Raw genomic sequence first — 55114 nt, forward strand, 5'->3', positions numbered from 1 at the left:
TGCGGACGGGGATCGCCTCGACGTAGCAGATCGGCAGGCGACGGCGGACCATCGCGAGCTCCTCGTCGGACAGCCAGCCGGAGTCGGGGTCAGGGGTGCGCAACGAGGCCATGCACCGTGTCTACCAGGGACCGGGGCGAAGCACGTGCAAGACCACGGGGTTGGGGATGGTTGATGCGTCAACTATTGTCGGCAGCATGATCGACCAGAGCGCCGTCCAGTGGACCCGTCCGGCCGGCGAACGCGCCGGCACACCCCTGCTCGTCCTGCTGCACGGGGTGGGGTCGAACGAGCGGGACCTCTTCGGGCTCGCACCCGCGCTGCCACCGACGTGGACGATCGCGTCACTGCGGGCACCGATGGCATGGGGGCCCGGGTACAGCTGGTACCCGCTCGGGACGCCGGGCTCACCGTCGCTCGAGCTCGTCGACGCCGCGGTGGACGGCGTCCTCGACTGGATCGACACCGTCGCGGCCGACCACCCGCGGATCGGGCTGCTCGGGTTCTCGCAGGGCGGGTCGATGGCGCTGCAGCTCCTGCGCGCACGGCCGGCGGGCTTCGCGTTCGCCGTGTCGTTGTCCGGGTTCGTGGTTCCCGGTGTCACGGACTCCCGTGACGAGGCCGTCGCGGCGGTGCGCCCGCGGGTCTTCCTCGGGCACGGCGACCTCGATCCGGTCATCCCCGGCGAGGCCACCGCGCGGACGGCCGCCTGGGCAGCGGCGCACACCGACGTGACCGACCGAACCTACGAGGGCCTGCCACACGCGGTGTCGGCGGCGGAACTGGCGGACGTGGCCGCCTTCATCGGTTCCTGACCCGCGCACGGACGGGAGGCCCGGTGCCAGCTGGCACCGGGCCTCCCGTCCCTGTGGTGTTGCGTCGCTAGTCGGCGAGGATCTGCAGGAGGTCCTTGCGGAGCTGGTCGACCTTGGCGGCTGCCGCCTTGGTCTGCTCCTCCGTCGCGCTGGTGCGGTACATGTGCAGCACGCCCATCGTCTTGCGGAGCGACTCGAAGAACTCGCGCTGCGCGTCCGGGACACCGGGCGTGGAGTCCCACGCCGCGGCGATCTCGTCGGCCTTCGCCTCTGCCTCGGCCTTGCCGGCGTCGGTGAGCTCGAAGAGCGTCTTGCGGCCGTCACCCGTCGAGACGACGAGGTCCTCGTCGACGAGCTGCTGGAGCGTCGGGTAGACCGAGCCGGGGCTCGGCTTCCAGGCGCCGCCGGTGCGCTCGGCGATCGTCTTGATGATCGCGTAGCCGTTCTGCGGGCCCTCGGCCAGCAGGCCGAGGATCGCGAGGCGGACATCCCCGCGGCGGCGACGCTCACGGCCGAAGCCGGGGCCGCCGAAGCCCATCCCGGGACCCATGCCCGGGCCGAAGCCCATGCCGGGACCGAACCCGCCACGGCCGAAGCCGCCGCGTCCACCGTGGTCACCGCGGTCGCGGCCGGGGAAGCCGGCGCCGTGGTGCTGCCGCGCGCCGCCGAAGCGGGGGCCGCGCGGTCCGAAGCCGCGCTGCTGGCGGCTGTTGTCGTTGTCGTCGTAGTCATCCATGGTGCGCATGAGTGACTCCTTCCTGTGTTCGTGTTCGAAGTTGTCTCGCGCTTCCGAACTGTTCCGTTCGTATCGCGATGTGTTAACGATAGATCGGTAACTATCGCTCTGTCAAGCACTTGTTCTCGTTGGGTCGGTTGTCGGGGGTCGCGGGCAGGATGGGACGGACCATGACGGACGTGCTCGAGCGCTTCTCCCCCGCGACCGCGGAGTGGTTCCGTGGCGCGTTCTCCGCCCCCACCGCGGCGCAGTCCGGCGCGTGGGACGCGATCTCGACCGGCCGGCACGCGCTCGTGGTGGCGCCGACCGGGTCCGGCAAGACGCTGGCGTCGTTCCTGTGGTCGATCGACCGACTGATCAGCTCGACGGAGCACCCGCCGGCCAAGCAGCGCACGCGGGTGCTCTACGTCTCCCCGCTGAAGGCCCTGGGTGTCGACGTGGAGCGGAACCTCCGCAGTCCGCTCGTCGGCATCACGCAGACGGCTCGTCGGCTCGGGCAGGAACCACCGGACGTCACGGTGGGCGTGCGGAGCGGGGACACCCCGTCGTCCGATCGGCAGAAGCTCCTGCGGCAGCCGCCGGACATCCTCATCACGACGCCCGAGTCGCTGTACCTGATGCTGACGTCGCAGGCGCGCGAGACCCTGGTGAACGTCGACACCGTCATCGTCGACGAGGTCCACGCCGTCGCCTCCACCAAGCGTGGGGCGCACCTCGCGGTGTCCCTCGAACGGCTCGACGACCTGCTCGACAAGCCGGTGCAGCGGATCGGTCTGTCGGCCACGGTGCGCCCGGCCGAAGAGGTCGCGCGGTTCCTCGGCGGACGGTCTCCGGTGGAGATCATCGCGCCGCCGGCGCAGAAGACGTTCGACCTGCGGGTGGTCGTGCCCGTCGACGACATGTCCGAGCTCGGGGCGCCCCCGGTCGGGGCTGACTCGTCGGACGCCCCGACGAACGGGTCGATCTGGCCGCACGTCGAAGAACGCGTGGTCGACCTGATCGAGGAACACCGGTCGACGATCGTGTTCGCGAACTCCCGGCGGCTCGCCGAGCGGTTGACCGCGCGGCTCAACGAGATCCACGAGGAACGGATGCTCGGCGCATCTGCCGACGACGCTGCGCTCGTGGCTGCGGGGGCTCCCCGGCCGCAGTCACCGGCCCGAGCTTCGGCGCACGCGCCGGTCGCCCAGCCGAAGCGTCCGCCCGCCCAGGTGATCGGTCAGTCCGGGCAGACCGACGGCGGCGGATCCGACCCGTCGGTGCCCGTCCTGGCACGCGCGCACCACGGTTCCGTGTCGAAGGACCAGCGCGCCATCATCGAGGACGACCTGAAGTCCGGACGACTCCGGTGCGTGGTCGCCACCAGCTCACTCGAACTCGGCATCGACATGGGCGAGGTCGACCTCGTCGTCCAGGTCGAGGCACCGCCGTCGGTCGCCAGCGGACTGCAGCGCGTCGGTCGAGCCGGGCACCAGGTGGGCGAGATCTCCCGAGGGGTGCTGTTCCCGAAGCACCGGGCGGACCTCGTGCACAGCGCGGTCACGGTCGAGCGCATGGTGTCCGGGCAGATCGAGTCGATCTCCGTCCCCGCGAACCCGCTCGACGTCCTCGCGCAGCACACCGTCGCCGCCGGGTCCGTCGACACCCTCGACGTCGAGCACTGGTTCGAGCTCGTCCGGCGCAGCGCGCCGTTCAGCGGTCTGCCGCGCTCGGCGTTCGAAGCCACGCTCGACCTCATCACCGGCCGGTACCCGAGCGACGAGTTCGCCGAGCTCCGCCCGCGCCTCGTCTGGGACCGGGTGCACGGCACGCTGACCGGTCGGCCAGGTGCCCAGCGACTCGCGGTGACGAGCGGCGGCACCATCCCGGACCGCGGCATGTTCGGCGTGTTCATGGTCGGGGAGCGGGCGTCCCGCGTCGGCGAGCTCGACGAGGAGATGGTCTACGAGTCCCGTGTCGGGGACGTCTTCGCGCTCGGGGCCACGAGCTGGCGCATCGAGGAGATCACCCACGACCGGGTGATCGTCAGCCCGGCGTTCGGGCAGCCGGGGCGGGTCCCGTTCTGGAAGGGCGACGGCATCGGCCGGCCAGCCGAGCTCGGACGGGCGACCGGCGCCTTCATCCGAGAGGTCGAGGGCGCCTCCGACGCCGACGCCCGCGCCCGCGTCGCCGCCGGTGGGCTCGACGAGCGCGCGATCACCAACCTGCTGACGTTCCTCCGCGAACAGCGCGAGACCACCGGCCACGTCCCGAACGACACCACGCTCGTCGTCGAGCGGTTCCGTGACGAACTCGGCGACTGGCGGCTCATCCTGCACTCGCCGTACGGCATGCAGGTGCACGCCCCGTGGGCCCTCGCCGTCGCAGCACGCCTCCGCGAACGCCACGGCATCGACGGCGACGCGATGGCGGCGGACGACGGCATCGTCGTGCGGATCCCCGAGACGGACGCCGAGCCGCCGGGCGCGGACCTGTTCGTCTTCGAGCGGGACGACCTCGAAGCGCTCGTCACCGACGAGGTCGGCGGCTCTGCACTGTTCGCCGCGCGATTCCGCGAGTGTGCCGCTCGTGCGCTGCTGCTCCCGCGCCGCAACCCGGGCCAGCGTTCGCCGCTGTGGCAGCAACGGCAGCGGGCATCGCAGCTGCTCGAGGTCGCACAGAAGTACCCGTCGTTCCCGATCGTGCTCGAGACCGTGCGCGAAGTCCTGCAGGACGTCTACGACGTGCCGTCCCTGCTCGGCATCGCGGACGAGATCGCCCGCCGGAAGATCCGCCTGGTCGAGAGCGAGACCGAGCAGCCGTCGCCCTTCGCCCGCTCGCTGCTGTTCGGGTACGTCGCTGCCTTCATGTACGAGGGCGACACCCCGCTCGCCGAGCGTCGTGCGGCAGCCCTGTCGCTCGACTCGACACTGCTCGGGGAGCTGCTCGGGCGGGCCGAGCTCCGCGAGCTCCTCGACCCGGCCGTCATCGCCTCCACCGAGCAGGACCTGCAGCGGCTCTCCCCCGACCGTCGAGCACGCGATGCCGAGGGGCTGGTCGACGTGCTCCGACTCGTGGGCGCGCTCGACCTCGACGAGGCCGTCGACCGCAGCTGGGTGGCTTCCTCGGACGACCGCGACGCGGCTCGGGCGACCGTCCGGACGACCCTCGAATCGCTCGAACGCGATCGCCGCGTGCTGTCGTTCTCGCACGCGGGGTCCACACGTTGGGCCGTCATCGAGGACGCCGCCCGGCTTCGCGACGCCCTCGGTGTCCCGCTGCCCATCGGCGTCCCCACCGCCTTCATCGAGCCGGTGGCCGATCCCCTCGGTGACCTCGTCGGCCGGTACGCCCGGTCGCACGGCCCCTTCGCCGCACAGGACGCCGCGACGCGCCTCGGGCTCGGCGTCGCCGTCGTCCAGGACACCCTGCGTCGGCTCGTCGCGGACCGGCGCCTGGTGGAGGGCGAGTTCCGCCCGGACCGTCAGGGCGCCGAGTGGTGCGATGCCGAGGTCCTGCGGCGCATCCGCACACGGTCGCTCGCAGCGCTCCGGCACGAGGTCGAACCGGTCTCCCCGGACACCCTCGGCCGGTTCCTGCCCGCGTGGCAGCACGTCCAGGCACCAGGCGTCCGCGGGGGCCTGCGCGGGATCGACGGCGTGCTGCAGGTCGTCGACCAGCTCGCCGGGGTCGCACTGCCCGCCAGCGCCTGGGAGTCCCTGGTGCTGCCCGCTCGGGTCTCCGACTACGCCCCGAGCATGCTCGACGAGCTCACCGCCACGGGAGAGGTCCTGTGGTCCGGTGGCGGCACCCTGCCCGGGAACGACGGCTGGGTCCGCCTCCACCTCGCCGACACGGCACCGACCACCCTCGCCGAGCCGGCTGGCGACGAGACGACCGAACTGCAGCGCGATGTGCTCGGCGCCCTCGCCGGCGGTGGCGCGTACTTCTTCCGGCAGCTCGGGCAGGCCGTCGGCAGCACCGACGACCAGGCGCTCACGACCGTGCTGTGGGACCTCGTGTGGGCCGGGCAGATCACGAACGACACGTTCGCCCCGCTCCGCGCGATGCTCGGCGGCAAGGCACGGTCGAGTACAGCGCCGCGGACCCGGGCGTACCGCGGGCGTCGCCGTCCGACGATGCCGTCGCAGTCCGGGCCGCCCAGTGTCGGCGGCCGGTGGTCGCTCCTGCCCCTGGCCGAGGCGGACGCGACCGTGCGGGCAGCGGCGACCGCGGAGCAGCTGCTCGAACGGTACGGCGTCGTGACCCGCGGCGCCGTGCAGGTCGAGGGCGTCCGCGGCGGGTTCGCCGGCGTGTACCGGGTGCTCTCGCGCTTCGAGGAGTCGGGTCGTGCACGGCGCGGGTACTTCATCGAGGGGCTCGGGGCAGCGCAGTTCGCGACGAGCCCGACGGTCGACCGGCTCCGCACGTTCGCGAGGGACCTCGACGACGACGAACGTGCGAACCCGGACCGCGCACGGACGGCCCTGGTGCTGGCAGCGACCGACCCCGCGAACCCGTACGGGGCGGCGCTGCCGTGGCCGACCGAAGCGGATCCCGACGACGGATCCGTCGCGACGACGGCCGAGCCGAGGTCCCGCGGGCACCGCCCCGGTCGCAAGGCGGGTGCGCTCGTGGTGCTCATCGACGGCGAACTCGCGGTCTACGTCGAGCGCGGCGGCAAGTCCGTGCTGACCTTCACCGAGGACCCGGCCGACCTCGCCGCAGCTGCCACCGCCGTCGCGGGCGCAGTGCGGAGCGGTCTCGGCAAGCTCTCCGTCGAGCGGGTCGACGGCGTCTTCGTGCTCGAAGCCCCGCTCGGCGAGGCACTCCGTGCCGCAGGGTTCACGGCGACACCGCAGGGGGTCCGGCTCCGTGCCTGAGGGTGACACCGTCTTCCGTGCCGCCGGTCGACTGCACGCCGCGCTCGCCGGCAAGGTCCTGACGCGCAGTGACTTCCGGGTACCGGCGTTCGCCACGCTCGACCTCGTCGGGCGCACCGTCGACGAGGTGGTCCCGCGCGGGAAGCACATCCTGCACCGCATCGGTGACCTGACCGTGCACTCGCACCTCAAGATGGAGGGGCGGTGGGACGTCTACGCCCCCGGCGACCGCTGGCGTCGACCGGCGCACCAGGCCCGGGCGATCCTCGACGCGGACGACGTGTCGACGGTCGGCTTCGCGCTCGGTGTCCTCGAGGTCGTCCCACGCGACCAGGAGTCCGAGATCGTCGGGTACCTCGGACCCGACCTGCTCGGACCCGACTGGGACGCCGGACTCGCGGAGGCGAACCTCACCGCCGATCCGGCACGCCCGGTCGGACTCGCGCTGCTCGACCAGCGCGTGCTCGCGGGGCTCGGCAACGTCTACCGGAACGAGCTCTGCTTCCTCCGCGGGGTGCTGCCGACGCGCCCCGTCGGCGAGGTGCACGACACGGCGCGGATGATCGACCTGGCACGCCGGCTCATCGTGATGAACCGTGACCGCAGCGCGCGGGTGACGACCGGCGTCGATCGGCCGGGGTCGCGGTTCTGGGTGTACAACCGCCGCGGCAAGCCCTGTCTGCGGTGCCGGACGCCGATCCGCGCCGAGGAGCTCGGCGATTCCGAGCTCACCCTGCGCGACACGTACTGGTGCCCGCGCTGCCAGACCTGAGCGGGGTGGAGCGGCGCTGCCGAACCTGAGTCGCGGGGGCCGACCGGCAGACGCGAACCCGCCCACCCGACCCGACCCAGAACGACAGGCTCGTTGTCGTACGACGACGATCCTGTCGCTCGTTGCGGACGCAACGGTTGCACGCGCGTCCTTGCGACAGGCTCGCTGTCGTACGACAGCGACGCTGTCGCTCGTTGCGGACGCAACGATCTGAGTGGCGCCCACCGGGCACTGGTCGCGCGCCGCGCCGGACGGGAGGCTCGGTGCCGGACGAGAGCCGAGCCTCCCGTCCGGCAGACGCGAGCCCGCCCGCCCGACCCGACCCAGAACGACAGAGTCGCTGTCGTACGACGACGGTCCTGTCGTTGCTTGCGGACGCAACGGTTGCACGCGCGTCCTTGCGACAGGCTCGCTGTCGTACGACAGCGACGCTGTCGCTCGTTACGGACGCGCGTCAGGCGGACGCGGAGCGGTCGCCGAGCGAGCGGCGACGCAGCGTCGGCTGCAGGACGGCCGGCGGGTTGTACTGCTGGTCGAGGCGCCCGACGTCGGTGCCCGGCGGGACGATCGCGTCGATGCGGTCGAGGACCTCGTCCGAGAGCGCCACGTCGGCACCGGCGAGCAGGTCGTCGAGCTGCTCCATCGATCGCGGTCCGATGAGCGCGCTCGTCACACCAGGGTGTGCGATCGCGAACGCCATCGCGAGGTGGGTCATCGGGATGCCGGTCTCCTCGGACAGCGCGACGACCTGCTCGACGGCGTCGATGCGTCGTTCGTCCTGGTTGTGCCGGAACATCCCGACGCGCGCGAGGTCGCTCTCCTGGCCCTTCCGGAAGCGGCCGGTGAGCATGCCCCCGGCGAGCGGACTCCACACCAGGGTGCCCATGCCGTAGCGCTCGGCGGTGGGGAGGACCTCGCGCTCGATGCCGCGGTTGAGGATCGAGTAGGTCGGCTGCTCGGTCCGGAAGCGCTCGAGGCCGCGACGCTCGGACGTCCACTGCGCCTCGACCTGCATCGACGCGGGGAAGTCGGAGCTGCCGATCGCGCGGACCTTGCCGCTCCGGACCAGGTCGGTCAGGGCGGACAGCGTCTCCTCGATGTCGACCGTGTCGTCCGGGCGGTGCGCCTGGTAGAGGTCGATGTGGTCGGTCTGCAGACGGCGGAGCGAGTCCTCGACGGCGCGCATGATCCACCGGCGGGAGTTACCACGGCGGTTCGGGTCCTCGCCCATCGGACCGTGGAACTTCGTGGCGAGGACGACGTCGTCGCGGCGGCCCTTGAGCGCCTTGCCGACGAGTTCCTCGGAGCCGCCCTGTGAGTAGCGGTCGGCCGTGTCGATGATGTTGATCCCGGCGTCGAGCGCACGGTGGACGATGCGGATGGAGTCCTGCTCGTCGCCGTTGCCGATCCGGCCGTCGGTGCCGAGCATCATCGCGCCGAGTGCGAAGGGGCTGACCTGGATCCCGGTCTTGCCGAGGGTGCGGTACTGCATGGTTCCTCCTGTCGATGGCGTCCGCTACGTCCGTGCCGTATCGTGGGCCGAACTGGAACGCTCTTCCGGAACTATACGGAACGGCGTTCCGTTTACGCAAGCAGCAAGGAGGACTCTGTGCGCGCCGATGCCCGACGCAACCTCGACGCGTTGACCGACGCCGCGAAGACCGTCTTCGCGACGGACGGGGTCGACGCACCCGCGAAGGTGATCGCGGACCGCGCGGGAGTCGGCGTCGGCACGCTCTACCGGCACTTCCCGCAGCGTTCCGACCTGGTCGTCGCCGTGTTCCAGCGCGCGGTCGACGCCTGTGCGGACGCCGCCCCCGTGCTCGCGGCCGAGTACGCACCGGACGAGGCACTCGCCCGGTGGCTCCAGCGGTTCACCGAGTTCGTCGCGACGAAGCGCGGGCTCGCCTCGGCGCTCCACTCCGGGGATCCTGCGTTCGAGGCCCTGCCGGACTACTTCCTCGGGCGACTCGGCGACGCGCTCACCGGGCTGCTCGACGCCGCCGCGGCAGCCGGCACGATCCGCGCCGACGTCGACGCACGTCAGCTCCTGCACGCCGTCGCGAACCTCTGCCACGGCGCACCGACACCGGAACAGAGCCAACTGATGGTCGGACTCCTGGTGGACGGACTGCGCTACCGCGCGACCGTCTGAGGCCTCAGCGCCCCGGGTGCAGGCGTGACGCGGCGGTCGAGCGCACGGCGTCGGTGACCCGGTCCAGCAGGGGCGAGGCCAGGTTCCAGCGCTGCCACCACAGCGCGACGTCCGCCCGACGCCCCGGGGTGAGTTCCACGAGCGACCCCTGCGCGAGGGCGTCGAGACACTGGGCCTCCGGCAACAGCCCCCACCCGAAGCCGAGCGTCACGGCCCGTGCGAAGTCCGCCGAGGTCGGCACGAAGTGTCGCGGTGCCCGGGGCGCGTGGCCGACGACACGGCGCAGGAAGCCCTGCTGCAGGTCGTCGTCGTGGTCGTAGTCGACGAGCGGGACACGATCGAGCCGCTGCAGCATCCGCCGTTCGGTGTCCGCGCCGTCGAGGTACCTCGTGACGAAGTCCGGCGATGCCACGGCGCGGTACCGATCGATCCCGAGCAGGACCGACGAGCACCCCTGGACGGGCTCGGCCTCTGCCGTGACCGCGGCCATCACCGTGCCGGCTCGCAGCAGTTCGGCCGTGCGGTCCTGGTCCTCGCGGTGCAGGTCGAACACGACCTCGGTGTCCGCCCGGACCAGGGCGAGGGCGTCGAGGAACCACGTGCCGAGGGAGTCGGCGTTGACCGCGAGCGGGATCGACGGGATCCCGCCGGCCTCGGTACCGCCGCCGGTACCGAGGGAGCGGGCGGTCTCCTCGTCGAGGAGCCGCACCTGTCTCGCATGGCGGAGCACCACGGCGCCGTCGGCGGTGGGGACGATCGGCGTCGTGCGCTGCACCAGCACCCGGCCGACGAGCTGCTCCATCGCCTTGATCCGCTGCGACACCGCGGAGGGCGTGATCGCCAGCGCCCGGGCGGCAGCGTCGAAGGTCCCGAGGTCGACCGCGGCGAGCAGCGTCTCGAGGTGGTCGCGGTGGAGGCGCAGCATGAGCAGAGCTTACGGTGCATCAGGAACGTGAGCTGTACTACACAACTCCGTGTCCGTACCGTCGACGTGTGACCGCACTCCTCCCCGCTCTCTCCGGCCTCGGTACCGGGCTCGCGCTCATCGTGGCGATCGGCGTGCAGAACACGTATCTGCTCCGGCTCGCCGTGAGTGCTCGACTCCGGGTGGTGGCGGCAGCGGTCGTCGTGTGTGCGGTGTCCGACGCGGTGCTCATCCTCGCGGGGGTGCTCGGCGTGGGCGCGGTGGTCGAGCGGTTCCCGGTGGCGCTCGTCGTGATCCGGTTCGTGGGTGCGGCGTTCCTGCTGACCTACGGCGTGCTGGCCGCGCGTCGGGCGGTGCGGCCGTCCGGGGACGCGATCCGGGTCGGAGCCTCGGACGACGGGGTCCCCGTTGGGTCGGGGTCGGGGCCGGCGTCGGGGTCGGGGTCCGCCGTGATGGCGCCCGCTGATGGACATCGCGCCCCGGCACATGCGGGCGCGACGGTCGTGGCGGGGCGCGATGCACCCGCGGACGGAGCGGACCAAGCCGGACGAGCCGCACCCACCCTGCGTGCCGCGGTCCTGACCATGCTCGTCTTCACGTGGGCGAACCCACACGTCTACCTCGACACGCTCGTGTTCCTCGGGTCCGTCGCGAACCAGCAGGGTGTGGACGACCGCTGGTGGTGGACGATCGGCGCCGTCGCCGCGAGCTGCCTGTGGTTCGGGGCGCTCGGGTTCGGCGGGCGGCTGATGCGCCCGCTCTTCGCGAAGCCGATCACCTGGCGCGTGTTCGACGCGGTGGTCGCCCTCGTGATGCTGGCCTTCGGGGTCGCGCTGCTCGTCGGCGCCTGACGCGACTACTGCAGCCCGCGGCCCACCCGGCTGTGCCGACGGCTGTACCCGAAGTACACGATGAACCCGATCGCGAGCCAGATCACGAAGCGCAGCCAGGTCTCGACCTCGAGGTTCAGCATCAGCCAGAAGCACAGCACCGCGGACAGGATCGGCAGCACGGGCGACCACGGCACCCGGAAGGAGCGGGGCGCATCCGGCCGCGAGCGACGCAGCACGATGATGCCGATCGACACGAGCACGAACGCGGACAGCGTGCCGATGTTGATCATGCCCTCGAGCTTGTCGACCGCCGTGAACCCGGCGAGCACCGCGACGACGACGCCCGCGACGACCTGCACCCGGACCGGGGTCTGCGTCTTCGGGTTCGTGACCGAGAACCAGCGGGGCAGGAGCCCGTCGCGGCTCATCGAGAACACGATGCGCGACAGGCCGAGGAGCAGCACCATGACCACCGTGGTGAGGCCGATGAGCGACCCGATCGCGATGATGCCGGCGGCCCACGGGAGCCCGACGAGGTCGAACGCGGTGACGAGCGACGGCGAGTCGGCCGATGCGAGCTGCTTGTACGACACCATGCCCGTGATCACGACGCTGACGCCGACGTACAGCAGCGTCACGATGCCGAGCCCGATGAAGATGCCGCGCGGCAGGGTCTTCTGCGGGTTCTCGGTCTCCTCGGCGCTGGTCGCGACGACGTCGAAGCCGATGAACGCGAAGAACACCAGCGACGCCGCGGCGAGCAGCCCGAAGACGCCGTACTGCGCGGGCTCGGAGCCGGTGAACCACGAGACGAGCGACTGGGTCCAGACGCTGCCCTCCGGGCCCTTCGTCGGCTGGGCCGGTGGGATGAACGGGGTGAAGTTGGCCGCCTTGACGAAGAACGCACCGACGACGATGACGAACACGACGATCGCGACCTTGATGATCGTGATGACGGCCGAGACGCGCGACGACAGCCGGGTGCCGAACGCGAGCAGCACGGTGAAGATGCCGACGATCAGGACCGGCCCCCACGTGAAGCCGATCGGCCCGAGTGCGATCGTGCTCGGCAGGTCGACGCCGAACACCTCGAACGCCTGGCTCAGGTAGATGCCCCAGTACTTCGCGATCACGGCGCTGGCGGTCAGCGTCTCGAGGATCAGGTCCCAGCCGACGATCCACGCCAGGAGTTCGCCCATCGTGGCGTAGGTGAACGTGTACGCGGAACCGGCGACGGGGATCGTCGAGGCGAACTCGGCGTAGCACATGATGGCCAGGCCACACGTGACGGCGGCGAGGAGGAACGAGATGATGACGCCGGGTCCGGCGAAGTTCGCCGCGGCGTTCGCGCCGACGGAGAAGATGCCGGCACCGACCGCGACCGCGATGCCCATGGCCGCGATGTCGAACGTCTTCAACGATCGCTTGAGCGACCGCCCCTGTTCTTCGGAGTCGGCGAGGGAGGCCTCGATCGACTTCGTGCGGAGCTTCGTTGCCATGGGGTGGATCCCGTCATCGGCTGGCGGTGGACCCCGGAAGGGTACTGGTGTACCACCCCGGCACGCAAAGCGTGCGACTGCCTGTCCGGCCTGGAGGCTCGGTGTCAGTCCATCGCGCGACGCCAGCCCGACAGGTAGCGGGCTCCCGCCTCGTCGTGGATCACGCCGTCGGGTGCGGTCAGCACGGGGTACGGCGTCGCCGGGACACCGTCGGACGGACGGACGTCGACGTGCGCCACCGCGTGGCCGTTCGCGTGCAGCCAGTCCGCCATCGCGTAGTCGCTGCGCGAGTCGCCCATCGTGCGCCACGCGAGCGGCAGGTCGCCGTCCTCGGCCAGGAGCTCGAGGGAACGCTCGGCTCCCATGTCCTTGCCGCTGCGGTCGGCCTCGACGTCGGTGGAGATGATCGTCGGGTCGATGCGCCACTGCACGGAGCCGTCGGCCGCCGGACGGACGTCGTCGAGTCGGCGGACCCCGAGTCCACGGCGCTGGAGTGCGGCCATCGCCCGCTCGTCGAACTCCGGCTGTCGGGCGAGGTACGTGGCGTTCGGGACCTCGACGCGCTGCTCGATCGACACCATCGCCCGCTTCGTCTCGTCGAAGAAGACCAGGTCGGCGTAGTCGCTCCTGACGAGTTCGCGCATCTCGTCCGCGTAGTCGCGGGGCAGCGCGAGGTCCTCGGCGACCGTGATGTCGCCCATGCCGTCCTCGTACTGCGGGCCGATCGAGCACCACACGGCACCCTTCTCGCACACCGCGTGCACCCGACCGCCCGGTGCGAGGCCGCCGGCGAGCAGGGGCTTCACGACCTGCTCACGGATGAAGGCATCGCTGCGGCCGGTGTTGAACACCACGGGGATACCCTCTGCGGCGAGCGCGATCAGGTCGTCGACGATGCTGGGGATCGCGATGGTGCGGGAGACGGGACTGGCGATGGGGCCGTCGACGTCCAGCAAGAGTCCGAGTCGTGGTGCGCTCACCCGACCATCCTCCCCCACGTTCAGCGCTGCAGTGCCCCGACCCGGGTGAGGAGCCCCTGGAGCGTGGCGGCGTCCGGCGAGTGGTCCTGCCCGGGAACCACGACGAGTTCCGATCCCGGGATGGCGTCGGCGGTGGCCCTGGCGGCGAGGCCGAGCCAGCCGGCGCTGTCGGTACCGGATCCGACGACGACCGGGACCCCGACGGCGGACAGCGTCCGTTCCGGGATCGCGAGGCCGTTCAGCATCCGGACGTCGCGGGCGAGCACGTGCGCGTCGGCGAGGAAGGTGCGCCAGAGCGCCGGTCGCAGGCGGTAGGCGCTGACCTGCCCCATCGGGAGCCCGAGCACCTGCGCGAGGAACGCCCGGACAGCAGCTGCTCGACGGCCGGCCGCGACGTGCTCGTCCAGGCTGTCGGCGAAGACGACGTCGTCCGCGTGCGGGTCGACGGTCGCGCGGTACGGCGGTTCCCAGAGCACGGCGGCCTCCACCGGCAGCCCGGTGGCGAGGGCGTGCAGGACGACACCGGCGCCGACGCACACGGCGACGACGGTGACAGGCCCCTCCACCGAGTCGACGACGGCACGGAGGTCGTCGACCTCGCGCTCGATCGACCACGGGTCGGTGTCGCCGCTGTCGCCTCGACCGCGCCGGTCGTAGGTGACCACACGGCGGTCGGCCGCGAGCCCCTGCACGACCTCTTCGACGAAGAGGGTACCGCGGTGGCCGAAGGCTCCCCCCACGACCACCACCGCCGGGCCGGAGCCGGCGTCGGACACCGCGATGCGGGTGCCGTCGGTGGAGACGACCGTACGGTCGACTGATGCGTGCATGGAGTCCTCGGAGGTGGGTCGACGGCGCTGCGTCGGGTCCTCGGGTGGACCGTGCGAGTCGGTTGTCTGCAGTGTCGCAGCAATGGTGACCGTTGCAACATCCCACCTTCCGGGGGCAGACAGTTCCGACCCGGAACGGAACCGGGGTGCCTCAGCGGTCCCGGTAGACCTCGCGTCGGTGCGCCGCTGCCACGACCACCACCACGAGGCGACCGTCGTCGATGCGGTAGATCACGCGGTACTCGGCGACGCGCACACGCCACTCCGCACTGCCGACGAGCTTGCGTGCGGCCGGCGGTCGGGGTTCCTCAGCGAGGAGCACGAGGACGCCCTCCACCAGCCGTCGGGCGTGCGGCGGGAGTTTCCGGATGGCTCGTCGCGCGTGTGGTTCGACATCGACCTCGTAGGTCATCCGAGCCCGAGTTCGCGCTTGAGGTCCTCCCACTTGACGTTCTGGCCGCCGAGTCGGGCGTTTTCACGCTTCGCTTCTTCCACGGCGCGGAGATCGTCGAGTTCCTCGGCGTCGTCCATCAGCCGTTCGAGGATGTCAGCGTCCACCACGGCCGCGACCCGCTTGCCGCGGCGCGTGAGGTAGACCGGTTCCTTCCTGGCGTCATCGATGATCGACGCCAGGCGGGTGCGTGCTTCGGAGATCGACACTTCGCTCACTCGTACATTCTAGAGCGTTTTGTACAAGTCAAACAGGTCAGACGAACGCCGTGGTGCCCACCGACTCCCGCTCGAGCAACGACCGCTTGACGTCGACGCCCCACGCGAACCCGCCGAGCGAGCCGTCCGACCGGAGCACTCGATGGCACGGCACGAACAGCGCCGGGGCGTTCCGCGCACACACGCTCGCAGCCGCCCGGACGGCCTCGGGACGCCCCATCGCCGCGGCGAGCTCGGTGTACGTGAAGGTCGACCCCGCGGGGATCTGCCGGAGCTGCCGCCAGCCTTCTGCGAAGAGCTCGGTGCCGAACTGCCGGACGGGGACCTGCATGGCGTGCTCGATCTCGCCGGCGTAGAACGCGTCGACGGCATCGGCCGAGGAGACGGTGCCCGCGCGCACGAGTGCCGGTCGGTGGCGGGCGACGACGCGGGCGACGATGCGCTCCGCGGAGTCCGTCCAGCCGGATGCGAGCACCCGGCCGTCATCGTCTTCGAGCACCGTGAACGGGCCGTCGGGGGTGTCGAGCGTGGCGATCACTGCGTCGGTCATGGGGTGTCCTTCCGAGGGTTCTGGTGCGCTGCACGGGCGGCGAGGGCCGCGCGGTCGACGATCGGCCGCCAGCAGTGCATCGTGAGGTAGCTCCGCCAGGGGGCGACCTGCTCCGACCATAGGGACAGCTCGCGCGCCGAACCGGGCAACCCGAGTTCCTGTGCACCGTTGCGCACGGCGAGGTCGGTGTGGAGGAACAAGTCCGGGTGGTGCCGGACCCGCAGCGCGACGTAGTCCGCCGTCCACGGCCCGATGCCGCGCACCGCGAGGAGCCCGTTCCGGAGGTCGTCGAGCGACTGCCCGCCGTCGACGACGAGCGACCCGTCCGCCAGCGCCTCGGCGACCCGCAGGATGGTCTGGATCCGGGCACCCGGCCCCCGAAGGACCGCGCCGCCACGCGACGCGATGTCCGCGGCCGAGGGGAAGAGCAGGCCGTCCGACGCGATGGCCGTCGGCACCGGCGTCCCGAGCGCGGCCACGAGTCGGCCCTGCGCGGTGCGGGCCGCCGCCACCGAGACCTGCTGGCCGATGAGGGTGCGGAACACGACCTCGTGCGCGTCGACCGCGCCGGGCAGCCGGATGCCCGGGACCCGTTCGACCGCCGGCGCGAGCGTCGGCACCGACGCGAGGACCGAGTCGACCGCGACCGGGTCGGCATCGAGGTCGAACAGTGCCCGCACCCGCGCGACCAGCGTGGGCAGGTCACTGAGGTCCGTGACCCGGACGACCAGGTCGATCCCGGCGCCCCGGCCGGCCGCGTCCGGGGCCGCGGCCGACGCGCTGAACCAGCCAGGGCCTCCAGGCAGGGCGACCAGGCGACCGTAGGAGGTGACGGTGCCGTCGGCGGACCGGACCACGTGCTCCAACCCGGGGAGCGCGTGCAGGGCGTGCCAGTCGAGGAGTCCCTGCCCGTCGAAGGGCGCCCGTGCCGGCAGGTGCACGTGCAGGCCGCCGTCGGCGACCGGACGGACCCGGCGTCGGGCGCGGAGCTCCGACGGGGTGACGGCGAAGACCTCGCGCACGGTGTCGTTGAACTGGCGGACGCTCGCGAACCCGGCTGCGAACGCCACGTCCGCGATCGGCAGGTCCGACGAGGTGAGCAGCGTCCGCGCGGTCTGCGCACGGTGGGCACGGCTCAGGGCCTTCGGTCCGGCGCCGAGCTCCTCGGTCATGATCCGGCCGAGGTGCCGCTCCGAGTACCCCACGCGGGCAGCGAGACCGGGGACGCCCTCCCGCTCGACGACGCCGTCGAGGACCAGCCGCATCGCGCGGCCGGCGACGTCCTCGCGCAGGTCCCACTCCGGGCTCCCAGGGGTGGCCTCCGGCAGGCACCGCTTGCACGCGCGGAAGCCGGCGAGGTGGGCGGCGGCACTGGTCCGGTAGAACGTGACGCCCGTCGAGCGCGGTGTCCGGGCGGGGCAGCTCGGCCGGCAGTAGATGCCCGTGGAGTGCACGGCGGTCACGAACTGCCCGTCGAACCGGGCGTCGCGGGACGCCGCGATGCGGTACCGCTCGTCGTGCTGCGAGTCGGGTCCTATGGCGGTCATGTGCCAAGCCTGACACGCGCCACCGTCATCGACTGGCGGAAATCGGACGCGGCAGCGGCCGGGCGGTGATCGCCGCATCGGAGGCACGGCTAGCGTCGTCCGCATGGCTTCCGGTGTCGACGCGCGCGCGTCCAGTGCCCTGGGTCACGTCGCGCAGGTCGAGGTCGCCATGCTCCTCGTGTCCGGACGGCACCGCTACGAAGGACGTCCCGCCGACGGCGCGCTGCCCGCGGACGAAGAGGAACTCCGCGACCGGATCTCGCTTCGCGCGGGGCTCGGCATCGTCGGCGACCGGTACTTCGCGTCACGGGCGCACGTGCACGCGTCGGTCACCGTGATCGGACTCGAGGCGCTGGAGGACGTCGGCCGCTCCCTCGGCACCACCCTGGACCCCGCGAAGACCCGGCGGAACGTGTACCTGCGCGGGGTCGACGTCGAGGCGTTGCGCGGGGAGTCGTTCTCGCTCGACACCGGTGACGGCCCCGTGCTGTTCCACGGGTACCGCCCGGCGAACCCGTGCGCCTGGATGGACCACGAGTTCGCTCCAGGGACGTTCCGGGCGATGCGCGGTCGGGGTGGGGTGCGATGCGACCCGGAGTCCGACGGGGTGTTGACCCTTGGTTCGGCGGTGCTCCGCACGGCCGTCCCCGTCGCGTTGGCATAACGCGTCGTGGCGTCGGCGTTTCGGGGCGTCGGCGTTTCGGGGCGTCGTCCAGGCATCGAGTGCGCAGAAACGGTGGCCGGCCGGCTCCGGAGCCCCCCAATTCCGCGCACTCGACTGGAGAACCGGCGAGCGCCCGCCCCGAAGACCGCTATGCGGAGGCGGGGACGAGCGCCGCCTGGATCGCGTCGACGAACGCGGGCAGGTCGTCCGGGTTCCGGGACGTGATCACGGTGCCGTTCGTCTCGTCGACCTGGACCTCGCGGTCGACCCACTCGGCGCCGGCGTTCCGCACGTCGGTCTGCAGCGACGGGTACGAGGTGATCGTGCGACCCGGCAGGACCCCTGCTTCGACGAGGGTCCACGGCCCGTGGCAGATCGCCGCGACGGGCTTGCCCTGCTCGACGAAGGCCTTGACCAGGTCGATCGCCGCCGACTCGCCGCGGATGGTGTCCGCGTTGATCGTGCCGCCCGGGACGACGAGGGCATCGAAGTCGCCGGCAGAGACCGAGTCGAACGTGGTGTCGGGGTCCAGGGACTTGCCCGGGTCCTTGTCGCCGACGAGGGTCTGCACGGTGTCCGTCGTCTTCGCGGCGATCGTCACCGAGGCGCCGCGCTTCCGGAGTTCCTCGGTGGGGACGATGATCTCGTCCTGCTCCACGCCGTAGTTCGTGGTGATGACGAGGATGGTGGTTCCGTCGAGGGCTGCCATGGGTCGCTCCTTCCGCGGGTCGGGGTCTCCGACCGCGCCACCCACCGTGCTCGGCCACGCTGGAAGCCGACTCAGCCGTGCAGGCGGAACGTCCCGTCCTCGGCCGAGACCTCGATGCCGTCGAAGCCGTGCACGCGGGCGAGGCCGATCGTGACGTCGTCCTCGAGTTCGCCGACGACCACCGTCGTCGCTCCCGAATCCACGGCCGCCCGGAGACCGGCAGGGGCGTCCTCGAACGCGACGCACTCCTCGGCGCGTAGCCCGAGCATCGCCGCCCCGCGGACGTAGCCGTCCGGGTGGGGCTTGCCGTGCTCGACGTCCTCCGAGGTGACGACCGCCTCGGGCAGGTCCACCCCGGCGGCTCGCATCCGGTTGAGGGCGAGGTCACGCGGAGCACTCGTGACGAGCGCGACGGGCACGCCCGCCTGGACGAGCCGTCGGACGAACGCCGCCGCCCCGGGGATCTCGATGATGCCGTGGGTGTTCTCGACCTCGTCCGCGACGAGCTCGTCGGCCAGCCGGCGCTGCTCGGTGGGATCGAGGTCCGGGAGGAAGTGCCGGACGGTGTCGATCGTCTGCCGCCCGTGCGAGAACGCCAGGATGGTCGACGGCGCGATGTCGTGCTGCGCGCCGAATCGGCCCCACGCCCCTTCGACGATCGCGGTCGAGTCCACCAGGGTCCCGTCCATGTCGAAGAGGACCCCGGACGCCACGATGTCGATCACGCGCCCGACCCTACCTGCCACAGCCCGGTCGGCAGCCGGGCAGGCAGCACCCGAGATGGGTCAGCGATGCATACGGCGGCGTGCACGGATCGCGACGACGAGTGCGGCGACGAGGAGGACGAGTGCGCTCGCCCAGACCGCGACCGGAGCACTCCGGAGACCCGGCACGACCTGGCCGAGCGCCATCACGATCGCGGCGGCGAGACAGAGCACCGCCGCGGAGCGACTCCCGTTCCCTCGAGCACTCATCGTCATCGGACTCCCTCTCCGCGGTCAGCCTATCCGATGTGTAACACTTCAGTCCGCGTGTCGGACGTACCGCGTCAGCAGCACGTCGCCCTCGCCCAGGAGCACGTGCGCGAGGCGCATCCGCCGCAGGTCGGGCGAGGAACCCCGGGCGATCCGGGGTCCGGCACCGCCCTCGAGCGACGGGTCGATCGTCAGGCAGAGCTCGTCGACCAGGTCCGCCGCGATCAAGGAGCCGAGGAACGACGGTCCGCCCTCGCAGTGGATCCGTCCGAGGCCGCGCGACACCAGGGCGTCCCGCACGAGCCCGACGTCCACGGAGTCCTCCCCGCAGGACACGACGTCCGCCACGGCTGCCAGCGCATCGCGGCGGTCGGCGGGCGCGGACGACGAGGTCAGCACGATCGGACGCACCGGCGCTTCGGTGAACACCGGCGAGGACGGATCCAACGACAGCGACCCGGACACGATCGCGAACACCGGGTGGTCGGGCATCCCGTGCGCACGACGCCAGGCGACGTCGGCGTCCCGCACCCGCATCGGGCCGTAGCCCTCGTGACGGACTGTCCCCGCGGCGACGAGCACCACGTCCGTGACCCGGCGCAACAGGTCGAACACCCGCAGGTCGTCCGGGCCGCCGATGCCCGCCGTCACTCCGCCGGCCGATGCCGACCCGTCCAGGGTGGCCACGAAGTTGACCCGAAGCCACCCGACGGCCGACGTACCGGACACAGGCCGGGCCTCCAGCCCGGAACCGGGACGACCGCCGGCCGCAGTGCCGGACCCGGGCCGGGCCTCCAGTCCGTACAGGGCGACCACCTGCTCGTCCGACAGGTCCGCGATCGACGTCGGGAGCACCGGCGGCAGCCCGCTCACGTGTTGTGCCGCGCTTCCACCGGCTCGCGCCAGCCGAGCGTCGCCTCCACCATGCGCATCGCGTCGACGGACTCCTGGACGTCGTGCATCCGGACGATCCGCGCGCCGAGCATCGCGCTCACCGTCGCGACCGCGAGCGATCCGGACAGCCGCTCGCCTCGGGGACGGCCGAGGGACTCGCCGACGAAGTCCTTGTTCGAGACCGCGGCGAGCACCGGGTAGCCGAGCGCGACCACCTCGGGCAGCCGACGGGTGAGCTCGAGCGTGTGGACGGTGTTCTTGTTGAGGTCGTGCCCTGGGTCGACGATGATCCGCGACTCCGGGATGCCGGCGGCGAGCGCCCGGTCGATCCGTTCGCGGAGGAACGCGACCACCTCCCCGGCGACGTCGGCGTACCGGGGCGGGGACGCCAGCGCGGTCCGTGGTGCAGCGAGCGAGTGCGTGATGACGATCGTGGCCTCGGAGTCGGCGACGACGGACGCCATCCGCGGGTCCGACAGCCCCGTCGTGTCGTTGACGACGCTCGCGCCGGCGGTGATCGCGGCCTGCGCGACCTCCGGGCGGAAGGTGTCCACGCTGATCGTGACGTCCGACTGCTGGACGAGCTGCGCGACGACGGGGACCACGCGGTCGATCTCGTCGGCGGCGGGGAGCTCGGGGCCCGGAGCGAACTTCACGCCGCCGATGTCGACCCAGTCGGCGCCCTGTTCGGCGGCGCGGACCGCTGCGGCCACGGCGCGGTCGAGCTCGAACGTGGCGCCGCGGTCGTGGAAGGAGTCCGGCGTGCGGTTGACGATCGCCATCACCGCGATGCGGCGGTCGAAGTCGAAGGAGCGTCGGCCGATGGTGCGGACCGGGTGGCGCAGGGCGGGGACCACCCAGCCGGGTCCGGTGGCGGCCTGGAGGCTCGTGGTGCGCCCGTCGGCGGTCATCGGTCCGCCTCGGTGTGGGTCCCGATCGGTGCGGCGTGCGTCCCGACCGGTGCCGTCGCCGCGGCGTGCGTCCCGATCAGGGCGATCGCCTCGGCACGTCCCGCCGGGTCGGCGAGCGCCCCGGTCGCGGCGACCGTGACCGTCGTGGACGCCGTCTGGCGCTCACCCCTGGTCGTCACGCACTGGTGTTGCGCGTCGAGGACCACGAGGACCCCGCGCGCGGCCAGCCCTTCCTGCACGGCGGCGACGACCTGCTCGCCGAGTCGCTCCTGCAGTTGCGGACGCGAGGCGAGCGCATCGACGACCCGCGACAGCGTCCCGAGCCCGATGAGCCGCTCGCCGGGGGCGTACGCCAGGTGCGCGACACCCGTGAACGGCAGCAGGTGGTGCTCGCACACCGAGCGGAAGCGGATGTCGCGGACGACGACCAGCTGCCCGCGTTCGGCGTCTCCGGCGTGCACCGTGCCGTCCCGCGCGATCGCCACCGCGTCGACGCCGGCGCCGTGGAAGAACTCGGCGAACGCGTCCGTGACCCGCTCCGGGGTGCGGGCGAGTTCGGGGCGGTCGGGGTCCTCGCCGAAGGCCGCCAGCAGCTCACGCACCGCGGCCTCTGCGCGGGCACGGTCCATGCGCGACGTCACCCGTCCATCCAACACCAGGCCACCGACGTTGCCAGCGTCCTTTAAACTTCGTTGGTGAGCGCCCCGCAGACAACCGAAACGCCGTCCCGGAACCGAGTCGCTTCCGGCCTCGACCGCTTCTTCTCCATCACCCAGCGCGGTTCGACCATCCCCCGCGAGGTCCGCGGTGGCCTCGTGTCCTTCGTGACGATGGCGTACATCGTCATCCTCAACCCGCTCATCCTCGGTGGGTTCAGCGCCGACCAGGCCGCGAAGGACGTCACGGGCGGGTGGCTCGAGAACGCCCAGGTCGCCGCGGCCACCGGGCTCGTCGCTGGCCTCATGACGATCGCGATGGGCGTGATCGCGAACCTGCCGTTCGGCATCGCGGCGGGGCTCGGGATCAACTCGTTCCTCGCGGTGAGCGTCGTGCACCAGGTGACGTGGGCCGAGGCGATGGGCCTCGTGGTGATCAACGGCATCATCATCGTGATCCTGGCGTTGACCGGGATCCGGACGATGATCTTCACCGCGGTGCCGGCGCAGCTCAAGGCCGCGATCACCGTCGGCATCGGCCTGTTCATCGCGTTCATCGGCCTCGTGGACTCCGGCTTCGTCCGCTCGTCCGGCCTGGCGTCGCCCCCGCTGCAGCTCGGCGAGGACGGCTCCGTCGGCGCGCTGCCGACGATCGTGTTCCTCATCGGCCTGGTCATCATCGGCACGCTCATGGCCAGGAAGGTCAAGGGCGCGCTCCTCATCGGCATCATCGCGACGACGATCATCGCGATCATCCTGCAGGCGATCTTCCACGTGCCCACCTCGGTCGACTCGAAGACCGGCTGGAACCTCAACGCCCCCGGCCTGCCGAGCGCGCTCTTCGCCTTCCCCGACCTGTCGCTCGTCGGTCACTTCGACTTCGGCGCGTTCAGCCGCATCGGGCCGTTGGCCGCGTCGATGCTCGTCTTCACGCTGGTCTTCACGAACTTCTTCGACGCCATGGGCACGATGACCGGTCTGGCGAAGGCCGCCGGTGTCGCGAAGCCCGACGGCACCTTCCCCCGCCTGCGTTCGGCGCTCGTCGTCGAGGGCGCAGGCGCCATCGCGGGCGGTGGCGCGTCGGTGTCGTCGAACACGGTGTTCATCGACTCGGCGGCCGGCATCGGCGAAGGAGCGCGCACCGGGTTCGCCTCGGTCGTCACGGGGCTGCTGTTCCTGGCGTCGATGTTCCTCACGCCGCTGACCCAGGTCGTCCCGCTCGAGGTCGCCGCCGCCGGGCTCGTGGTCGTGGGTGCGCTCATGGTCGCCCAGGTGAAGGACATCGACTGGACCGACTTCGGCTCGGCGCTGCCGGCGTTCCTGACGATCGTCGTGATGCCGCTGACGTACTCGATCGCGAACGGCATCGGCGCGGGCTTCATCAGCTGGGTGCTCATCAAGGCGCTGTCCGGCCGTGGCCGCGAGGTCTCGTGGCTGCTCTACGTCGTCGCCGCCGGGTTCCTGCTGTACTTCGCGCGCGGTCCCCTGGAGTCGGTGCTCGGCGTCGCCTGACCCGCCGGTCCGTCATGCGAAAGCGACAGTTCCCTGCCAGGATCCGGCGGGGAACTGTCGCTTTCGCGGTCGCGGCGGGTGAGCGGGCCGACCGGGAGGCCGTGAGTCAGCCCGGCAGGTCGGCCGGGGTCGCCTCGTGGTGGCGTCGGCCGGAGGTGCGCCGGTCCTCCTTCATGCCCGCCTCGAACAGGTGGCGGCGGCCGTCGACGAGTTCGTCCCGCGCGGTGCGCTCCAGCTCCTTGGCGAGGGCGTAGTACCCGTCGTCGTAGTCCTCGACGACCTGGAACGTCCACCGTCCCGCGATGACGTTCCGACCGACGAGCTCCGTGTCGATGCGGTCCGCCAGGTCGGTGTGCCCGGCCTTCCTGAGCTGTTCGACGGCCTCGCCGAGGTCGAGGTCCGCACTGCCCGTCAGCCGGTGGAACCCGTAGAGCAGCCCGCGTGCGTGCTCGATCGTCTCGAGCGCTGCCGACAGGGTCCCGAGTGCCTCGACCGTCGCTTCCGACACCCCGTCGGGTACCTGGTGCTGGTCGTCCGGGCCCTGTTCGTCCTCAGTCATGCCTTCCCGTGTACACGGGCTCGCCCGCACGGTCGCCGAGACTCGGGGCCGGGCGCTCCATGAGGCGCCATGAGCCACCGAGCAGGGGCGCGAGCGTGACCACGGTGTAGATGCACGCGACGACGCCGAACGTCGTGGAGACGCCGATGCCGTCCGCGGCGACCCCGGCGAGCAGACCACCGAGCGGGATCCCCGCCCAGGACCCCGCGCCGAGGAGCCCGAAGACCCTGGCGCGCATGTGCACTGGGATCCGCTCGAGCTCGACGGCGCCGAGGATCGGGTTGAGCGCCCCGGCCGCGAGTCCGGACAGGGCGGCAGCCCCGAGGACCGACGGCAGCCCCAGACCGAGCGCGGGGGCGAGCAACGACGGGCCGCCCGCGAGCACGAAGCACACCACGAACGTGATCCGCCGCGGGACCCGGTGCGCGACGTACCCGAACACCAGCGAGCCGAGGAACGCCGCCCCACCGAACGTCCCCGTGACGAAGCCGAGCGACTGCGCGCCGCCGAGTCGTTCGTCCGCGTAGAGCGGCAGCAGGGTCGTGGACCGTGCCGCGTCGAGCAGGTTCGTGACGAGCACCAGCGCGATGATCAGCCGGAAGAACGGGTCCCGCACGCAGAACCGGAAGCCCTCGGCGATGTCACGCCAGTAGCCGGCCGACTCCGGTGCCTCGGCCGCGACGTCGGCGACCGGTGTCGGGGCCTCCCGCACCACGAGCGCCGTCAGCAGTGCGGCGGCGCCGAACACGAGTGCCGTGCAGGCGAGCGCCGGCATCGGGCCGAGTGCCGCGACCAAGACCCCACCGACCGGTGCGCCGACCAGCACGGACAGACGCGCAGAGGCCTCGAAGTGCCCGACGGCCCGTTCGAGCGGCACGCCCGCCGCCGTCGCGAGCCCCGGGAGGAGCACCCGCCGGGCCGACTCCCCCGGCATGTCGAAGAGCCCGCTGACGAACACCAGCGCCAGCAGGGCCCAGAACGGCAGTCCGACGGTCCAGGCGAGCACCGGCATGGCGAGGAGTGTCGCGCCGCTGATGACGTCCGACCAGGCACTCGACCGGACGAACCCCACGCGCTCGACCAGCGCGCCACCGAACGGTCCCCCGAGCACGATCGGGACGGTCGCCATGAACGCGGTGATCCCGACGTCCGTCGCCGATCCGCCTCGCGCGAGCACGGCGAACGGCACGGCCACCGTGGTGACGACGTTGCCCACGCGCGAGACGACCTGGACGGCGAGGAGCGCCCGGAGCCGTCCGCGCGGGCTCAGGTGCGCGGCCATCGGTACGCCTGCTGCAGCACGAAGACCTGTTCCGAGCCGTCGTCCGCGGTGTGGTCTGCACTGACGGGCAGCCAGCGCTCGACGACGTCGCGGAGTTCGACGCCGAACCGCTCGAGCTCCGGCGCGGTGAGCCGGAGGACACGGTCGGCACTCATCGCCGCGGCCACCCACTCGCGCTCCATACCCGGTGCCCGGTCGACGAAGGCCTCGTAGTTCGCGGCGTAGACCCGGGCGACGGCACGGTCCAGCGCGCTGGCCGCCATCAACTGGTCAGGGTCGTCCATCGCGTCGGCCAGGTACCAGGACGACGAGGTGTGCGACGCTCGCCACCAGCGCTCGCGGCGATCGGTCCCCTGGCCCTCGGCGGGCTCGATGAACCCGGCACCGGCCAGGCGCGTGCAGTGGTAGCTGATCGTGCCTGGAGCCTCGTCGATGAGGTCGCCGAGCATCGCTGCCGTCTGCGGACCGTTCGCCCGCAGCAGCCCGAGGATGCGCAGCCGGGTGGGGTGCGCCAGGGCCCGCATGTGTGCCGGGTCGTCGATCCGTCCGTCGTCCATACGGCCCAGCGTAGATCCACAAGGACTGTTGTGCAAGAGTTCTTGTGGACTTGAGCGAGATGTCATCCGCGCCACGCCGTGCTGTTGCACACCGTCGAGACGCGACCTAGCATTCGAACACACGTTCGAACGAGGGAGGACCCGATGATCGTCATCGATGCGGCCACGACGGTCTGGTGGGCGGACGGTGCGCCGGTCCGTCTCGTCTGGCAGGGGCGACGCTGGCGGGTGACCGACCACCCGACGCGGCTCACCGTCACTCCGGCCGCGCTGCCGACCGCGATCACGCACGCCCCCGAACGCACGGTCGGGTGGCGCTTCCAGGTCACGGCGGAGGACGGCGAGACGCTCGTCGTCGACATCGTGCCCGACGGCTCCGCCTGGACCGTCGCGCGGACGTGGAACTGACCCCGGGATCCGGGTACGGTCGCGACATGAGCAGGTGGATCGCGCTGCTGCGCGGCGTGAACGTCAACGGGATCACGATCCGGTCCGCCGAGCTGCGGTCCCTGTTCGAGTCGCGCGGGTACCGCGACGTCCGCACCGTCCTCGCCTCGGGCAACGTCGTGTTCGCCGCGGACGCCGGCGCCGCCGAGCTCAAGCGGGACGTCGAGCAGGCGCTCCGTGACCGGTTCGGCTACGACGCCTGGATCGTGCTCGTCCCGCACGACGGGCTGGCCGCCGTGGTCGACGGGTTCCCGTTCGAGAGCGCCGCGGACCGGCACGACTACGTGGTGTTCGGGTCGGACGACGCCGCACTCGACGACCTGCTCGCGGACCTCGAGCTGGACCCCGCGCTCGAACGGGCCGCACGCGGGGACGCCGTCGTCTACTGGTCCTGCCCGAAGGGGTCGAGCACGGACACGCCCTTCGCGAAGCGAGCAGCGGCAGCCCGGTTCAAGCGGACGACGACGACCCGGAACGTGAACACGCTCCGGAAGCTGCTCTGAGCGCTACTTCTTCCCGCCGCCCAGCAGTCCGCCGAGTCCACCGAGCAGGTCGCCGATCCCACCGCCGGACTTCGCTCCGCCAGCAGCCGCACCACCACCGCCGCCGCCACCGAGCAGTCCGCCCAGCAGGTCGCCGATCCCACCGCCACCTGTGGCTTCCGCGCCCCCGCCCTTCTGCTTGGCGAGGAAGCTCATCACGATCGGAGCGAGTACGGGGAGCGCCTTCCCGATGACGTCGCCGATGCCGCCGCCGGCACCACCGCCGGTCGAGCCGAGTGCAGCGGCCACCTGGTTCTCCGACGACCCGAAGACGTTCTTCACGATCTTGCTGCCGTCGTCGGTGTCGACGTCGTCGAGGTCCACGCCGCCGTCCACCAGCGCGGCGGAGTGCTTGTCGACCGCCTGCTCGAGGGACTGCCCGCCACCCTGCTCGGCGTTCGCACGCATTCCACCGAGCAGCGCCGGCAAGGCCTTCTGCACCGCCTGGTTCGCGGTGGCCTCGTCCACGCCGAGCTTCTTCGCGAGGTCCCCGATCGGGATCTGGGAGATGATGTCGTCGAGCCCGGCCATGGTGCTTCCCTCCGTCAGAGACTGCTTGGTCCGCACACTACGCACGAGGCAAGCAGCCGTCCGGGATCAGGCGCTCGTCTCGTCCACCTCGTACTCCCGCTCGAGCGAGATCGTCGGGATCGACGCCGTGATGACGGAGCCGTCAGCGCGCAGGGTGCCCTGGATGTCACTGGTGGTCGGCGCGTGCCCGTCCATGCGCGGACCCTGGTGCGGCAGCGGCACGACCGTCGGTGCCTCCGCCGTGACGTCGAACGGCTGGTTGTGCACCCAGGCGGTGAAACCGTCGCCGGTCTCGACCGTGAACGTCATGCGCTCTTGTTCGAGGTCAACGCGGGTCCGGGAGCCCCGCACGGTGATCCGGTAGGTCAGGCGCTCCCACGACTTCGGCAGCCGCGGGTTGAACGTCATCTTCCCGCCGTGGTCCCGCATCCCGCCGAACCCGTTCACGAGCCCGCCCCAGATGCCACCCGTCGACGCGATGTGCACGCCGTCCGTGGTGTTGCCGTGCAGGTCGGCCAGGTCGACGTAGAGCGCCGTGTTGAAGTACTGCTCCGCGAGTTCGTGGTAGCCGACCTCGGCCGCCATGATCGACTGCACGACGGCCGACAGGGTGGAGTCACCCGTCGTCAGCGCGTCGTAGTAGTCGAAGTCGCGCCGCTTCTCGGCCGGGGTGAACTCGTGGCCCTGCAGGAACAGCGCGAGGACGACGTCGGCCTGCTTGAGCACCTGGAAGCGGTAGATGACCAGCGGGTGGTAGTGCAGCAGGAGCGGACGCTTGGACTCCGGCGTGTTCTCGAGGTCCCAGAGCTCCTTGTCGAGGAACTGGGCGTCCTGCGGGTGGATCCCCCGGTGCGGGTCGAACGGGATCTCCATCGACTCGGCGGCGCGCTCCCAGTCCACGATCTCGGACTCGTCGAGCCCGGTCCGCCTGACCATGCGGGCGTACTCCTCGGGGTCGTCGACCGCGAGCTCACGGCACGCGTTGACCGCGAACCACAGGTTCGCCCTGGCCATCACGTTCGTGTACATGTTGTCGTCGACGACGGTCGTGTACTCGTCCGGGCCGGTGACCCCGTCGATGTGGAACTTCTGGTCACCGTTCGAACGCCAGAACCCCAGGTCCTCCCACAGACGAGCGGTCTCGACGAGGATGTCGATCGCGCCGCGCTTCAGGAACTCCCGGTCACCGGATGCCCGCACGTACTGCATGAGGGCATGCGCGATGTCGGCATCGATGTGGTACTGCGCGGTGCCGGCGGCGTAGTACGCGCTCGACTCCTCGCCGTTGATCGTCCGCCACGGGAAGAGCGCGCCGTGCTGGTTCAGCTCCCGCGCACGGGAGCGCGCGGCGTCGAGCATGTTGTAGCGGAACCGCAGTGCGTTCCTGGCGACGATCGGCGCCGTGTACGACAGGAACGGCAGGACGTAGATCTCCATGTCCCAGAAGTAGTGGCCGCCGTAGCCGGACCCGGTGACGCCCTTCGCCGCGATGCCGTGCCCGTCGGTGCGTGCGGTTGCCTGCGCGAGCATGAAGAGGTTCCAGCGGACGGCCTGCTGGATCTCCGGCTGCCCCGCGATCTCGACGTCGCTGCGCTCCCAGTAGTCGTCCATCCACGTGCGCTGCTTGGCGAACGTCTCCTCGACGGTCTCGGCGTGTGCACGGTCCAGCGTGCGGTCGCACCGATCGGCGAGTTCGCGCGCCGGCACCCCGCGGGACGTGTGGTAGACCACGTTCTTGGTCAGGCGGATCGGCTGCCCGGCCTTCGCCTGGACCCGGTAGATGTGCTTGGCGAGGTCGTCCTCGATCGACGACGACTCGTCCCAGGTGTTGTCCGTCTCGAGCCGGTGCTCGACACCGACGCAGATCGTCATGCCCGAGCTGGCTGCCTGGTACCCGAGCAACGACCGGGTGCCGGAGTTGCGCTTGATCTTCGGCTCGAGGACCCGCTCGGTGAACGCCTCGGCCTTGCGCGGGTCGAACGCCGTCGCCGCCGCACGCATCCCCGCGTGGTACTCGTCGACGACGTCCTGCCGGTTCAGGATCTGGCTCGACAGCAGCACCGAGGCGTCCGCGTCGAGCATCGTGACCTCGTAGTCGATGACGGCGAGGTGTCGGTCCGTGAACGAGACGAGCCGACGCGAGCGGATGAGCACGCGCTTGCCGGACGGCGTCGACCACTCCGTCTCGCGCAGCAGGTAGCCGCCGCGGAAGTCCAGCCTGCGGGTGTGCCGCAGGATGTCCGCTTCGGCCAGCACCAGCGGCTCGTCGTCGACGTAGAGCCGGATCACCTTGGCGTCGGGCGCGTTGATGATCGTCTGCCCGGTCTTGGCGAAGCCGAACGCGTCCTCGGCGTGCCGGATCGGCCACGTCTCGTGGAACCCGTTGATGTACGTGCCGTACTGCACACCGCCGCGGCCCTCGTCGAGGTTGCCGCGCAGGCCGAGGTAGCCGTTGCCGACCGCGAAGTTCGTCTCCGCGACGCCCTGCTCGTCGGGGGCGTACTCCGTCTCGACGAGCGCCCACTCGTCGACGGGGTAGCGCACACGATCGAGGGGATCCGAGGTGATGGGGTTCATGGGTGCTCCGTGGGAAGGGAGGTGGTCGGGGACGTCCTGGAGGCACGGATCGCGCCGTGCAGGCCGCCTACGTCGTCTGCGTGGCCGGCTGGGGCAGTTCGGCGATGAGGTCGGCGAGGTCCGTCACGACGACGTCGGCACCGTTCGCGAGCAGCTCGTCGGCGCCCGCTCCGCGGTCGACGCCGATGACGAGCCCGAAGGCGCCGTTCCGTCCGGCCGCCACACCACTCGTGGCGTCCTCCACCACGACGCACTCGGCCGCCCGCAGCCCGAACCGGCTCGCCGCGTCGAGGTAGGTGTCCGGAGCGGGTTTGCCGGGGAGACCGTCTTCGCGGGCGACGAGCCCGTCGACGATGACCGGGAACCGTTCGAGGATGCCGGCCGTTCGGAGGACCTCCACCGCGTTCGCCGAGCTCGACACCACCGCGACCGACAGCCCGGCGTCGATGGCCGCGACGAGGAACCGCAGCGAGCCCGGGTAGGGCTCGACGCCGTGCTCGTGCAGCTCCGCCGTGAACTCGGCGTTCTTCCGGTTGCCGAGCCCGCACACGGTGTCCTGGTCGGGGGCGTCGTCGGGGGTGCCCTGCGGCAGCTCGATGCCGCGGGAGTCGAGCAGCGAGCGGACTCCGTCGTACCGGGGCTTGCCGTCGATGTACGCGAAGTAGTCCTGCTCCGTGTACGGATCGACGCCGTGCGCGGCGAGGTACGGCGTGAAGAGCCGGCTCCAGGCGCGCATGTGCACGTCGGCCGTCGGCGTCAGCACCCCGTCGAGATCGAAGAGGAGGGCTCGCGTGTCAGCGAGGCGCGCAGGGGTCCGCCGGTCCGACGACGTCATGGACAACCTTCCAGGGGGTGGTGTCGTACGAGTGCTGCGCCCGAGTCTAGGACCGCTCCAGTCCCCTCGTTCGACCGACCCACCAGGTACGGTCGGGGCATGCCGGGAACACCAGCAGGGATCCGTGTCCGCGCCGTCGCCGTCGCCGTGCGGGACCGCGAGGTGCTCGTCGTCCTCCGACACCGCGACGACCGGTCGTACGCCGTGCTCCCCGGGGGCGGCCTCGAGGCCGGCGAGACCCCGCAACAGGCGTGCGTGCGGGAGCTCCGCGAGGAGACCGGTCTCGGGGGCGTCGCCGAGGCGTTGTTGCCCGTCGGGCTCGATCGCGATGCCCCGGCGCTGTACTTCCGGGTCAGCGTCGAGGGCGGGACGCCGCGGATGCCCGACACCGCACCGGAGGCCAGGCGCGCGACCGCCGAGAACCGGTACGACCCCGCGTGGGTGCCGGTCGACGACCTCGAGCGCATCGGGCTCCGCCCCGAGCGCGCCCGCCGGGCCGTGGAGCTCGCGCTCAGCGGACCGCGCTGACGGCGGCGTCGAGCTGGTCGAGCACCGCATCGAGGCCCTGGTCGGGACCACCGACCCACGTGAGGTGCATGCGGGTGGCGAGGAAGGCCTCCAGTTCGACCAGGACGTCCGCCATCAGGTCGCCGCCCAGATCACCGTGGATCACCGGACCCGATGCGGCACGCGCCGTGAAGCGGCGGTCCGCCTCGGCGGCGTCGAGGCGGAGTGCGCACTCGACGAACCCCGCACCCTCGTCGGCGGCGAGCGCCGCGAGCTCGTCGATGAACGCGTCGGCCCTGGCGTACTGCGGCACGATCACGTCTCGGCCGGAGCCGAGGTGCGCGCGCATCGCGGCCATGGCCATCGCGCGGGCGGCGTTCCCGGCCGGGCGGAGCTGCGCGTCCCACCCGCCGATCATCGCGCGCAGCACGTCGATGTCGAACGCGACGGGCATCGACGGCGCGTGCCGCTCGGCCCAGGCACGAGCGGTGGTGGACTTCCCGCTCGCCGGGATGCCGTTCAGGTGGACGAGGACGGGCCGCGGCATCAGCTGAGTCCGGCCGAGCGGAGCTCCTCGGTCCAGCGTTCGATCGCCGTGCTGATCTGGCCGCGGGCATCGGCGCGGGAGATGGTCGCGGTGCGGTCCCCCGGCTGCGCACCGTACGCCCCGAAGTCGGCGTGGTTCGAGCCCTGGATCTCGGTCATCGTCGCGTCCGCGGGCAGCAGGTGCCGCGCGGCGTCGATCTTCGCCGGCATCGACAGGCCGTCGCGCGACCCGGAGACGCTCAGCACGTCGAGGCCGGTGTCGGACAGGTCGTTCGCGCAGTAGCTCCCGAGCAGCAGGAGGCCGCTGACCCCGGGGTCGTCGGCGAGCTGGCACGCCCGGACCCCGCCGAGCGAGTGGCCACCGACCGCCCAGGTCCGGACCTCCGGCGCGTGCGACTCGAACGTGGCGAGCGGTCGGGTGTCGAAGAACGCCAGGTGCAGCGTCGGCTTCGTGATCACGACCGTCGTACCGCTCGCGATCACCTGCCGGAACGTCGCCATGTACGCGTACGGGTCGACCTTCGCGCCCGGGATGAACACGACCCCGACGCCGTTCGCGGACCCGGTCGGCGTCATCACGACTGCGTCCCCCGCGTCCCGCACGGCGACGCGATCATCCCGCCAGACCTGCAGCGCAGCGGACCGGGTGCCCTGCATGACGATGTTCGCCCACACCAGGAAGACGACCACGACGACGAGCAGCACCGCCACGATCCAGGCGGTCCAGCGCAGTGCTCGGTTCATCGGGTCTCCTCCGGTCGTCGTGCGGTGACGGTCAGCCAGCGTTCCTCGGCGCCCGGCGCGGTCGTCTCGCGGACGACGACGTCGGTCCACCCGGTCTCGGACACCACGGACGCGAGTTCGTCCTCGGTCCAGTAGGTGAAGTGCCGGGGGCGGTCGAGCTTCCGCGTGCTCCAGTCGTCACCGTCGCCGCGTTTCACGGTGGCGGCGAGGACCCCGTCGGGGACGACGGCCACGAGCGCACGACGGAGCACGCCGGGGAGTTCCGCGCGCCGGACGTGGAGCAGCACCGCGTTCGCGAACACGGCGTCGTACCCGCTGCCGAACACCCCGGTGCGGACGTCGAGCACCCGGGCGGCGTGCCCGTCGGCGCGGAGCCGCTCGACGAACGAGCGGGCGCCGTCGGTCCGGTCGACGCGGAGCCCGGCGGCTTCGAGGGCGAGTGCGTCCCGCCCGGGGCCGGAGCCGAGTTCGAGGACGCGTGCACCGGGGGTCACGAGCGTCAGCAGGTCGTCGACGAGGCCGGCGCGGTGCCCGTCGGTCCGCTCGGCGTACAGTCCGGCTGACCGCTCGTAGGTGTCGAGCGTCCGGTCGGCGGTGAGGTCCCGGCGCATGACGACCTCGTGCCGGCCGTCGGGGAGCCGGTCGCCGGGGACGTCGGCGACCGTGAAGCCGTTGCGCTCGTAGGTGCGGCGGGCGGTGTCGTTGTCGGGCATCACCGAGAGCTCCAGCTCGGTCGTGCCCGCCCCAGCAGCCCACCGAGCGATGGCCTCGATGAGCAGTCCGGCGACACCCCGGCCGCGGACGGCCGGGTCGACCCACATCGAGATGAGCTCGGCGCGGTCCTCGTCCGTCGGCGCACCGCTGGCCATGCCGACAGCGCGGTCGCCCTCGACGGCGAGCAGGTCGAGCGCTCCGGGGATGGACAGGCGTGTCCGCCACCGGTCCTCTGGTGCGTCCGCCCAGTCGGCGAGACGGGACCCGAACGCGTCCGGCGCATCGGTGAGCGCCGCCAGTCGGACGGGCCGCCACTCCCGCCAGTCGTCGGCGGTCACCGCGCGGAGCTCGATCGTCACGCCCCGACGCTACCGCTCCGCGCGGCGGCGCTCACGTCCGTTCCGGCCCGGTCGTCCCGACGTCCCGGCACCGTTGCACCCCCGTTCGAACATCGCGCCCCGTCAGGACAGGGCGCGATGTTCGTGTCGGGGTGTGACGGAGCGGCCGTCTCGCCTCCGAGCCGAGGGGACTACGCGGTGATGGCAGCGCGGATCTCGGCGGCGGCGGCACCGACGTCGGACGCGCTGTAGATCGCGCTGCCGGCGACGGCGACCGTCGCACCGGATGCCTGGACGTCCGCGACGGATGCGGCCGTGACGCCACCGGCGACCGAGAACGGGACGCCGGAAGCCTTGCCGTCGTCGAGGAGCGTGGAGAACGTGAAGCCCTCCTCGGCCTGCTCGTCGAGGCCGGCGTGCATCTCGACGAACTCCGCGCCGAGTGCGATGACCTCGCGGGCACGTGCTGCCTTGTCGGCGACACCGATCAGGTCGACGACGACACCCTTGCCATGCTTCTTCGCCGCGGTGACGGCGCCGGCGATCGTGCTGTCACCGGCGACGCCGAGCACGGTCACCAGGTCGGCACCGGCTTCGAACGCGATCCCGGCTTCGAGCTCGCCCGCGTCCATCGTCTTGAGGTCGGCGAACACGGTCTTGTCCGGGTGCGCCTGCTTGATCGCGGTGATCGCGGAGAGCCCGGCGCTCTTGATGAGCGGGGTGCCGAGCTCGAGGATGTCGACGTGCGGAGCGGCCGCGCCGGCGAGCTCGAGGGCGGCTTCGGTGGTCAGGGTGTCCATGGCGAACTGGAGCTGCATGGTGGTGGTGCCTTTCATTCGAGGTTGGCGTGTCGGGGCCAGAGGTCGTCGGCGGACTGCCCGCCGCGGGCCCAGAGCGTGTGGAAGAGCGCGTCGCCGAGGAGGGCGACGGCCTGTTCGAACAGCCCGCCGGCGTACTGCGCGGACGCGGTGCCGGAGCGGTCGGTCTTCGTCGCGGCGGGGAGCACGACGGTCGTCGTCGCGACGGACGACAGCGGGGAGTCCGACGTCGTGGAGACCGCCACGACCGATGCGCCGACGGATGCCGCGGTGCGTGCCGCCTGCACGATCCCGGTCGTCGTGCCGGAGCCGCTCGCGACGACGAGCAGGTCGCCGGGGCCGATCGCCGGGGTGGTCACCTCGCCGACGACGTGGACGTCGAGCCCGAGGTGCATCAGGCGCATCGCGGTCATCCGGAGTGCGAGCCCGGATCGACCGGCGCCGTGCACGAACACCCGCCTGGCGTCCTCGACGAGCGTGACGAACTGCGCGGTCGCCTCGGGGTCGATCCGCGGCGCGAGGTCGTCGAGCTCACGGAGGACGAGCCCGAAGGACTCGGGGACGGTGGGTTCCTGCATGCCGACGAGCCTGTCGTGCTGAGGCCGATCCCACCGCTCCCCGACACGGCGGGAGTCCCACCCGATCGGGTGGCCCCGTCCTCTCGGGTGGGACCGGTACGTTCGGCCGCGTGGGAGCGACGGATCAGGACGGCACGGATCAGGACGGCACGGATCGGGACGGTACGGAGGCTCGGCTCGGCCCCGCCAGTCGGCGCGCGGCAGCGGAGCACGCCAGGACGGTCGCAGAACAGGCCGACCGGCACGCGCTCACGTTGGAGTCCGTGCTCGCGGTGCTCCGGTCCCCGCGGGTGGGCGACGCCGCTGCCCGGTCGGAGGCCGTCGAGATCGCCTCGGCTGCGCTCGTCGAGCTCCGGACGCTGACCGACCGGCAGCGGAGCACGCTGCTCGAACCCGTCACGGGCGCGTTCTCACGGCTGCGCGCCGACCTGCGTCCCCTCGTCCGGTTCGGCGACCTCGACGTGCAGTTCGTCGAGCCGCCGGCGACCGGCCGCGCGCTGCCCGGCGACGTCGCCCACGCGGCCCGCGCGATCGTCCGCACCGCCGTGCTCGCACTCGTCGACGCCGGCGAGGCCCACCGCGTCCGGATCCAGTGGGACTGCGACGGCCGGAACCTCCTCATGCAGCTCCGCGACGACGGCGCGGGCACCCTGGATGCGCATGACGACACCATGCGGCCGATCGCCGAACGGGTCGTGGCGCTCGACGGGCGGCTCGCGGTCGAGTCGACGCCGGCGTGGGGATCCGTCTTGGACATCTCGCTCCCGCTCGACCCGGCACCCGGCACGGTCGACGTCGCCGACGACACCGACCTCACCCCGCGCGAGCAGGACGTGCTGCGGCTCGTCGCGACGGGGGTGGGCAACCAGGAGATCGCCGACGGTCTCGGAATCAGCGTGAACACGGTGAAGTACCACGTCGCGAACCTGCTCAGGAAGCACGGCGCGAGGACCCGGGCGGAGCTGGCAGCGGCCAGGTCCTAGGGGGTGAAGCGGTACCCCATGCCCGACTCCGTGACGATGTAGCGCGGGGACGACGGGTCCGGTTCGAGCTTCCGCCGCAGCTGCGCGACGTAGAGCCGGAGGTACCCGGAGTCGTTGCCGTGCGACGGTCCCCACACCTCGGTGAGCAGCATCTCCCGCGTCATCAGCCGGTCCGGGTTGGCGATCAGGACCTCGAGCAACCGCCATTCGGTCGGGGTCAGGCGGATCGCCGGGCCCTCCGCCGGCAGGACCTGCTTCGCAACGAGGTCCACCACGAGGCTCCCGATCCGCACCGTCGGACTCGAGTCCGTCGCCGCGGCGGCCGCCGCCTGCCGACGCCCGAGCGCCCGGAGCCTGGCGAGCAGTTCGTCCATCTGGAACGGCTTCGTCACGTAGTCGTCCGCGCCGGCGTCGAGCGCGTCGACCTTGTCGGCGGAGTCCGTCCGCCCGGACAACACCAGCACCGGCACCTGCGACCAGGAGCGGATGCCCTCGAGCACGCCGATCCCGTCGAGCCGCGGCATGCCGAGGTCGAGCATCACGAGGTCCGGCCGCTCGGTGATCACCGCGTCGATCGCGGCGCGGCCGTCCCGGGCGGTGACGACGTCGTACCCGCGCGCCGTCAGCGTCACGCCGAGGGCACGGACGAGCTGCGGGTCGTCGTCCGCGACGAGGACCTTCATCGTGCCTCCACCCCGACGTGCCCGGCGATCGGGAGCCGCACCACCATCGTCAGGCCGCCGCCTGGGGTGTCGTCGGCCTCGATCGTCCCACCCATCCCCTCGGTGAACCCCCGCGCCAGGGCGAGCCCGAGCCCGAGCCCCGTGTCGTTGTCGGTGTCCCCGAGCCGCTGGAACGGCTGGAACACGTCGTCGCGCTGCGCCTCGGGGATCCCGGGTCCGTGGTCGGCGACGCGGAGCTCCACCGACCCGCTGAACGCACTCGCCGCGACGCGCACCGTCGTGCCCGCCGGGCTGTGCCGCACCGCGTTCGCGAGCAGGTTCACGACGACGCGCTGCAGCAGCACCGGGTCGGCGAGCACCGGCGGCAGGTCGCCGGGCAGGTCGAGGTCGACGTCGTCCGGACCGAGCTCCAGCTCGTCGAGTGCCGGCGCGACCACGGTCTCCAACGGGAGGGCGACGGGGGTGACCGCGAGCACTCCCGCCTGCACCCGCGAGACGTCGAGCAGGTCGCCCAACAGCACCGCGAGCTGGCCGAGGCTCTCGTCGGCGGTGGCGAGCAGAGCCTCCCGGTCGGCGTCGGAGAGCCGGATGTCGCTGGCACGGAGCGTCTGCACGCTCGCGCTGGCGGCCGCGATCGGCCGCCGGACGTCGTGGCCGACGGCCGCGAGGATCGCGCTCCTGACCCGGTCCGCCGCGGCGATGCGTTCCGCGTCGACCGCGGTCCTGGTCAGCTCGCGGTGCTCCAGCGCCGCGTCGATCTGCTGCTCCACCACCCGCAGCAACCGGCGCTGGGTCGGGTCGTCCGGTGCGCCGGCGAACTCCAGGACTGCACCGGACGGGAGGCTCGTGGTGGCGTCAGGCACGTCGCCGAACGTCCCAGACGTGGCCGGCACCATGTCCCCCTGGCGGACGCGCAGACCGGTGTAGCCGAACGCCTCGCGGGTCCGCTCGACGAGGGCCTGGAGCGCGTCGTCGCCACGGAGCACGCTGCCGGCGATGCCGATGAGCAGCCCGGACTCGGCCGCGGCACGGCGGGCCGTCCGCGAGCGTCGGGCCGAACGGTCGACGACGAAGCTGACGAGCACGGCGCTGATCACGTACATCACGAGGGCGACGAGGTGCCAGGGCTGCTGCACGGTGACGCGGTACAGCGGCTGGACGAAGAAGTAGTCGAGGCTCAGCCCGGACAGCACCGCGGCGAACACGGCGGGCCACATCCCGCCGACGAGCGCCACGACGAGCACGAGCAGCTGGTACGCGAGGACGTCCACGGTGATCGCGTCGGGGGTCTTGCCGAACGACAGCAGCCAGGTCAGCAGCGGTCCGACGACGAGGGCGAGGCCGAACGCGCTGAGCACACGGCCACGGGACAGGCTGCCGCCGAGCCGCGGGAGCGCGAAGCCACCGCCGGCGCGTTCGTGGGTGACCACGTGCACGTCGATGTCGCCGGACTCGCGGATGACGGTGTTGCCGATGCCGGGGCCGGTGAGCGCGGCGGCAGCCCGCGTGCGCCGGCTGACCCCGATGACGATCTGTGTGGCGTCGATCGACCGCGCGAAGCGGACGAGCGTCGTGGGCACGTCATCGCCCACCACCTGGTGGTACGTCCCGCCGAGCTGCTCGAGCAGTGCACGCTGCGCACCGAGCGCGCCAGGGTGCCGTTCGCGCAGCCCGTCGTTCGTGGTGACGTGCACGGCCGCGAGCTCGCCGCCGGAGGACCTGGCGGCGATCCGGGCCCCGCGACGGAGGAGCGTCTCGCCCTCCGGACCGCCGGTGAGGGCGACGAGGACGCGCTCGCGCGCCTCCCACCGGTGCTCGATGCCGTGCTCGGCCCGGTAGCGCTTCAGGGCGTCGTCGACCTCGTCCGCGAGCCACAGCAGGGCGATCTCCCGGAGCGCGGTGAGGTTGCCGAGGCGGAAGTAGTTCGACAGTGCGGCGTCGATCCTGGCGGCCGGGTACACGAGGCCCTCGGAGAGCCGCTCGCGCAGCGCCTGCGGCGACAGGTCGACGACCTCGATCTGGTCCGCTGCCCGGACGACCGCGTCGGGGACGGTCTCGCGCTGGACGGTCCCGGTGATCTCGTGCACGACGTCACCGAGGGACTGCATGTGCTGGACGTTCACCGTCGAGACCACGTCGATGCCCGCCGCCAGCAGGGCTTCGACGTCCTGCCACCGCTTGTCGTGCCGGCCGCCAGGTGCGTTCGTGTGCGCGAGCTCGTCGACCAGCGCGACGTCGGGGTGACGGGCGATCACGGCGTCGAGGTCCATCTCGTCCAGCTCCACGTCGCGGTGCCGTTCGACCCGGCGGGGGACGACCTCGAGCCCCTCGACGAGGGCGGCCGTGGCGGCGCGGCCGTGGGTCTCCACGACGGCGACGACCACGTCACGGCCCTCGTCGCGGAGCCGGCGTCCCTCCTCGAGCATCGTGAAGGTCTTCCCGACGCCGGGTGCGGCCCCGAGCAGCACCCGCAGCTTGCCTCGCTTCACGCGCTCATCCTCGCATCAGCCGAGCGTCGCGAGGGCGAGGTTCAGCTGCAGGACGTCCACCGCCGGTGCACCGAGGACGCCGAGCTCGCGGGACTCCGTGTGCTCCTCGACGAGCTTCCGCACGTCGTCGTCGCTGAGCCCGCGAGCCGAGGCCACGCGCTGCACCTGCTGGAGCGCGTACTCCGGGCTGATGTCGGGGTCGAGGCCGGAGCCCGACGCCGTCACCGCGTCGGCGGGCACGTCAGACGGGTCGACGTGGTCGGCCGCGGCCACGGCCGCACGGCGGGACTCGATGGCCTTCTCCAAGTCGGGGTTCGACGGCCCGAGGTTCGACCCGGACGAGGCGTTCGCGTCGTACCCCTTGTCGCCGGCGGCGGACGGTCGCGACTGGAACCAGCGGTCGGCCTGCTTCCCGGTGAAGGACTGGCCGATGAGCGACGACCCGACGGGCTTGCCGTCCTGGGACACGATCGAGCCGTTCGCCTGGTCGTGGAAGGCGGCCTGGCCGACGCCCCAGACGGCGAGCGGGTAGGCGATGCCGAGCACCACGGTGGCGAGGAGGGTGAGCCGGACGGCGACGCCGAGCGAGCGGAGGGATGAGCGAGATGTGGTTGCCATGACTAGAACCCCGGGAGGAGACCGACGACGAGGTCGATCAGTTTGATGCCGATGAAGGGGACGATCACGCCGCCGACCCCGTAGAGGAGCAGGTTGCGGCCGAGGATCGACGACGCCGATGCTGCGCGGTACTTGACGCCGCGCAGGGACAGCGGGATGAGCGCCACGATGACGAGCGCGTTGAAGATCACGGCCGACAGGATCGCGGACGACGGGCTGTGCAGCCCCATGACGTTGAGCGCCGCGAGGCCGGGGAACGCCAGCTGGAACATCGCCGGGATGATCGCGAAGTACTTCGCGACGTCGTTCGCGATCGAGAACGTGGTGAGCGCCCCACGGGTGATGAGCAGTTGCTTGCCGATCCGGACGACGTCGATGAGCTTGGTTGGGTCCGAGTCGAGGTCGACCATGTTTCCGGCCTCCTTCGCCGCGGTCGTCCCGGTGTTCATCGCGACGCCGACGTCCGCCTGCGCCAGGGCCGGGGCGTCGTTCGTGCCGTCGCCCGTCATCGCGACGAGGTTCCCGCCGCCCTGCTCCCGCTTGATGAGCGCGAGCTTGTCCTCCGGCGTGGCCTCGGCGAGGAAGTCGTCCACACCGGCCTCGGCCGCGATGGCCTTCGCCGTCCGCGGGTTGTCCCCCGTGATCATCACGGTGCGGATGCCCATGCTCCGCAGCTCGCCGAACCGCTCGCTGAGCCCGTCCTTGACGACGTCCTTGAGGTGCACGACGCCGAGCAGCGACACGACGCCGTCGGCCGAGCGACGCCCGACGACGAGCGGTGTCCCGCCCTGGTCGGAGATCTCCGCGACCGTCGCGTCGATCGCCGCGACGACCCTCCCAACCGGCACGGCCGGCTCGCCGCTGGCGCGTCGATCCGGAACCGGCGGTCGGGGCCCAGCGTCGGGGGTTCCAGCCCAGCCGAGGACTGCCGCAGCGGCGCCCTTCCGGACGGACGACCCGTCCGGCAGGTCCATGCCGGACATCCGGGTCTGCGCGGTGAACGGCACCTCGACGGCCCCGTCCGACGCGTCCACGACGACCCCGGCCTGCGCCGCGAGCTCCACGATCGAGCGGCCCTCGGGCGTGCCGTCCGCAGCACTCGAGCGTGCTGCCGCCTCCATCAGCTCCGCCTCGGTGACGCCGGGCACCGGGACGACCCGCGACGCCCGACGGTTGCCGTACGTGATCGTGCCGGTCTTGTCGAGGAGCAGCGTCGTGATGTCCCCGGCCGCCTCGACCGCACGGCCGGACATCGCGAGGACGTTGTGCTGCACGAGCCGGTCCATGCCCGCGATGCCGATCGCCGAGAGCAGCGCGCCGATCGTCGTCGGGATGAGGCACACGAGCAGGGCGATGAGCACCGGGACGCTGACGTCGGCGCCGACGAGGCCCGCGATGGGCTGCATCGTCAGGCAGACGATGACGAAGACGATCGACAGCGACGCGAGCAGGATGTTCAGCGCGATCTCGTTCGGCGTCTTCTGGCGCGCGGCTCCCTCGACCAACCGGATCATCCGGTCGATGAAGGTCTCACCCGGCGTCGAGGTGATGCGCACGACGATCCGGTCGGACAGCACCGTGGTGCCACCGGTGACGGCGCTGCGGTCACCACCGGACTCCCGGATCACCGGTGCGGACTCACCCGTGACGGCCGACTCGTCGACCGACGCGATCCCGTCGACCACGTCGCCGTCGCCGGGGATCACCTCGCCCGCGACCACGACGACCACGTCCCCCTTCGCGAGGTCGACGGATGCGATCTCCTCCGTGTCCGCGGCGAGCGCCGACGGGGCGGACGTGTCGTACCCGAGGACGCGGCGAGCCGTGGTGGTCGAGCGCGTCTTCCGCAGCGCCTCCGCCTGTGCCTTGCCGCGCCCCTCGGCGACGGACTCCGCCAGGTTCGCGAACACGACGGTCAGCCAGAGCCAGACCGCGATGGCGATCGTGAACGCGGACGGCTCGACGACGGCCGCCGCCGTGGTGAGGGCTGCGCCCACCTCCACGATGAACATGACGGGGTTCCGCCACATGAGCCGCGGATCGAGCTTCCGGAGTGCGCCCGGGAGGCCCGACACCAGTTGCCGGGGTCCGAATGCGGACCGGCGCGTGGCCGGTTCCGAGGTGGTGTGCGACTCCGGTACGGAGGTCACGGATGTCATGACAGTCCTTCTGCGAGGGGGCCCAGTGCGAGCACCGGGAAGTAGGTGAGTGCGGTGACGATGACGGCGACGCCGCCGAGCAGGCCGATGAAGAGCGGCCGGTGGGTGGGGAGCGTGCCGGCGGTCGCCGGGACCTTCTCCTGGGACGCGAGCGAGCCGGCGAGCGCCAGGACGAAGGCGATCGGCACGAAGCGGCCGAGCAGCATCGCGACGCCGAGAGCGGTGTTCATCCAGGTGGTGTTCGCGGTGAACCCGCCGAACGCCGAGCCGTTGTTGTTGCCGGCACTGGTGAACGCGTAGAGCAGCTCGGACAGCCCGTGGTTGCCGGGGTTGAACAGCGAGGTGCCGATCGTCTGTTCGCGGACGCCGGGGATGACGAGCGAGAGCCCGGTCCCGAGGAGCACGACCGTCGGCGTGACGAGGATGTACAGCGCGGCGTAGGTCATCTCGCGGGCGCGGATCTTCTTGCCGAGGTACTCCGGCGTCCGCCCGACGAGCAGCCCGCCGATGAACACCGTGATCACGGCGAGGACGAGCATGCCGTAGAGACCGGAGCCGACCCCGCCCGGGGTGACCTCGCCGAGCATCATGTTGACGAGAGCCATCAGCCCGCCGACCGGGGTGAAGCTGTCGAACATGCCGTTCACCGCCCCGGTCGAGGTGGCCGTCGACGTCGTGCCGAAGAGCGTCGTGCCGAGGATCCCGAACCGGACCTCCTTGCCCTCCATCGCAGCGCCTGCCGCCTGCGTGGCCGATCCACCGCCGGCGAGCTCGGCGATGGACATCACCGAGAGCGAGACGAGGAACAGGACGCCCATCACGACGAGGATCGCGCGACCCTGGCGGCGGTCGCCGACCATCGTGCCGAACGTCCGGGGCAGGCTGAACGGGATGACGAGCATCAGGAACACCTCGACGAGGCTCGTCCACGCGTTCGGGTTCTCGAACGGGTGCGCCGAGTTCGCGTTGAAGTAGCCGCCGCCGTTCGTGCCGAGGAGCTTGATCGCCTCCTGCGACGCGACGAAGCCGTCCGGGATGTGCTGCGTCCCGCCGACGAGCGTCGTGACGTCGGTGCCGCTCCCCCACGACTGGATGACGCCACCCGCCACGAGCACGATCGCGAACACGAAGGACAGCGGCAGGAGCAGCCGGCCGGTCCCCCGGACGACGTCCACCCAGACGTTGCCGATCGTGCCCGAGCGTCGGCGGGCGAACCCGCGGACGAGGGCGACCGCCACGGCGAGCCCGACGGCTGCCGACAGGAAGTTCTGCACCGCGAGGCCGGCCATCTGGACCGAGGAGCCGAGCGTCGCCTCCGGCGAGTACGACTGCCAGTTCGTGTTCGTGACGAACGACACCGCCGTGTTGAAGGACAGCGCCCATCCGACGTTCGGCAGCCCGAGCGAACCAGGCAGCACCGACTGGATGCGCTGCAGGACGATGATGACGACGATCCCGACGGCACTGAACAGCAGCACGCCGCGCAGGTACGCGCGGGACGACTGCTCGGCGTCCGGGTCGACCCCGATCACCCGGTACACGAGTCGTTCGACCCGGCCGTGGTGGGTGGACGTGAAGACCCGCGCCATCCAGTCACCCAGCGGGCGGTGGCAGACGGCGAGCAGCAGGACGAGCACGGCGACCTGGGCGATGCCCGCCCAGGTCGTTGCCGCGCTGCCCATCAGAACTGTTCTGGACGCACGAGCGCCCAGACGAGGTAGACGACCGCGGCGATGCCGAGGACGGCGGCGGCGATGGTGATGCCGAGCACGAGGACTCCTGGAGATCTGGAGGTCCGCGACCGGTGCCGTGGACCGCACCGTGTGTGGTGCCGGATCCGATGCTGGATCCGGAACCGGGCCTCCAGGCCGTTCCTAACGCGCTCCTAACGGCCCGCGGCGCGACGCATGCGCCCCGCTAACGTCAGCGCTGCATCCCGGAGCGCTCGCGGGCCCTCGATGGAGAAGCCCGCGTCGAAGCCGGCGAACCGAGCGGCCAAGGCCGTCCACGACCACGAGCCGATCGTCAGCCGGCACCGGTCGCCATCGAGCTCCTCGAGCACCGCGTCCGCGTCGAGGTACGGCGCGATCGACCGCGCCGGCACCTCGAGGACAGCTGTGCCGGTGCACGGCCACACGTCGGCGCCGTCGGAACCCTTGAACCGGGCCGCGAGGAACGCCGCCGGGTCGCCGCCCGGGATCGCACGCGGGACGAACCGGAGGCCCGTCGGGGTCCGCGGGTGCATCCGGTCGATGCGGTAGGTGCGCCAGTCGTCGTGCTCGGGCTCCCACGCCAGCAGGTACCACCGGCCGTTCCTGGCGACGACCGCGTGCGGCTCGACCCGTCGCGACGGGCGGCCGTGCTGGTCGCCGCCCCACGCGGAGTCGTAGTCGAAGCGGAGCACCTGCCGGGTGCGCACGGCGTCGGAGACCGCGACGAGCACCCCGGGGTCGACCGTCGTCGTGCCGGGGGTCGTCACCACGTCCACGGAGTCGATCCGGTGCCGCAGGCGCGAGGGCATCACCTGTCGGACGGCCCCCAGTGCCCGCGCTGCCGCCTCGGCGATGTCTGCGCCGGACGCCGGTGCGACGGCGAGCGCGAGGGCGATCGCCACGGCCTGCTCGTCGTCGAAGAGCAGCGGCGGGAGTTCCGATCCGGCGGACAGCCGGTAGCCGCCGGTCGGCCCGCGGAGCGCCTCGACCCGGTAGCCGAGCTCCCGGAGCCGATCGACGTCACGACGGACGGTTCGCGGGCTGACCTCGAGCCGTTCGGCCAGGACGTCACCCGGCCAGTCCCGGTGCACCTGCAGCAGGGAGAGGAGCGCGAGCATGCGCGAGGACGGTCCGGACACGCATCAAGTATCCGTCGAGAAGCGGACACGATCTGACCGCATTGCCGAGCAGACTCACTCCCATGACGATCACAACCACTCCGCACCTCAACTTCGACGGCGACGCCCGCGAGGCCCTCGACTTCTACGCGAAGGCCCTCGGCACCGAGCCGGCGGCCATGACCTACGGTGCGATGGGCGCCACCGACGACCCGGCGTGGGCCAACCGGATCGTCTGGGGCCAGGTCCAGACGGCGAGCGGCATCCGCGTGATGGCGTTCGACGTGTGGCCAGGGCAGCCCTACGACCAGGGCACGAACGCCTTCTACGTGTACCTGAGCGGCACGGACGCTGAGGAGATCACTGCTGCGTGGGAGGGGCTCTCCGACGGCGCCGAGATCCGGCAGCCGTTCGGTCCCGCCGCGTGGTCGCCCCTCGCCGGGCAGCTCCGCGACAAGTTCGGCGTGATCTGGGCCCTCGACGTGGCCCCGGAGTCCACCGACCACTGAGCGACGCCTGCGTCGGCATACTGGGCGGATGGGGGACACGACCACCGCTGCACAGCAGGCCAGGAAACGGAAGCTCCGCGGACGACGAGAGCTCCGGAAGAACCTGCGGCAGCAACTGGACTGGCGCGGTCGACCCGTTCCGCCGCTCGGCTGGTACATCGCCGCGCTGGCCGTCGCCTGCGGCATCGCCTACGGCGTCCTGCACGACCGCGGCGACGCTGATCCATCCGGGATCGGCGTCGTCGTGGCCGGTGCCGCCGCCGGAGTGCTCTGGGGCGCGGTGGTCATGGCCGTCGCGCCGCCGATCATCGCCGTCCCGGTGATCGTGGTGGGGATCTTCGTGTTCGGGCCGCTGTTCGGCCCTGCGTACCCGAGCGCACTCTCCGCGTGGATCACCAGCACGGTCGCCGGCTGGTTCGTCGGCATCGCGATCCGGTACCGCACCGTCGGACGCCGTCGACCGCCCCCGGCACAGCCGCTCGTCGACCGCACCCGTCCGCGCCGGAAGGCCCCGATCGGCAAGTCGGAGCGGAGCAGCCTGGTGTCGTCGGCGATCGCGGGCGTCGGGTTCCTCGCCCTCCCGGTGCTGCTGTTCGTCGTCCCCACTCCCCGGTTCCTCACCGGGTGGCTGTTGCTCGCCGGGTTGGCGCTCGCGTGGGCGATCCCGACTGGATGGTGGAGCGCGAGGGCGCAGAGTCACCACGCTGTCGGTGGTGCACCGTTGCAGGCAGCGACCTGGGGCGTCTTGTTCAACGCATGGGGTGCGGCCGGTGCGCACGGCATGCCGTTCGCACTCACCGCGGGGCTGGGCGGCGTCGCCATCGGCTTCGTTCTGCGCCGGCTCTGGGAGGCCCGGGTCGGCCGCTACCCCCGGCAGCGACCGGCTCCGTGAACCGGATTCGTCACCTCGCGGAACGGGAACCTGTCTCCGGCGCCCAGGTCGACACCGTCACGGCGGCGGTGACCGTCTTCGGGGCGAAGACCGCGTCGGGAGCGACGTGGTGGTGGCTCGGGCCCATGTGCACGACGTCGTGGACGTCCTCGGCGGACAGGTCCATCGTCCAGGTCAGGTCCTCGGACGAGCGCAGCACGAACGACGGCGTGAGCGAATCGTGCAACCGCCGTTCCTTCTCGGGGTCGACGCTGATCGTCGCCTCGGCGAGTTCGGCCAGGTGCCCGGTGCGTGGCGTGACGACGACGAGCACGCCGTCCTCGTGCAGGACCCGGGCGTACTCGCGCTGGTTCCGCGGGGCGAACACGTCGAGGACGACCGCGGAAGCGCCGTCGACGATCGGCAGCCGCTCCGTGACGTCACCGACCACTGCGCCCGCCACCACGGACATGCGAGCCGCCCGTCGGATCGCGACGGGCGACAGGTCCAACGCCACCCCGAGCCTCCCGTCCGCCGCGCGCAGCGCATGGGCCAGGTAGGTCCCCGGACCGGAACCGACGTCGAGGACGATGCCGGGTGCGGCGGCGGACGCGACCACCGCGGCGAGCGCCCGCTCGACCGGTGCGTAGTGCCCGCGACCCAGGAACCGGATGCGGGCGTCGACCATCTCCGGCGTGTCCGCGGTGAGCGCGCGGCGCTTCGTCGGCAGGAGCGTCAGGTGGCCCTGCTTCGCCTCGTCGAAGCGGTGCCCGTTCGTGCAGCCGGCCTGGCCCGCCCCCGTCCGCGACAGCGGCTCGGTGCACACGGGGCAGGCGAGCACGGGGAGCAGGTCGTCACGCACGCCGTCCAGCGTACGGGCGTCGGTAGCCTGGCCGGATGTCGCTGCAGCAGCTCTTCGGTCTCGACGGACGCACCGCACTCGTCACCGGCGGCAGCTCGGGCATCGGGCGGGCGATCGCCGGGGCGCTGGCCGACGCCGGAGCCCACGTGCTCGTCGCTGCCCGGACGGCGGCGACCATCGACGAGGCCGTCGCGGAGGTCCGCGCGGCAGGAGGCGCCGCCGACGGCGTCGTCGCGGACCTGTCGACCCGCGGCGGAGCACACGCGCTCGCCGATGTCGTCGGGGACGTCGACGTCCTCGTCAACTCCGCGGGGATCAACCTGCGGCCACCGATGCCCGACCTCGACGAGGACACGTGGGACACCACGATGGCCGTGAACCTCGATGCCCCGTTCGTTCTCGGGCAGCGCCTCGCGCCCGGCATGGCGGCGCGCGGGTACGGCCGGATCATCGGCATCAGCTCGCAGCAGGCCCACCGCCCCTTCGCCGCCAGCGGCGCGTACGGGGTCTCCAAGGCCGGGCTGGAGGCACTGGCCAGGTCCCAGGCAGAAGCCTGGTCCGGGCAGGGGGTCACCTCGAACGTCCTCGTGCCCGGGTTCGTGCAGACGCCGCTGAACCGACGGCTCAGCTCGGACCCGGCGACCGTCGAGCGCCTGGCAGCGCGCACGCTCGTCGGACGGAACGGCCTGGCCTCGGACTTCGCGGCGGCGGCGGTCTTTCTCGCCGGGCCCGGGTCTGCCTACGTCACGGGGCAGTCGATCGCCGTCGACGGCGGCTTCTCCGTCCACTAGAACGTGTCTCGTCGTGGGTCGCGAGCGCGCGGGCGATGAGTAGGTTTGTTCCGTGGATTGGCGTGGAGACCGCATCGGAGCGGCACATCGCGGCGAGAACCCGACAGTACTGGCCGAGCTTACCGGCGGCTTCGCGGTCATCGGGGACGCGCAGTTCCTTCCCGGCTACTGCGTGCTGCTCGGGAAGGATCCATCGGTCACCGCCCTCGCCGACATGCCCCGAGGTGACCGAGTGCAGTTCCTGGCGGATGCCGATCTGCTCGCCACCGCTGTCGAGCGCGCATGCCGGGCGATCGACCCGGCGTTCCGACGGGTGAATCTCGACGTGCTCGGCAACGCGGACGCGTTCGTCCACGCCCACATCTGGCCGCGGTACGAATGGGAGCCTCCGTCGTTGGTGACCCGTCCGGTCTGGCTCTACGAGCCCGATCGGTGGCTCGACCCTCGGACCGCGCTCGGCACCGAACACGCCGGACTGCGCGCGCGCATCACGACTGAGCTCGATGTCCTCGCGAACGCTGACACGGTGCGCATCAGCGGATGACGTCGGTCAGGTGGCGCCTCGACGCGACCACGGCGCTGCCGACGGCGGCTTCTCCGTCCACTAGTTTCGGCTCATGGCCGTCATCCACAACGCCGAACTCCGTCCGTCGAAGACCGAGGCGATCGGCGGGTGGCTGCCCGATCAGCCGTGGAGCGGGGTCGAACCCGGCGCCGAGGTCGTCGTCGACGGGCGCTTCCGGTTCGACGACCCGGACGGCGAGGTCGGCGTGGAGACGTACCTCGTGCACGTCGGGGAGGGCCCGGTCCTGCACGTGCCGCTCACCTACCGCGGCGCCCCGCTCGCCGGCGCGTCTGACTTCCTGATCACCGAGATGGACCACTCCGTGCTCGGTCGACGCTGGGTGTACGACGCCGCGGGCGACCCCGTGTACGCGGACGTCCTCCGTCGTGCGATCGCCACCGGCGGGCATGAGGCCCGCCTGGAGGCAGCCGTCGCGTCCGACGCCCCGCCGCCGTCGCTCGGGTCGGCGGTCGGCAGTGGCTCCGCATCGTCGTCGCCGACGGTGCACGTGGCCTCGCCGACGACCGACGGCGCGCTGACCTCGATCGGGGACCTCGTCATCGTGCGGGTCGTCGGGACGCCCCTGCCCGACGGTGAGACGCTCACGGCGACCTGGGCCGGCTCGGAACCCACCGTCGTGGCGACCCTGCGCGCCTGAGAGGTACGGCCAGGACCTCGTTGTCCGCGCCGGGTCCTGGCAGGATCGAGGACGTGAAGACACTGGAGTTGCCACAGACGGACCTCACCGCATCCGACGTCATCGTCGGCCTGATGCGGATCAACGACATGAGCGACGAGGACATCCGCTCGCTCTACACGGCCTCGCGCGACGCGGGCGTGACGATGTTCGACCACGCCGCGGTCTACGGCGGGTGGCACGGCTGCGAGGAGCGCTTCGGTGCCGCGGTCACGCTGTCATCGTCCGAGCGTGCCGCCATCCAGCTGCAGACGAAGGTCGGCATCCGCCCGACGGACCACGGCGCGTACTTCGACTTCTCGTACGACCACATCATGGAGTCCGTGGAGGAGTCGCTCGCGGCGCTCCGCACGGACTACATCGACGTCCTGCTGCTGCACCGCCCCGACGCCCTCGTCGAGCCGGAAGAGGTCGCGAAGGCGTTCGACGAGTTGCACACCGCCGGCAAGGTCCACCACTTCGGCGTCTCGAACCACACCCCCGGGCAGGTCGAGCTCCTGAAGAAGTTCGTCACGCGGCCGCTCGCCTTCAACCAGGTGCAGCTGAGCATCACGCACGCGAACGTCATCACGCAGGGCCTCGCGGCGAACATGGGCGGCCTGGACCAGTCGATCGACCGCGACAACGACATCCTCAACTACTCTCGCCTGCACGACATCACCCCGCAGGCCTGGTCGCCGTTCCAGAAGGGCTTCTTCGACGGGGTCTTCCTCGGCGACCGCGAGCAGTACGCGGAGCTCAATGACGTGCTCAGGGAGCTCGCATCGGCGCACGGGGTCACCCCGACGGGCATCGCCGTCGCGTGGATCACCCGGCACCCCGCGCACTTCCAGGTCGTCCTCGGCACGACGAACCCGCAGCGCGTGCGGGACTCGGCCGCCGGCTCGGACGTCGAGCTCTCGCGCGAGGAGTGGTACCGCGTCCTGACCGCCGCCGGGCACACCGTTCCCTGAACCACCTGTTCCCTGAACCACCTGCGAACGGGCAGGGTGGGATCGTGCTCGACGATCTCACCCTGCCCGTTCCGCTGTCCGCTCACGCCGGCTCGTTCACGCTGCGCTCCGCGGTGCCCGACGACCTCGACGCGCTGATGGCGCTGCTGTCGGACGACCCGATCAGCGCCGCGCGCGGGGACGTCGCCGCTGCGGGTGACCGGGAGGCCTACGCTGCCGCTCTCCTCGCGATCGTCGAGGACCCCGCGAACGTGCTGCTCGTCGTCGTCGACGCGGCGGGCTCGGTCGTGGGGACGATGCAGCTCACCCGGATCCCCGGCATGGCCCGGCGGGGATCGACCCGGCTGCTCGTCGAGGCCGTGCGCGTCTCGTCCGCCCTCCGGTCGAGCGGCATCGGGAGCGCCATGATGCGATGGGTGACCGACGTCGCCGCACCCGCGCTCGGCACGTCCCTCGTGCAGCTGACGTCCGACGCCGCACGCACGGACGCCCACCGGTTCTACGAGCGCCTCGGCTTCACGGGCTCCCACGTCGGTTTCAAGTACCGCGTCGAGCCGTCCTGAGCAGCATGAGCGGCGCCCCAAGCTCCGACCGGGGTTGCACCCCCTGGCGAACATCGCACCCCGTCACGACGGAGTGCGATGTTCGTGTGCGGGTGCGATCACCGCAGAGTTCTGCTACTCCGGGTCGGACGGAGACGGACCCGGGATCGGGGCGAGGAACAGGGACGGCGCAGCCGGGTCGGCAGCGGCACCGCTGACGACCTCGACCTCGATGTCCAGCCCGTGCGCCGGGTCCTCGTCGAGCTCGAGGCCGTTCTCGGACACCTGGTCTTCGGGGATGGCGCGGCCCTGCGAGGGATCGAACGCGCTGCTCATCGACATGGGACGAGCATGCCCGTCCCGCATGAGCAGCGCCTCAGAGCCGCCCGTCGGCAGCCATGAGTTCCAGCTGGGTCAGCTCCACGTCCGTTCCGGCGGTGAACGCGAACGACGCCCCACCGCCGGTGATCGGGAACACCCGGGTCTGGCCTGCCCACTCGAACACGGCGTCGGTGACGTCGACCGAGGACGACCCGAGCGCGACCTGCCACGAGTAGGTCCCCGGCGCCGCTGCGGTCACCGTGTAGAGCGACGCCGACTCGATCGACACGTCGAACGACACGGTCGTCCCCGCGGCGAGCGCCGTCACCGTCCGTCCGGTGTCGTCCGTCAGCGCAGACGACCGCACGGGGAGGACGTCCGTCGGGGTGTCGCGGTAGCCGTGCACGTCGGACGCCGAGACGGGGCGCGTGTCCGACGCCCAACCGGTGGGCGTCTCGGACAGCTCGACGACGATCGACGATGCGCCGACCACGACCGCGTGCGGGATGCTGACGGACGTCCAGGGCGAGCCGTCGACGGTGACCGAGGCGACGAACCGACCAGCGCGAGTGGTCTCGATGACGGTGGACGAGCCTCCCGGGGGTCGCAGCACCGCGCGCCGGACCGACGGCGGCACGATCACGTAGGAACCACTGGCCGGTGCCAACGGGTACAGGCCGATGGTGGCGAAGACGTACCAGGCGCTCATCTCGCCGTTGTCCTCGTCGCCCGGGTAGCCCTGCCCGAGGTCGGAGCCGACGAAGAGCCGGTCGAGTGCCTCGCGGACGACGCGGTGGGCGTCGTCGTGGCGCCCGGTGAACATCGGGAAGAACGGGATGTGGTGCGCCGGCTGGTTCGACAGCCCGAGCATGCCGATCCGGACGTCGCGGGCCTCGGTCATCTCGTGGATCGGGACGCCGTAGTGTCCGGCTCGGTCGGTCGCGCCGGTCTCCTGCGTCGCGAAGAACCGGTCGATCGCGGCGTCGAAGCCCTCCGGCCCGCCGTGCAGGTCGACGATGCCGGCGCCGTCGTGCGGGGCGGTGAACATCGTGCCCCAGGCGTTCGTCTCGGTGTAGTCGCCGCCCCACTGGTCCGGGTCGTAGCCCTCGCCCTCGCGCCACCGCCCGTCGGGCGTCCGCCCGATGAAGAACCCGCGGCGACGGTCGAACACGTTCCGGTACTGCAAGGACCGACGGGCGAGCCACTCCGCCTCTGCCGTGTACCGCTCGCGTTCCGCGGCGTCGGTGGTCCGGTCCGCCAGGGCGGTCGCCATGACCGAGACGCTCCAGTCGTTGATCGCGGCGTCGAGGGTCCAGGACATCCCCTCGGAGGTGTCGGTGTCGACGTGGCCGCGGAAGGCACCCGGGAGGCTCCCCTTCCGTCCGACACGCTCGTCACGCGGCGGGACGGTCGCGTTCTTCACGGCGCTCCGGTACGCCTGCTCCAGGTCGAACCCGTCGACACCCTTCGACAGCAGGTCCCCGAAGACGGTGTCGCTCGTCGTGCCGGTCATGCAGTCCTCAGCGCCGGGGGCGCTCCACCGCGGGGTCCAGCCGCCGTCGTGGAAGTGCTGGACGAAGCCCTGCGCGAGCTCGCCAGCGGTGTCCGGGGTGAGGAGCCCGAGGAGCGGCCACGCGGTGCGGTAGGTGTCCCAGAAGCCGTTCGTGGTGGTCATCGCACCGTCGACGATCTCCGGCCCCGGCTCGTCGCGGATCGGTTCGGCGAGGACGTCGCCGTACGGGGAGCGGTAGTGCGGCGCACCCGTCAGGGCCGTCTCACCGGCGCGGTTCGGGTAGAGGAACAACCGGTAGAGGCCCGAGTAGATCGAGGTCAGCTGGTCCTCGGTGGCACCGTCGACGTCGAGCGTCGCGAGCTTCTCGTCCCACTCCCGCTCGGCCCGCTCGCGCATCGCGTCGAAGGGACCGGCGGCGTCGAGGTTCGCGCGGGCGTCCTCGTACGAGACCGTCGAGATGCCGAGGAGCACGTCGGTGTCCCCCTCGACGGCGATCCAGCCGCGGAGCTGCTGGTCCGTGGTGGTCGTGTGGTCCGCCGTCGCGCCGGGCACCCGGACGTGCACGAAGTGCGGGGGCGTGCCGGGTCGATCGTCGAGGTGCGCCTCCACGATCGCGGTGCCGTGCTCGATGCGCACGGTGGACTCGAGCACCCGGCCGTGGTGGTCGAGCACGATGCTCCTCGTGCCGGTGAAGCGGAAGCCCAGGGCGAACTCGCCTGGGGTCATCTCCGCGGTGACGCCGTGCTCGAGCGCCACACGGTAGCGGTGCGGGCCGTCGAGCTCGTCGTCGTGGGCGAACGCCAGTGCCCGTGCGACACGGTCGACGTCCGGCGACCCGAGCGGGGACGGCATCACCTGGAAGACCCCGCGGTCCCCCATCCACGGCGACGGGATGTGGCTCGTGGCGAAGGCCTGGATCGCGGGGCGGTTGTCGCTCGCCCGGTTGTGCTCCTGGTACGCGTACGGCCACCGGTTGCTCGCCGCGTCGGTCATCGGCAGCCCGAACACGCCGCCGTGCGGGAGCCCGACGAGCGGGGCGTTGTTGCCGCGGGAGAACCGGGAGGACGCCTGCGTGCCGCGGGTCGTGCGGACGTGGTCGAGGGGGCGGGACGCCGAGGGACGCCGAGGCTGCTCGATCCGGACGTCGTCGAGCCACCCACGGAGCCCGGTGACCGGCGCGCCGGAGCCGAGCCGGGCCTCCAGGCGGTCGACGGCCCGACCCGCGAACGGCGTGAGGTCCACCGCCCGACGGTTCCACTGGTCGACCCAGGCCTTGCGGGCGGTGTCCTGCGCCTCCGGGGTCAGCGCGTCGCCGTACTGGTCCGCTGCCTGCTCGCTGAGCCGGGTGCCGTCGTCGAAGACGATGTCGAGCGTGAACGCCGTGGCGTCCCAGAAGTGGTCGAGGTCCTGTTCCTCGGGCTCTGACCCGCCGTCCGGGAGGGTCCGCTCGGGGAACCACACCCACGAGAGCTCGTCGCCGGACTCGATCGTCCGCCCGGCGAACCCGGGCACGATCGCTTCCGGCTCGTCCACCAGGAACGCCTCGAGGGACGTGAAGCCGACACCGTTCTTCGCGGCGACGGCCGTCGTCGGGCCACCGCTCCGTTGCAGTTCTCGCACGCTCCCACCCTATTTGCTCCAGCGGATGGACGAAACCCGTTGCCGCCGGCGCGCGCGTCTCGCGCTCAGGCGTCGGCGATCCGGGCGAGCCAGTCGCGCATCAGCGCCCGCTCCGACGGCGACAGGGCGGCGAGCGCGTCGTCATCAGCGGCGAGCTGCACCGCCGCGGCGTGCGACCCGTGATCGACCTCCGGCGCCGCCGTCAGGATCGCGAACGCCAGCGCATCCCACGCCGCAGCGACGAGCGCCGGGTCACGCTCCTCGGCCGGCGTGCCGATCAGGTCGAGGACGACGCCGACCCCGATGGCGTGCACGAGCGACACCGCGCGAGGCTCGGGGACCCGGAGCCGTCCGGCGAGCGCCACGCGGTGGATGCGCTCACGGAGGACCGCGATCCCCTGGTCCTCGGTCGTCGAGTGCGAGCGCAGCGGGTCCGAGAACAGCGCCGTCAGCCCGGGGTTGGCGAGCCCGAACGCGATGTGTGCGTCGAACGAGTCGCGGAGGTGCTCGACGGGGTCGACGTCGTCCGGAACCGTCTTGCCGGCGACGTATGCGGCGAAGACACGGTCGGCGACGGCCTCGAGCAGACCGTCCTTGTCGCCGAACTGTCGGTAGATCGTCGGCGCCTGCACCCCGGCCGCGGCCGCGACGGCTCGTGTGGTGACCCCGGCCGGCCCGACGTCGGCGAGCAGATCGGCGGCGGCGTCGACGATGCGATCACGGACGGAGTCGGTCATGGATCAACGATAACGGATGCTTGTTAGCGCTGTGTTTACAGTGTTACGCTCTCGGCGTTTCCAACGATAACGAAGGGTTGTCCCCATGATCATCGTCACCGGCGCCACCGGAGCACTCGGCTCCGCCACCGTCCGCGCACTGCTCGACCGCATGCCGGCGGACCAGATCGGCGTCAGCGTCCGCGACACCGCCAAGGCCGCCGACCTCGCCGCGAGGGGCGTGCGCGTCCGGACGGGTGACTTCGCCGACCCCGCATCGCTGGCCCGCGCCTTCGAGGGCGCCGACCGCGTGCTCGTCGTCTC

General features: G+C 71.7%; 58 protein-coding genes (2 of these 58 only partly in view). 19 read left to right on the top strand and 39 right to left on the bottom strand.

The features are described from left to right. A protein-coding gene (locus ACIPJ2_RS01920; RefSeq protein ID WP_402727306.1) for an NUDIX hydrolase family protein crosses the window boundary here: on the bottom strand, positions 1–112 show its start. It extends 431 nt beyond the left edge of the window; only the first 112 of its 543 coding nucleotides appear in the window; the start codon lies at positions 110–112; its stop codon lies beyond the left edge, outside the window. A gap of 85 nt (positions 113–197) precedes the next feature. Here ACIPJ2_RS01920 and ACIPJ2_RS01925 point away from each other — a divergent pair, with 85 nt between their 5' ends. Next, positions 198–815, top strand: coding sequence for an alpha/beta hydrolase (locus tag ACIPJ2_RS01925; RefSeq protein ID WP_402727307.1), 618 nt, complete (start codon positions 198–200; stop codon positions 813–815). Between the two features lie 67 nt (positions 816–882). On the opposite strand, the gene ACIPJ2_RS01930 is transcribed toward ACIPJ2_RS01925, so the two are convergent. Further along, positions 883–1551 (bottom strand): PadR family transcriptional regulator, encoded by a 669-nt coding sequence (locus ACIPJ2_RS01930; protein ID WP_402728304.1) that lies wholly within the window; start codon positions 1549–1551, stop codon positions 883–885. A 170-nt stretch (positions 1552–1721) separates the two neighbouring features. On the opposite strand from ACIPJ2_RS01930, the gene ACIPJ2_RS01935 reads away from it, so the two are divergent. Next, entirely contained in the window at positions 1722–6413 is a 4692-nt protein-coding gene (locus tag ACIPJ2_RS01935; RefSeq protein ID WP_402727308.1) for an ATP-dependent helicase, read from the top strand. After that, the gene (locus ACIPJ2_RS01940) at positions 6406–7185 is read left to right on the top strand and encodes a DNA-formamidopyrimidine glycosylase family protein (protein WP_402727309.1); all 780 of its coding nucleotides are present in this window, start codon (positions 6406–6408) and stop codon (positions 7183–7185) included. Before ACIPJ2_RS01935 ends, ACIPJ2_RS01940 begins: the two co-directional genes overlap by 8 nt. Positions 7186–7639: 454 nt before the next feature. On the opposite strand, the gene ACIPJ2_RS01945 is transcribed toward ACIPJ2_RS01940, so the two are convergent. Continuing rightward, positions 7640–8677 carry an aldo/keto reductase gene (locus tag ACIPJ2_RS01945; RefSeq protein WP_281266080.1) on the bottom strand — a complete coding sequence of 346 codons (1038 nt, stop codon included), beginning with the start codon at positions 8675–8677 and terminating at the stop codon, positions 7640–7642. A gap of 117 nt (positions 8678–8794) precedes the next feature. Between ACIPJ2_RS01945 and ACIPJ2_RS01950 the strand changes: the two genes are divergently transcribed. Beyond that, positions 8795–9340 (top strand): TetR/AcrR family transcriptional regulator, encoded by a 546-nt coding sequence (locus tag ACIPJ2_RS01950; RefSeq protein WP_402727310.1) that lies wholly within the window; start codon positions 8795–8797, stop codon positions 9338–9340. 4 nt (positions 9341–9344) lie between these two features. Here ACIPJ2_RS01950 and ACIPJ2_RS01955 read toward each other — a convergent pair whose 3' ends face one another. Next, positions 9345–10265, bottom strand: coding sequence for a LysR family transcriptional regulator ArgP (locus tag ACIPJ2_RS01955; RefSeq protein ID WP_402727311.1), 921 nt, complete (start codon positions 10263–10265; stop codon positions 9345–9347). A 68-nt stretch (positions 10266–10333) separates the two neighbouring features. On the opposite strand from ACIPJ2_RS01955, the gene ACIPJ2_RS01960 reads away from it, so the two are divergent. Next, positions 10334–11116 (top strand): LysE/ArgO family amino acid transporter, encoded by a 783-nt coding sequence (locus ACIPJ2_RS01960; RefSeq protein WP_402727312.1) that lies wholly within the window; start codon positions 10334–10336, stop codon positions 11114–11116. A gap of 5 nt (positions 11117–11121) precedes the next feature. Here ACIPJ2_RS01960 and ACIPJ2_RS01965 read toward each other — a convergent pair whose 3' ends face one another. The 7 genes from ACIPJ2_RS01965 to ACIPJ2_RS01995 all read right to left on the bottom strand — a co-directional run bounded on the left by ACIPJ2_RS01965 (position 11122) and on the right by ACIPJ2_RS01995 (position 17173). Continuing rightward, a complete protein-coding gene (locus ACIPJ2_RS01965) occupies positions 11122–12597 on the bottom strand; it encodes an APC family permease (protein ID WP_402727313.1) in 1476 nt (491 codons plus the stop codon). A gap of 104 nt (positions 12598–12701) precedes the next feature. Beyond that, the gene (locus ACIPJ2_RS01970) at positions 12702–13577 is read right to left on the bottom strand and encodes a hypothetical protein (protein ID WP_402727314.1); all 876 of its coding nucleotides are present in this window, start codon (positions 13575–13577) and stop codon (positions 12702–12704) included. A 20-nt stretch (positions 13578–13597) separates the two neighbouring features. Continuing rightward, complete coding sequence (locus ACIPJ2_RS01975; protein WP_402727315.1) at positions 13598–14407, bottom strand: alpha/beta fold hydrolase; 810 nt, start codon at positions 14405–14407, stop codon at positions 13598–13600. 151 nt (positions 14408–14558) lie between these two features. Then, positions 14559–14819, bottom strand: coding sequence for a type II toxin-antitoxin system RelE/ParE family toxin (locus ACIPJ2_RS01980; protein WP_281266087.1), 261 nt, complete (start codon positions 14817–14819; stop codon positions 14559–14561). After that, positions 14816–15076: a type II toxin-antitoxin system Phd/YefM family antitoxin gene (locus ACIPJ2_RS01985; protein ID WP_281266088.1), complete on the bottom strand. Its 261-nt coding sequence runs from the start codon at positions 15074–15076 to the stop codon at positions 14816–14818. The genes ACIPJ2_RS01980 and ACIPJ2_RS01985 overlap by 4 nt, the downstream gene beginning before the upstream one ends. A 37-nt stretch (positions 15077–15113) precedes the next feature. After that, a complete protein-coding gene (locus tag ACIPJ2_RS01990) occupies positions 15114–15626 on the bottom strand; it encodes a methylated-DNA--[protein]-cysteine S-methyltransferase (protein WP_402727316.1) in 513 nt (170 codons plus the stop codon). Next, the gene (locus ACIPJ2_RS01995) at positions 15623–17173 is read right to left on the bottom strand and encodes a DNA-3-methyladenine glycosylase 2 family protein (protein WP_402727317.1); all 1551 of its coding nucleotides are present in this window, start codon (positions 17171–17173) and stop codon (positions 15623–15625) included. The genes ACIPJ2_RS01990 and ACIPJ2_RS01995 overlap by 4 nt, the downstream gene beginning before the upstream one ends. A 103-nt stretch (positions 17174–17276) precedes the next feature. Between ACIPJ2_RS01995 and ACIPJ2_RS02000 the strand changes: the two genes are divergently transcribed. Beyond that, entirely contained in the window at positions 17277–17837 is a 561-nt protein-coding gene (locus ACIPJ2_RS02000; protein WP_402727318.1) for an MOSC domain-containing protein, read from the top strand. 148 nt (positions 17838–17985) lie between these two features. Here ACIPJ2_RS02000 and ACIPJ2_RS02005 read toward each other — a convergent pair whose 3' ends face one another. The 6 genes from ACIPJ2_RS02005 to folE form a co-directional block, all read right to left on the bottom strand. Then, positions 17986–18546, bottom strand: a complete 561-nt coding sequence (locus ACIPJ2_RS02005) for a type 1 glutamine amidotransferase domain-containing protein (RefSeq protein ID WP_402727319.1) — start codon at positions 18544–18546, stop codon at positions 17986–17988. Between the two features lie 71 nt (positions 18547–18617). Next, on the bottom strand, positions 18618–19271 hold the full coding sequence (locus ACIPJ2_RS02010; protein ID WP_402727320.1) for an HAD-IA family hydrolase: 654 nt from the start codon (positions 19269–19271) through the stop codon (positions 18618–18620). Positions 19272–19331: 60 nt separating this feature from the next. Next, on the bottom strand, positions 19332–19526 hold the full coding sequence (locus ACIPJ2_RS02015) for a hypothetical protein (protein WP_402727321.1): 195 nt from the start codon (positions 19524–19526) through the stop codon (positions 19332–19334). A 42-nt stretch (positions 19527–19568) separates the two neighbouring features. After that, the gene (locus ACIPJ2_RS02020) at positions 19569–20393 is read right to left on the bottom strand and encodes a pyrimidine reductase family protein (RefSeq protein ID WP_402727322.1); all 825 of its coding nucleotides are present in this window, start codon (positions 20391–20393) and stop codon (positions 19569–19571) included. Then, entirely contained in the window at positions 20390–21325 is a 936-nt protein-coding gene (folP, locus tag ACIPJ2_RS02025; protein ID WP_402727323.1) for a dihydropteroate synthase, read from the bottom strand. Before folP ends, ACIPJ2_RS02020 begins: the two co-directional genes overlap by 4 nt. Then, positions 21322–21954 (bottom strand): GTP cyclohydrolase I, encoded by a 633-nt coding sequence (folE, locus tag ACIPJ2_RS02030; protein ID WP_402728305.1) that lies wholly within the window; start codon positions 21952–21954, stop codon positions 21322–21324. The genes folP and folE overlap by 4 nt, the downstream gene beginning before the upstream one ends. Positions 21955–22017: 63 nt before the next feature. Between folE and ACIPJ2_RS02035 the strand changes: the two genes are divergently transcribed. Continuing rightward, positions 22018–23493 carry an NCS2 family permease gene (locus tag ACIPJ2_RS02035; protein WP_402727324.1) on the top strand — a complete coding sequence of 492 codons (1476 nt, stop codon included), beginning with the start codon at positions 22018–22020 and terminating at the stop codon, positions 23491–23493. Between the two features lie 106 nt (positions 23494–23599). Here ACIPJ2_RS02035 and ACIPJ2_RS02040 read toward each other — a convergent pair whose 3' ends face one another. The 3 genes from ACIPJ2_RS02040 to ACIPJ2_RS02050 are packed head-to-tail and all read right to left on the bottom strand — an operon-like array spanning position 23600 to position 25891. After that, positions 23600–24052: a hypothetical protein gene (locus ACIPJ2_RS02040; protein ID WP_402727325.1), complete on the bottom strand. Its 453-nt coding sequence runs from the start codon at positions 24050–24052 to the stop codon at positions 23600–23602. Continuing rightward, positions 24045–25334 carry an MFS transporter gene (locus ACIPJ2_RS02045; protein WP_402727326.1) on the bottom strand — a complete coding sequence of 430 codons (1290 nt, stop codon included), beginning with the start codon at positions 25332–25334 and terminating at the stop codon, positions 24045–24047. The genes ACIPJ2_RS02040 and ACIPJ2_RS02045 overlap by 8 nt, the downstream gene beginning before the upstream one ends. Continuing rightward, positions 25319–25891, bottom strand: coding sequence for a helix-turn-helix domain-containing protein (locus ACIPJ2_RS02050; RefSeq protein ID WP_402727327.1), 573 nt, complete (start codon positions 25889–25891; stop codon positions 25319–25321). The genes ACIPJ2_RS02045 and ACIPJ2_RS02050 overlap by 16 nt, the downstream gene beginning before the upstream one ends. 144 nt (positions 25892–26035) lie before the next feature. Between ACIPJ2_RS02050 and ACIPJ2_RS02055 the strand changes: the two genes are divergently transcribed. Both ACIPJ2_RS02055 and ACIPJ2_RS02060 read left to right on the top strand, forming a co-directional pair. Next, positions 26036–26299, top strand: coding sequence for a hypothetical protein (locus ACIPJ2_RS02055; protein WP_281266100.1), 264 nt, complete (start codon positions 26036–26038; stop codon positions 26297–26299). A 26-nt stretch (positions 26300–26325) separates the two neighbouring features. Next, the gene (locus ACIPJ2_RS02060; RefSeq protein WP_402727328.1) at positions 26326–26841 is read left to right on the top strand and encodes a DUF1697 domain-containing protein; all 516 of its coding nucleotides are present in this window, start codon (positions 26326–26328) and stop codon (positions 26839–26841) included. Between the two features lie 3 nt (positions 26842–26844). Here ACIPJ2_RS02060 and ACIPJ2_RS02065 read toward each other — a convergent pair whose 3' ends face one another. The 3 genes from ACIPJ2_RS02065 to ACIPJ2_RS02075 form a co-directional block, all read right to left on the bottom strand. Beyond that, positions 26845–27411 (bottom strand): DUF937 domain-containing protein, encoded by a 567-nt coding sequence (locus tag ACIPJ2_RS02065; protein ID WP_402727329.1) that lies wholly within the window; start codon positions 27409–27411, stop codon positions 26845–26847. Positions 27412–27477: 66 nt separating this feature from the next. Beyond that, positions 27478–29988 carry a glycoside hydrolase family 65 protein gene (locus tag ACIPJ2_RS02070; protein WP_402727330.1) on the bottom strand — a complete coding sequence of 837 codons (2511 nt, stop codon included), beginning with the start codon at positions 29986–29988 and terminating at the stop codon, positions 27478–27480. Positions 29989–30055: 67 nt separating this feature from the next. Next, the gene (locus tag ACIPJ2_RS02075) at positions 30056–30823 is read right to left on the bottom strand and encodes an HAD family hydrolase (RefSeq protein WP_402727331.1); all 768 of its coding nucleotides are present in this window, start codon (positions 30821–30823) and stop codon (positions 30056–30058) included. Between the two features lie 99 nt (positions 30824–30922). Here ACIPJ2_RS02075 and ACIPJ2_RS02080 point away from each other — a divergent pair, with 99 nt between their 5' ends. After that, positions 30923–31351 (top strand): NUDIX domain-containing protein, encoded by a 429-nt coding sequence (locus ACIPJ2_RS02080; RefSeq protein WP_402727332.1) that lies wholly within the window; start codon positions 30923–30925, stop codon positions 31349–31351. On the opposite strand, the gene ACIPJ2_RS02085 is transcribed toward ACIPJ2_RS02080, so the two are convergent. From ACIPJ2_RS02085 to hxlB, 5 genes are all read right to left on the bottom strand, one after another. Further along, positions 31335–31877 (bottom strand): AAA family ATPase, encoded by a 543-nt coding sequence (locus tag ACIPJ2_RS02085; protein WP_402727333.1) that lies wholly within the window; start codon positions 31875–31877, stop codon positions 31335–31337. The two genes, ACIPJ2_RS02080 and ACIPJ2_RS02085, sit on opposite strands and share 17 nt — an antisense overlap. Further along, positions 31877–32620 carry an alpha/beta hydrolase gene (locus ACIPJ2_RS02090; protein WP_402727334.1) on the bottom strand — a complete coding sequence of 248 codons (744 nt, stop codon included), beginning with the start codon at positions 32618–32620 and terminating at the stop codon, positions 31877–31879. The genes ACIPJ2_RS02085 and ACIPJ2_RS02090 overlap by 1 nt, the downstream gene beginning before the upstream one ends. Next, on the bottom strand, positions 32617–33693 hold the full coding sequence (locus ACIPJ2_RS02095; protein ID WP_402727335.1) for a GNAT family N-acetyltransferase: 1077 nt from the start codon (positions 33691–33693) through the stop codon (positions 32617–32619). Before ACIPJ2_RS02095 ends, ACIPJ2_RS02090 begins: the two co-directional genes overlap by 4 nt. 170 nt (positions 33694–33863) lie before the next feature. Then, positions 33864–34490 (bottom strand): 3-hexulose-6-phosphate synthase, encoded by a 627-nt coding sequence (gene hxlA, locus ACIPJ2_RS02100; protein ID WP_402727336.1) that lies wholly within the window; start codon positions 34488–34490, stop codon positions 33864–33866. Positions 34491–34504: 14 nt separating this feature from the next. Continuing rightward, the gene (gene hxlB, locus ACIPJ2_RS02105; protein WP_402727337.1) at positions 34505–35068 is read right to left on the bottom strand and encodes a 6-phospho-3-hexuloisomerase; all 564 of its coding nucleotides are present in this window, start codon (positions 35066–35068) and stop codon (positions 34505–34507) included. Positions 35069–35178: 110 nt separating this feature from the next. Between hxlB and ACIPJ2_RS02110 the strand changes: the two genes are divergently transcribed. Beyond that, positions 35179–36051, top strand: a complete 873-nt coding sequence (locus ACIPJ2_RS02110; RefSeq protein ID WP_402727338.1) for a LuxR C-terminal-related transcriptional regulator — start codon at positions 35179–35181, stop codon at positions 36049–36051. Here the strand turns inward: ACIPJ2_RS02110 and ACIPJ2_RS02115 are convergent. From ACIPJ2_RS02115 to ACIPJ2_RS02145, 7 genes are all read right to left on the bottom strand, one after another. After that, a complete protein-coding gene (locus ACIPJ2_RS02115; protein ID WP_402727339.1) occupies positions 36048–36734 on the bottom strand; it encodes a response regulator in 687 nt (228 codons plus the stop codon). The genes ACIPJ2_RS02110 and ACIPJ2_RS02115 overlap by 4 nt on opposite strands. Further along, entirely contained in the window at positions 36731–39223 is a 2493-nt protein-coding gene (locus ACIPJ2_RS02120; RefSeq protein WP_402727340.1) for an ATP-binding protein, read from the bottom strand. Before ACIPJ2_RS02120 ends, ACIPJ2_RS02115 begins: the two co-directional genes overlap by 4 nt. Positions 39224–39238: 15 nt before the next feature. Further along, on the bottom strand, positions 39239–39841 hold the full coding sequence (gene kdpC / locus ACIPJ2_RS02125; protein WP_402727341.1) for a potassium-transporting ATPase subunit KdpC: 603 nt from the start codon (positions 39839–39841) through the stop codon (positions 39239–39241). 2 nt (positions 39842–39843) lie between these two features. Beyond that, positions 39844–42000, bottom strand: coding sequence for a potassium-transporting ATPase subunit KdpB (gene kdpB, locus ACIPJ2_RS02130; protein ID WP_402727342.1), 2157 nt, complete (start codon positions 41998–42000; stop codon positions 39844–39846). Then, a complete protein-coding gene (kdpA, locus tag ACIPJ2_RS02135; RefSeq protein WP_402727343.1) occupies positions 41997–43682 on the bottom strand; it encodes a potassium-transporting ATPase subunit KdpA in 1686 nt (561 codons plus the stop codon). Before kdpA ends, kdpB begins: the two co-directional genes overlap by 4 nt. Then, positions 43682–43771, bottom strand: coding sequence for a potassium-transporting ATPase subunit F (locus ACIPJ2_RS02140; RefSeq protein ID WP_281266117.1), 90 nt, complete (start codon positions 43769–43771; stop codon positions 43682–43684). Before ACIPJ2_RS02140 ends, kdpA begins: the two co-directional genes overlap by 1 nt. A 114-nt stretch (positions 43772–43885) precedes the next feature. After that, the gene (locus tag ACIPJ2_RS02145) at positions 43886–44851 is read right to left on the bottom strand and encodes a helix-turn-helix transcriptional regulator (RefSeq protein ID WP_402727344.1); all 966 of its coding nucleotides are present in this window, start codon (positions 44849–44851) and stop codon (positions 43886–43888) included. 62 nt (positions 44852–44913) lie between these two features. On the opposite strand from ACIPJ2_RS02145, the gene ACIPJ2_RS02150 reads away from it, so the two are divergent. Further along, positions 44914–45339, top strand: a complete 426-nt coding sequence (locus ACIPJ2_RS02150; protein WP_402727345.1) for a VOC family protein — start codon at positions 44914–44916, stop codon at positions 45337–45339. 28 nt (positions 45340–45367) lie between these two features. After that, entirely contained in the window at positions 45368–46231 is an 864-nt protein-coding gene (locus ACIPJ2_RS02155; protein WP_402727346.1) for a hypothetical protein, read from the top strand. 10 nt (positions 46232–46241) lie between these two features. Here the strand turns inward: ACIPJ2_RS02155 and ACIPJ2_RS02160 are convergent, their stop codons facing one another. Beyond that, positions 46242–47072 (bottom strand): putative RNA methyltransferase, encoded by an 831-nt coding sequence (locus ACIPJ2_RS02160; RefSeq protein ID WP_402727347.1) that lies wholly within the window; start codon positions 47070–47072, stop codon positions 46242–46244. Between the two features lie 35 nt (positions 47073–47107). On the opposite strand from ACIPJ2_RS02160, the gene ACIPJ2_RS02165 reads away from it, so the two are divergent. The 5 genes from ACIPJ2_RS02165 to ACIPJ2_RS02185 all read left to right on the top strand — a co-directional run bounded on the left by ACIPJ2_RS02165 (position 47108) and on the right by ACIPJ2_RS02185 (position 50641). Beyond that, entirely contained in the window at positions 47108–47863 is a 756-nt protein-coding gene (locus tag ACIPJ2_RS02165) for an SDR family NAD(P)-dependent oxidoreductase (protein ID WP_402727348.1), read from the top strand. Between the two features lie 52 nt (positions 47864–47915). Beyond that, a complete protein-coding gene (locus ACIPJ2_RS02170) occupies positions 47916–48407 on the top strand; it encodes a diadenosine tetraphosphate hydrolase (protein WP_402727349.1) in 492 nt (163 codons plus the stop codon). A 73-nt stretch (positions 48408–48480) separates the two neighbouring features. Beyond that, positions 48481–49086: a hypothetical protein gene (locus ACIPJ2_RS02175; protein ID WP_402727350.1), complete on the top strand. Its 606-nt coding sequence runs from the start codon at positions 48481–48483 to the stop codon at positions 49084–49086. A 53-nt stretch (positions 49087–49139) separates the two neighbouring features. After that, positions 49140–50078, top strand: a complete 939-nt coding sequence (locus ACIPJ2_RS02180) for an aldo/keto reductase family oxidoreductase (RefSeq protein WP_402727351.1) — start codon at positions 49140–49142, stop codon at positions 50076–50078. A gap of 44 nt (positions 50079–50122) precedes the next feature. Beyond that, positions 50123–50641: a GNAT family N-acetyltransferase gene (locus ACIPJ2_RS02185; protein WP_402727352.1), complete on the top strand. Its 519-nt coding sequence runs from the start codon at positions 50123–50125 to the stop codon at positions 50639–50641. A 114-nt stretch (positions 50642–50755) separates the two neighbouring features. Here ACIPJ2_RS02185 and ACIPJ2_RS02190 read toward each other — a convergent pair whose 3' ends face one another. The 3 genes from ACIPJ2_RS02190 to ACIPJ2_RS02200 form a co-directional block, all read right to left on the bottom strand. Next, positions 50756–50962 carry a hypothetical protein gene (locus ACIPJ2_RS02190; protein ID WP_402727353.1) on the bottom strand — a complete coding sequence of 69 codons (207 nt, stop codon included), beginning with the start codon at positions 50960–50962 and terminating at the stop codon, positions 50756–50758. Positions 50963–50996: 34 nt separating this feature from the next. Continuing rightward, positions 50997–54074 carry a GH92 family glycosyl hydrolase gene (locus ACIPJ2_RS02195; protein WP_402727354.1) on the bottom strand — a complete coding sequence of 1026 codons (3078 nt, stop codon included), beginning with the start codon at positions 54072–54074 and terminating at the stop codon, positions 50997–50999. A gap of 65 nt (positions 54075–54139) precedes the next feature. Beyond that, positions 54140–54811: a TetR/AcrR family transcriptional regulator gene (locus ACIPJ2_RS02200; RefSeq protein WP_281266129.1), complete on the bottom strand. Its 672-nt coding sequence runs from the start codon at positions 54809–54811 to the stop codon at positions 54140–54142. An 85-nt stretch (positions 54812–54896) separates the two neighbouring features. Between ACIPJ2_RS02200 and ACIPJ2_RS02205 the strand changes: the two genes are divergently transcribed. Further along, positions 54897–55114 carry the start of an NmrA family NAD(P)-binding protein gene (locus ACIPJ2_RS02205; RefSeq protein WP_402727355.1) on the top strand. Its footprint extends 640 nt past the window's final position, so 218 of the gene's 858 nt are visible here — the first part of the coding sequence; the start codon lies at positions 54897–54899; its stop codon lies off the right edge, out of view.

Source organism: Curtobacterium sp. NPDC090217, assembly GCF_044746705.1.
Classification (GTDB): domain Bacteria; phylum Actinomycetota; class Actinomycetes; order Actinomycetales; family Microbacteriaceae; genus Curtobacterium.

Bases quoted from the DNA above. Each gene is read 5' to 3' on its own strand.
- ACIPJ2_RS02070 (WP_402727330.1), bottom strand. From the start codon at position 29,988: ATGAACCCCATCACCTCGGATCCCCTCGATCGTGTGCGCTACCCCGTC.
- ACIPJ2_RS02090 (WP_402727334.1), bottom strand. From the start codon at position 32,620: ATGAACCGAGCACTGCGCTGGACCGCCTGGATCGTGGCGGTGCTGCTC.
- ACIPJ2_RS02050 (WP_402727327.1), bottom strand. From the start codon at position 25,891: ATGGACGACGGACGGATCGACGACCCGGCACACATGCGGGCCCTGGCG.
- ACIPJ2_RS02045 (WP_402727326.1), bottom strand. From the start codon at position 25,334: ATGGCCGCGCACCTGAGCCCGCGCGGACGGCTCCGGGCGCTCCTCGCC.
- ACIPJ2_RS02015 (WP_402727321.1), bottom strand. From the start codon at position 19,526: ATGACGATGAGTGCTCGAGGGAACGGGAGTCGCTCCGCGGCGGTGCTC.
- ACIPJ2_RS01995 (WP_402727317.1), bottom strand. From the start codon at position 17,173: ATGACCGCCATAGGACCCGACTCGCAGCACGACGAGCGGTACCGCATC.
- ACIPJ2_RS02200 (WP_281266129.1), bottom strand. From the start codon at position 54,811: ATGACCGACTCCGTCCGTGATCGCATCGTCGACGCCGCCGCCGATCTG.
- ACIPJ2_RS01965 (WP_402727313.1), bottom strand. From the start codon at position 12,597: ATGGCAACGAAGCTCCGCACGAAGTCGATCGAGGCCTCCCTCGCCGAC.
- ACIPJ2_RS02075 (WP_402727331.1), bottom strand. From the start codon at position 30,823: ATGACGTCGTCGGACCGGCGGACCCCTGCGCGCCTCGCTGACACGCGA.
- ACIPJ2_RS02060 (WP_402727328.1), top strand. From the start codon at position 26,326: ATGAGCAGGTGGATCGCGCTGCTGCGCGGCGTGAACGTCAACGGGATC.
- ACIPJ2_RS02190 (WP_402727353.1), bottom strand. From the start codon at position 50,962: ATGTCGATGAGCAGCGCGTTCGATCCCTCGCAGGGCCGCGCCATCCCC.
- ACIPJ2_RS01980 (WP_281266087.1), bottom strand. From the start codon at position 14,819: ATGACCTACGAGGTCGATGTCGAACCACACGCGCGACGAGCCATCCGG.
- ACIPJ2_RS02005 (WP_402727319.1), bottom strand. From the start codon at position 18,546: ATGGCAGCCCTCGACGGAACCACCATCCTCGTCATCACCACGAACTAC.
- ACIPJ2_RS02080 (WP_402727332.1), top strand. From the start codon at position 30,923: ATGCCGGGAACACCAGCAGGGATCCGTGTCCGCGCCGTCGCCGTCGCC.
- ACIPJ2_RS01955 (WP_402727311.1), bottom strand. From the start codon at position 10,265: ATGCTGCGCCTCCACCGCGACCACCTCGAGACGCTGCTCGCCGCGGTC.
- ACIPJ2_RS02040 (WP_402727325.1), bottom strand. From the start codon at position 24,052: ATGACTGAGGACGAACAGGGCCCGGACGACCAGCACCAGGTACCCGAC.
- ACIPJ2_RS01935 (WP_402727308.1), top strand. From the start codon at position 1,722: ATGACGGACGTGCTCGAGCGCTTCTCCCCCGCGACCGCGGAGTGGTTC.
- ACIPJ2_RS01990 (WP_402727316.1), bottom strand. From the start codon at position 15,626: ATGACCGACGCAGTGATCGCCACGCTCGACACCCCCGACGGCCCGTTC.
- ACIPJ2_RS02165 (WP_402727348.1), top strand. From the start codon at position 47,108: ATGTCGCTGCAGCAGCTCTTCGGTCTCGACGGACGCACCGCACTCGTC.
- ACIPJ2_RS02065 (WP_402727329.1), bottom strand. From the start codon at position 27,411: ATGGCCGGGCTCGACGACATCATCTCCCAGATCCCGATCGGGGACCTC.
- ACIPJ2_RS02150 (WP_402727345.1), top strand. From the start codon at position 44,914: ATGACGATCACAACCACTCCGCACCTCAACTTCGACGGCGACGCCCGC.
- ACIPJ2_RS02085 (WP_402727333.1), bottom strand. From the start codon at position 31,877: ATGCCGCGGCCCGTCCTCGTCCACCTGAACGGCATCCCGGCGAGCGGG.
- ACIPJ2_RS01945 (WP_281266080.1), bottom strand. From the start codon at position 8,677: ATGCAGTACCGCACCCTCGGCAAGACCGGGATCCAGGTCAGCCCCTTC.
- ACIPJ2_RS02115 (WP_402727339.1), bottom strand. From the start codon at position 36,734: ATGAAGGTCCTCGTCGCGGACGACGACCCGCAGCTCGTCCGTGCCCTC.
- ACIPJ2_RS02155 (WP_402727346.1), top strand. From the start codon at position 45,368: ATGGGGGACACGACCACCGCTGCACAGCAGGCCAGGAAACGGAAGCTC.
- hxlB (WP_402727337.1), bottom strand. From the start codon at position 35,068: ATGCAGGAACCCACCGTCCCCGAGTCCTTCGGGCTCGTCCTCCGTGAG.
- folE (WP_402728305.1), bottom strand. From the start codon at position 21,954: ATGGACCGTGCCCGCGCAGAGGCCGCGGTGCGTGAGCTGCTGGCGGCC.
- kdpC (WP_402727341.1), bottom strand. From the start codon at position 39,841: ATGGCAACCACATCTCGCTCATCCCTCCGCTCGCTCGGCGTCGCCGTC.
- folP (WP_402727323.1), bottom strand. From the start codon at position 21,325: ATGACCGCCGACGGGCGCACCACGAGCCTCCAGGCCGCCACCGGACCC.
- kdpA (WP_402727343.1), bottom strand. From the start codon at position 43,682: ATGGGCAGCGCGGCAACGACCTGGGCGGGCATCGCCCAGGTCGCCGTG.
- ACIPJ2_RS01925 (WP_402727307.1), top strand. From the start codon at position 198: ATGATCGACCAGAGCGCCGTCCAGTGGACCCGTCCGGCCGGCGAACGC.
- ACIPJ2_RS02175 (WP_402727350.1), top strand. From the start codon at position 48,481: ATGGCCGTCATCCACAACGCCGAACTCCGTCCGTCGAAGACCGAGGCG.
- ACIPJ2_RS01930 (WP_402728304.1), bottom strand. From the start codon at position 1,551: ATGGATGACTACGACGACAACGACAACAGCCGCCAGCAGCGCGGCTTC.
- ACIPJ2_RS02055 (WP_281266100.1), top strand. From the start codon at position 26,036: ATGATCGTCATCGATGCGGCCACGACGGTCTGGTGGGCGGACGGTGCG.
- kdpB (WP_402727342.1), bottom strand. From the start codon at position 42,000: ATGACATCCGTGACCTCCGTACCGGAGTCGCACACCACCTCGGAACCG.
- ACIPJ2_RS02000 (WP_402727318.1), top strand. From the start codon at position 17,277: ATGGCTTCCGGTGTCGACGCGCGCGCGTCCAGTGCCCTGGGTCACGTC.
- ACIPJ2_RS01975 (WP_402727315.1), bottom strand. From the start codon at position 14,407: ATGCACGCATCAGTCGACCGTACGGTCGTCTCCACCGACGGCACCCGC.
- hxlA (WP_402727336.1), bottom strand. From the start codon at position 34,490: ATGCAGCTCCAGTTCGCCATGGACACCCTGACCACCGAAGCCGCCCTC.